This window comes from Streptomyces sp. NPDC032822 (genome assembly GCF_055578825.1).
Map to the genome: position 1 here is coordinate 1,084,410 of NZ_JBVIOL010000001.1, position 55,629 is coordinate 1,140,038.

The following is a 55,629-nucleotide window of genomic DNA, read 5'->3' on the forward strand; positions in this document are numbered from 1 at the left end:
GACGGGCCGTTGCCCGCGCCGGTAGGCATGTCCTTCTCTCCCATGCGTGCACACCCTACCTCCCCCCCCCCCCTCCCTCCCCCCCCTTCCCCCCCCCCTCCCCCCCCCCCCCCCCCCCCCCCCCCCCCCCCGCCACCGCCCCCAGCAGGATCCCGGCGGCCACCGCGGCCGCGACCAGGGATGCACGGGACATCCGGGCGGACCGCACCGACGGTCGGGGTATCACCACAACGCCTCCAAACAGCGGGCCGGCTCGTCTCCCCCTCCGCTCCACAGACTTACGGACTTCGGGCGGGCGGGCCGGTTCGGCTAGGCCGGGTGGGTGCGGTGAGTGGGGAGGAGGGGGCGGGGGCGGGCTGCGCACGGAGTGGCTGGAACCTATTCCTTGACTTAGGCAAGCAGCGGGTAGGGTGAGATTCATGCCCCCACCGCCGTCCCCCTCCCCGGGCGCGGTCCCGGATGCGGCCCCGGTCCCCGGCGGCCCTCCGCGTGTGCTGATCGCCGCCGGGGAACCCGGCTCGCAGGTGCTGCTGGCGGCCATGGAACTCGCCGGCTATCGCGCCGAGGTGGCGGACAGCGGGGCGATGGCGTTGGAGTGGCTGGAGACGTGCCGGTTCGATCTGGTGATCCTTGATGTGATGCTGCCGGACACGCATCGTCTGCGACAGGCCCGTCGGCTGTCCGGGCCCGACCGGCCGGCCGTACTCCTCATGGACCGGGGCGAGTTCCTCGGCAGTCTCGTTCCGCGCGGGACCGCCTTCGGGGCGGGAGTCCAGCTCACCGGTTCGGTCAAGGCCGCCGAAGTCCTCGCCCGGGCACGGCAGTTGGTGCGGGGTGAGGACTTCGGCGGACGGGGCGGTGGATGGGACGGTGCGCTGCGCTACGGCGATCTCGTCCTGGACGACGTGACCTGCCGGGCGTGGCGCGGGGACCGGAGCGTCGCACTGACCCCCGCCGAGCACCGGCTGCTGCGCCTCCTCCTCGTCAACGCGGAGCGCGTGCTCTCCAAGGAGCAGATCGGCCGGCATGTATGGCGTGAGCCGCCCACCGACGGTGCCGTGGAGCGGCTGGTCTCCCGGCTCCGGCGCAAGGTGAACGGCGAGGAGGGGGCGCTCATCCACACCCGACGGGGCTTCGGGTACCGGCTGGGGCGGTCCTCGGGGGCTGCCGGTGGGGCGGAAGCGGCCCGGGGCGCGGTGCGTGACGTGGTCGGGTGAAGGGCATGACCTCATGGCCCCGTCACACTTCTCCGCTGTCCGGAATCTGTCCGGGAGCCGTCAGCCCGGTCCGGTTGACTGGGCGGCCCGGACCCCGACTCCCCGCCCCCCCACGACCGAGGAGAGCCATGCCGTCCCCCCACGCCCCGGATTCGCCCACCTCCGATCCACGGGACCTCGGCTTCGATCCCGACGCCCTCCGCGCCCGGTACCGCGCCGAACGCGACCGTCGGGTCCGTCCCGACGGGCGTACCCAGTACCGCGACACCCGCGGTGAGTTCGAGGCGTACGACAAAGACCCCTACGCCGAGGCCGAGTTCACCCGTGAGGCACTGTGCGACCGGGTCGAGGCGGTGGTCGTCGGAGGCGGTTTCGGCGGGCTGCTCGCCGCGTCCCGGCTGCGGCAGGCCGGGGTGGAGACGATCCGGGTGATCGAGAAGGGCGGGGACTTCGGCGGCACTTGGTACTGGAACCGGTATCCGGGCATCCGCTGCGACATCGAGTCGTACGTCTATCTGCCGCTGTTGGAGGAGATCGGCTACGTCCCCGCGTGGAAGTACGCGCCGGGGGAGGAGATACGGCAGCACGCACGGGCCATCGGCCGGCACTTCGGTCTCTACGACCACGCCTGCTTCCAGACCCAGGCGACCGAACTGCGCTGGGACGAGAGCGAGTCGGAGTGGGTCGTCGCCACCGATCGCGGCGACCGGATCCGGGCCCGGTACGTCGTGGTCTCCAGCGGCGTGCTCAGCCAGGCCAAGCTGCCCGGCATCCCCGGGATCGAGACCTTCAAAGGCCATATGTTCCATACGAGTCGCTGGGACTACGCCTACACCGGCGGCAGCGCCGAGGGCGGGCTGACCGGGCTCGCCGGCAAACGCGTCGCGCTCATCGGCACCGGCGCCACCGGCATCCAGGTGGTCCCGCACCTCGGGGCCGACGCCGGGCACCTGTACGTGTTCCAGCGCACGCCCTCCTCCGTCGACGTCCGCGGAAACCGCCGTACCGACCCGGAGTGGGCCGCGACGCTGGAGCCCGGCTGGCAGCGGCGGCGCAGGGACAACTTCCTCAAGGTCGTCACCGGCGTCCGCGGCGAGGAGGACCTGGTGAACGACGGCTGGACCAGCAGCGCGCGGCTCCAGGAGAAGATCGTCCCGACCAACTCCTACGCGCACATCCCGGCCGAGGAGCGCGAACGGGCCTACGAGATCGCCGACTTCCAGAAGATGAACGAGATCCGGGAGCGGGTGGCGGCGGTCGTCGAGGCCCCGGACACGGCCGAGAAGCTCAAGCCCTGGTACCGCTACATGTGCAAGCGGCCCACCTTCAGCGACCACTACCTCCAGACCTTCAACCGGCCCAACGTCACCCTCGTCGACACGGCCGACACCCACGGCGTGGAGCGGATCACCGAGACCGCCGTCGTCGTCGGCGACACCGAGTACGAGGTCGACTGCGTCATCTTCGCGACCGGCTTCGCCGTCGGCGTCTCGGGCCTGGTGTCCGGGCGGCTCCCGGCATACGGCCGCGACGGCGTCGCCCTGCTGGACGCCTGGAAGCAGGCCGGCCCGCGCACCCTGCACGGCCTCTACAGCCACGGCTTCCCCAACCTCTTCCAGCTCGGGTCGATGCAGAACGCCGCCGCCGTCAACTTCGTGCACGTCCTCGACGAACAGGCCACCCACATCGCCGCGGTCGTCGGCGAGGCGCGTGAACGCGGGGCGCGGTACGTCGAGCCCAGCGCGGAGGCCGTGGCGGACTGGGTGGCGACGATCCGCGAGAAGGCACCCGACCTGTACGCGTTCCACGCCGAGTGCACCCCCGGCTACTACAACAACGAGGGCAGTCCCCGGCCGGGCAGCCAGCAGTTCGGCGACGGGCCGGTGGCCTTCCACGAACTGCTGGCCCGCTGGCGGGCGGAGGGCGGGACGGCGGACGTGCTGGTCGAGAAGGAACCCCGGGAGAGTTAAGGCGCCGTCCCCAGGGACCGTTCCGTCACCCGGGCCAGATGCCGGGCGAAGACCTCGCGGGTGTCCGGGGTGAGCGTGCGCAGGGCCACCAGGGCCGTGATCGCCACATCGCACAGCTCGGCCTGGACGTCGTCCCAGGTGTGGGTGACACCCTTGCGCGGGTTTCGGCCGGTCACCCCGATCACCGCCTGGGCGACCTCGCCGACCTCCTCCGACAGCTTCAGCACCCGCAGGAGCAGGCTGGGGTCGCCGTCGACCGGACGGTGCGCTTCCAGCCAGGCCCACAGGTCCTCGATCGACTCCCAGAGGTCCGGGGCCGTCGCCGTCGCAGGGGTGTCGTGAGCGCTCATGCCCGCAGCATGCCCGACGCGGCCCCCGGCGGAACAACCGGCGGCTACTCGAACAACGTTTCCTGCTCCCCCTCCGCCGCCCGCCGCACCCGCCGGTTCCGCGCCCCCACCACCAGCGCCGTCGCCAGCCCGGTCACCGCGAACGCCGCCGGGACCATCCAGCTCCGGTCGACCGCGTGGCCGAGAGCGTGATCGAGGGAGAGCCGGCCGGGCCCGGACACGGCGAGGCCGGCCGCCGTCAGGCCCAGGGTCGCCGCGTACTCGTAGCCGCCGCCCTGGTTGAAGAAGCCGTTGGGCGCGTGCACCGCGGCGGCGCCCGCCATCGCGCCGGCCGCCGCGGCCCCGGCCGCCGGGGTCGCCAGACCCAGCGCCAGCAGGGTGCCGCCGCCTGCCTCGGCCAGCCCCGCCGCCGCGGCGTTCTGCCGGCCGGGCGCGTATCCGACGGACTCCATGAACTGGCCGGTGCCCTCCAGCCCATGTCCGCCGAACCATCCGAACAGTTTCTGTGTGCCGTGTGCGGCCAGCACCCCGCCGGCACCCAGCCGGAGGAGCAGCAGACCCAGATCACGTCGGTCGTAGGAAGTCACGCCTCCACCGTCACATCCCCGGCCCTCACCGGCTCGGTCCGCAGCGCCGTTCGGGTGGCGCACCCGCGCCCACGGTGTGAGTCTGGCTGCCATGACGATTCAGACCGCCCGACTGAGCGACCCCGCCGTCCGCGCCTTCGTCACCGCCGTCAACGCCCATGACCGCGAGGCTTTCCTCAAGCTTCTCGCGCCCGGCGCGACCATGGCGGACGACGGGTCGGACCGCGACCTCGACGAGTGGACCGACCGGGAGATCTTCAGCTCCCACGGCCACATGGAAGTCGACAACGAGTCCCGGAGCGGCCGCGCCCTCATCGCCCGCTACAGCAACGACACCTGGGGCGAGATGCGCACCCGGTGGACCTTCACGGTCGGGGACGACGGCAGGATCTCCCGGTTCGAGACAGGCCAGGCATAGCGGCCCGTCCGAGCAGCCCATCAGGGTTCCCTGTACGCGGCCTTGCCTTCGCGTGCACTCCAACTCCTAGCGTTCTCCTGTATGGAGACCACACGGACACTGGGCCGCAGCGGCATCGAGGTCAGCGCTCTCGGCTTCGGCTGCTGGGCGATCGGCGGTGAATGGCAGGCGCCCGACGGCCAGCCGCTCGGCTGGGGCAAGGTCGACGACGAGGAGTCCGTACGGGCGATCCGGCGCGCCCTCGACCTCGGCGTCACCTTCTTCGACACCGCGGACACCTACGGCACCGGCCACAGCGAACGCGTCCTGGGCCGGGCCCTCGGCAAGCGGCGGGACGACGTGGTCGTCGCCACCAAGTGGGGCAACGTCTTCGACGAGGCCACCCGCACCCTCACCGGCGGCGACGACAGCCCGGCGTACGCCCGCCGCGCGCTGACCGCCTCCCTGGAGCGCCTCGGCACCGACCACATCGACCTCTACCAGCTGCACCTCTCGGACGCGGACCCGGAACGTGCCGCCGAACTGCGCGATGTCTGCGAGGAGTTTGTGCGAGAGGGGTTGATCCGTGCCTACGCCTGGAGCACCGACGACCCGGCCCGCGCCGCCGTGTTCGCCGAGGGGGAGCACTGCGCGGCCGTCCAGCACGCGATCAACGTGTTGCAGGACGCTCCCGAAATGATCGCGCTCTGCGAGGAGTTGGGCCTGGCAAGCGTCAACCGCAGCCCGCTCGCCATGGGGTTGCTGGCCGGGAAGCGCCAAGGGGCCATGGAGGCCGGGGACATCCGGAGCCGGCCGCCGGAGTGGCTCAAGGGCTTCGACGAGGGGACGGGCGCCGATCCCGACTGGCTCGGCCGCGTCGACGCGCTCAAAGAGATCCTCACCAGCAACGGCCGTACGCTCGCCCAGGGCGCCCTGGCCTGGCTGTGGGCGCGCAGCCCGCGCACGGTCCCCATCCCCGGCTTCCGCTCGGTCGCCCAGGCCGAGCAGAACGCGGGCGCGATCGGGAAGGGGCCGCTCACCGCCGGGCAACTGGTCGAGATCGACCGGATCCTCGGGCGGTGAACGGCCCCCGCGACGTCGTCGGGACGCCCTCGCATCACTGCGGTCAGTAACTGACCGCCTGCTCGGACAGGCTGATCTGCCCGGCCCTGATCGTGGCCACCCGCGGCGCCCGACGCGCGATCGAGGAGTCGTGGGTGACCAGGACGAACGTCAGCCCGTGCTCACGCCACAGCCCCTCCAGCAGGGCCATGATGTCGTCGCGGGTGCCCTCGTCGAGGTTGCCGGTGGGCTCGTCGGCGAGGAGTACCTTCGGCTTCTTGACGAGGGCGCGGGCGATGGCCACGCGCTGCTGCTGGCCGCCGGACAGCTCGGTCGGGACATGGGTGAGACGCTCGCCGAGGCCGACCGAGCGCAGTGCCTCCGCCGCCCGCTCGCGCCGCTCGGCCGGCTTCACACCGAGCGGGACGAGGGCGGTCTCGACGTTCTCCTGCGCGGTCAGCGTCGGGATCAGGTTGAACGCCTGGAAGATGATGCCGATCTTCTCGGCGCGCAGCCGGGTCAGCTTGGCCTCGCTGATGCGCCCGAGGTCGACGCCGTCCAGCTCGACGGTGCCCTCGGACGGGCGGTCGAGGCCGCCGATCATCTGGAGGAGGGTGGACTTGCCGCCGCCGGTGGGGCCCTGGATGACGAGCTGGTCGCCGTCCTCGATGGTGAGGTCGACGCCGCGCAGCGCCTCCACCGTCTCCTTGCCGCGCGTATAGCGCTTGGTGACGCCGGTGAGTCTGTACATGGGTGCTCCGTTAGCTCCGTAAGCCGCGAGAAGGACGAGAAGACGAAAGGGAGGGGAGGGGAGGGGAAGGGAGGGGAGAAGGGGAGGGGATGAGAAGGGCGGGCCGAGAGGGCTGGTCAGTTCACGCTGCGCAGGGCGTCCGCCGGCCGCATGCGGGAGGCGCGCCAGCCGCCCATCGCACCGGCGATCAGACCGCCGGCCACGGCCAGGCCCACCGCGAGCGCGATGGTGGTCGGCGAGACCGGGGCGGACAGGGCGATCTCCATGGTGTTCGACGTCGCCTGCCGGCCGGGGCCGCCACCGCCGGGGCCACCGCCCATGCCGCCGCCACCGCCGGTGGAGCCCAGCTGTGCGGTCAGCTTCGGGCTGATCGCGGTCACCGTGTAGGCGGCCACGAGGCCCAGCGCGATACCGAGGGCACCGCCGATCAGACCGTTCACGACGGACTCGCCGACGACCTGCCGGGTGACCCGGCGGCTCGGCCAGCCGAGCGCTTTGAGGGTGCCGAACTCACGCACCCGCCGGGAGACCGCCGAGGAGGTCAGCAGCGCGGCCACCAGGAAGGCGGCGGCGAGCACGGCGATCGACAGCCACTTGCCGACGCTGGTCGCCAGGTTCGAGGCGGTGGACAGGGAGCCGGAGACGGTGTCCGCGAGGTCGGCGGAGGTCGTCACCGTCGTACCGGAGATGTTCTTCTGGATCGTCGACTTGACGGTCTCGATCTGCTTCGAGTCGGCCGCCTTGACGTAGATCGTGGTGACCTGGTTCTTGGCGTCGGCCAGCGTCTGCGCCTGCTTCAGCGGCAGGTAGACGTCGGTGCTGGAGTCGCTGCTGTCGGGCGTCGCGATGCCGATGACCTTGTACTTGGTGCCGGAGATCTTGAAGGTCGAGCCGACCTTGTACTTGTTCTCCTTGGCGTACGACTTGCTGAGCACCGCGACCTTCGCGTTGGTCTGCGCGGCGGTGAACGTCCTGCCCGAGGTGATCTTCGAGCTCGCCAGCGGGCCGAGCGTCTGGTCGGTGACGTCGATGCCGGCCACCGAGTAGGAGTTCACGTCGAAGGAGGCGCCGCCGCCCTGGACCTGCGGCTGGGCGGTGCTGCCCGAGGAGGTGCCGCCGCCGGGGCCGCCCTGGCCCTGCCCCTGGGACTGGCTGTTCTGCGACTGGGCCTCGCCCTGGGTGAAGGAGCCGTTGACCTTCGTGACGTTCAGGGTCAGCGCGCCGACCGCGCTCGCCACGCCCTTCTGGGTGGAGACCTTCTCGACGAGCGAGGACTTCAGGGCCTGACCCCCCTGGGTCATCACCCGGTCGGAACTCTGCTCCTCGTCGTCGTCGTTCGACTTCGCGTCGAACTCGAAGCCCGGTCTGCCGGAACTGTTGTCGGTGGGCGCCGTCCTCGCCTTGGTCACCGTCATGTCGGTGCCGAGGCCGTAGAGCGATTGCAGGACTTTGTCCTGCGCCTGCTGCATGCCTGCCGACACCGAGTTGACGGTGATGACCAGGGCGATTCCGAGCGCCAGACCCATGGCGATGACCAGAGCAGCCTTCTTGCGCCGGCTCAGTTCGCGCTTGAGATAGATGCCAAACATCCCGTTCCTCTAGGTTCTTGGCGCCCGCTGTGGGCGCGGCCTCAAAGTAGGGAGAAAGCTTTGTGCGTACCTGAGTAAAGGGTGTGCAAGAACTGAGAATGCGAGGGCCGGAATCGGAATCCGCTGAGACAGCTCATTCCTAAGCTGTGGAGGGCTTGTTGCCAGGAACTCCCTGTTGAGTGGGGGTGTCACTCTGCGGAGGAGCGGTCTTTCTTTGAATTCCCTGTCCAGGCGTTCCCTGCTCGCCCTTCCTCTGGCCGCGGCTGCTCCCGCTCCCGCTCTTGCTTCCGCTCCGGCTTCCGTTTCGGCTCCGGATTCTGTTTCCGCTGCTGTCGGGGGGCTGCCCGAGAAGCTGACCGCCCGTGCCTGGCTGGTCGCCGACCACGACAGTGGTGAGGTGCTCGCCTCGTACCGGGCGCACCGGAGACTGGCCCCCGCGTCGACGCTGAAGATGCTGTTCGCCGACACGGTGCTGGGGAAGTTCGAGCGGACCGAGCGGCATACGGTGACCGACGCCGACCTCGCGGACGTCCCGGCCGGGTCCAGCCTGGTCGGCGTGAAGGCCGGGATCACCTACACCGTCGAGCAGTTGTGGCAGGGCGTGTTCCTGCGCTCCGGGAACGACGCGGTGCATGTGCTGGCCCACATGAACGGCGGGCTCGCCGCGACGGTCGCCGAGATGCAGGCCAGGGCGGCGGACCTGCGGGCCGAGGACACCCATGTGGTCAGCCCGGACGGCTTCGACCACAAGGGCCAGCTGTCCTCGGCGTACGACCTCACGCTCTTCGCCCGGAACGGGCTGCGCGGCGCCGACTTCCGGGAGTACTGCGCGACCAGGACCGCCGACTTCCCGGCGGGCGGCCAGAAGACCTTCCAGATCCAGAACACCGACCGGCTGCTGACGGGCGCCTACGGCGTGCGCACCTACCGGGGCCTGATCGGCGTCAAGAACGGCTACACAAGCGACGCCGGAAACACCTTCACCGGCGCCGCCACCCGCGGTGGCCGGACGCTTCTCGTCACCGTGATGCACCCCGACAGCGGCGGCAGCGACGTCTACGAGGAGACCGCCGCCCTGCTCGACTGGGGCTTCGGCAAGGGGAGTTCGGCGAAGGCGGTGGGCACCCTGGCGGAGCCGTTGAGCGCGGGTGGCGGGGCAGGTCATCCTTCGCCCACGCAGTCGCCGACCCGCGAGACCGCTCAAGCGGCGGCCGGCCCGCCCGGTGTGGCCGTGGACGACCCCTCGCCCTGGCGGCTGCTGGAAGGAGCGGCGGGCACGGTCGCGCTGCTGGCCGGTGGCGTCTACGCGCTGCGCAGGCGCCGGATCTGACCTGCACGGCAGCCGTTCCACCGCACCGGTGTGCAACTCGCTGTCCTACGCGAGGTCCACCCCCACCCGGTGCGGTGGAACGACTGCCGCAACCCCCCTCGGGTTGGTCGGCGGAAGCCCTCTCCTCCAAGTGTGAAGCTCTCGTGGAGGAGATGAAGAGCATATGCCTGCCACCGGCCCCGATGGTGCGGAGGATTCCATTCCGGTTGTGCAAGTTGAGCCTTCGATCACCTGATCGAATGGATCAGCCGCGCCCCACGTACGGCATCGCCGTCGCCAACACCGTCGCGAACTGCACATTCGCCTCCAACGGCAGCTCAGCCATGTGCCGCACGGTCCGCGCGACATCGGCGACATCCATCACCGGCTCGGGCGCGACCTCCCCGTTGGCCTGCAACGCCCCCGTCTGCATCCGCTCGGTCATGTCCGTCGCCGCGTTCCCGATGTCGATCTGCCCGACCGCGATCCCGTACGGCCGCCCGTCGAGCGACAGCGCCTTGGTGAGACCGGTCAGCGCGTGCTTGGTCGCCGTGTAGGCGACGGAGTGCGGCCGGGGCGTGTGCGCCGAGATCGACCCGTTGTTGATGATCCGGCCGCCCTGCGGGCTCTGGTACCTCATCTGCCGGTACGCCGCCTGCGCGCACAGGAACGCCCCGTTCAGGTTGGTGTCCACCACATGCCGCCAGGCGTCGTACGGCAGTTCCTCGACCGGCACCCCGCCGGGCCCGAACGTCCCCGCGTTGTTGAACAGCAGGTCGACACGGCCGAAGGCGTCCACGGTGGCGGCGAACAGCGCGGCCACGTCCTCCGGGCGGGCCACATCGGTCCCCACGGCGACGGAGGCACCCTCGGGCCCCAGTGCCGCGGTCTCCTCCAGAGGCGCCGGCCGGCGGCCCGCCAGCGCCACCGACCAGCCCGCGCGCAACAGCTCGACGGCGACGGCACGGCCGATGCCGGAGCCCGCGCCGGTCACGACCGCGGTCCGCCCGGGAGCGTTCGTCTGCTTGGTATCCATGAGGCCGCAGCGTAGGCGGGCGTCCGCCATCCGGGATCACGCTGTCCGTCATCCGGGTGTCATGCACCCGCCGCCGCGTGTCGGGATCCTCTCGCCGCGCCACCTCCTCCCCCAACTGTCGTGGGAGGAAAGAATGACCATCACAGAAACCGAGTCGTCGGCCCTGGCCCCGCACGCCCCGGAGCTGCGCGCCGCCGCCCGCCGCATCGGCCGCCGCGGCTTCCTGAGCGCCGGCGGCGCGGCCGTCGCGCTCGCCCTCGGCTTCGGGCTGCCCGCCACCGGCACCGCCGCCGCGGCCGAACTCGACCCGGCCCGCATCGACACCGACCCCTTCACCCTGGGCATCGCCTCCGGCGACCCCCAGCCCACCTCGGTGGTCCTGTGGACACGGCTCGCCCCCGTCCCCTACCAGCCCGACGGCGGACTCCCCGTCGAACGGGTCGCCGTCGACTGGGAGATCGCCCACGACCAGGCCTTCGCCACCGTCGTCGGCAAGGGCACCGCCACCGCCCACCCCGAGTTCCGGCACGCCGTGCACATCGAGGTCGAGGGACTCCAGCCGGACCGCGTCTACTACTACCGCTTCCGTGCGGGCAGTTGGCTCAGCGAGACCGGCCGCACCCGCACCACACCCGCCGCCACCACTCTCGCCTCCTCGCTCAAGATCGCCGCCGTGGCCTGCCAGGCCTACCACGACGGCTACTTCACCGCGTACCGCCACCTCGCCCAGGACGACGTCGACCTCGTCTTCCACCTCGGGGACTACCTCTACGAGTACGCCGTCGACGCGGCCGGCGGGCAGCGCCGCTACACCGACCGCGTCCTGCCGGACCACTTCAACCACGAAGCCGCGACCCTGGAGGACTACCGGCTGCGCTACGCCCTCTACAAATCCGACCCCGACCTGCGGGCCGCACACGCCACCCACCCCTTCGTCGTCACCTGGGACGACCACGAGACGGAGAACAACTACGCCGGCTCCGTCCCGGAGAACGCCGTACCCCCGGAAGAGTTCCTGCTGCGCCGCGCCGCCGCCTACCGCGCCTACTGGGAGCACCAGCCCCTGCGCCTGGCACAGCTCCCCACCGGCCCCGACATGCTGCTGCACCGGCGACTGCACTGGGGCCTGCTCGCCCAGTTCGACGTCCTCGACACCCGCCAGTACCGCTCCGACCAGGCCTACGCCCAGATCGTCCACCTCCCCGGCCCGGAGAGCGCCGACCCGGCCCGCACCCTGACCGGCGCCACCCAGGAACGCTGGCTCCTCGACGGCTGGCGGGACTCGGCCGCCGTCTGGAACGTCATGCCGCAACAGGTCTGCTTCTCCCAGCGGAAAATGGACCTCAACCCCGTCGCACGGATGTCGATGGACGCCTGGGACGGCTACTCCGCCGCCCGCCGCCGCATCCTCGACGGCGCGCAGACCGCCGGCGTCGACAACCTGATGGTCCTCACCGGAGACGTGCACGTCGCCTACGCCTTCGACATCAAGGACGACTTCGACGACCCGGCCTCCCGCACCCTCGGCACGGAGATCGTCACCACATCGGTCACCAGCGGCCGGGACGGCGCCGACCGGCCCTCGAACTGGAACACCTACACGACCGCCAACCCGCATCTGAGGTTCTACAACGGCCGGCGCGGCTACGCGACCGTCACCCTGGACCAGGAGCAGGCACGCGCCGACTTCAAGACCGTGCCGTACGTGACCACGCCCGGGGCGCCGGTCACGACGGCCGCGTCCTTCGTGACCCAGGTGGGGAAGCCGGGGCTCACGCCGGCGTGAGCGCCTCCTCCGACGGATAGCGGACGCCGATGCGCTCACGGATCGTGTCGAGCGTCCGCATCACGGCGAGCGTGCCGTCCAGCGGAACGAGCGGAGACTCCGTCTCACCGGCCCGCAGCGCCCGCATCACCTCACGGGCCTCGTGCTTCAGACTGCCCGCCGGCCCCTCCTCCGGGGTGGTCGTGAACTCCTCCGGGTCACGGCCGTCGCGGTGCAGCACGAAGCGGTCCGTGTGGAAGAAGCCGTACGGGATGTCGATACGGCCCTGCGAGCCGGTGACGGACGCCGTGGTGCCCGTACCGCCGATCACCGAGCAGTGCACCGAGGCGAGCGCGCCGCTCTCCCAGGAGAGCAGCCCGGCCGTCTGGAGATCGACGCCCTCCTCCGACAGCACCGCCCGCGCGGCGATGTCCGACGGCTCGCCGAGCAGCAGATGGGCGAACGACACCGGGTACACGCCGAGGTCCAGCAGCGAGCCGCCGCCCTGTTGCGGATCACGCAGCCGGTGGGTGGGCGGGAACGGGCCCGCCAGGCCGAAGTCCGCCTGGACCGTACGGATCTCACCGATCGCGCCGTCCCGCACCAGGTCCGACAGGCGTCGGATCAGCGGGTTGCAGTACATCCACATCGCCTCCATCAGGAAGCTGCCGCGCGCCCGGGAGAGCGCGACCAGTTCCTCGGCCTCCCGCGCGTTCAGCGTGAACGCCTTCTCGCACAGCACGTTCCGGCCGGCCTCCAGACACAGCCCGGCCGCCGCCCGGTGCGCCGAGTGCGGAGTGGCGACGTACACGACATCGATGTCCTCGTCCTGCGCGAGCGCGTCCCAGCCGCCGTACGCCCGCGGGATGCCGAACCGCTCCGCGAACCCCTTCGCCGACTCCTCGGTCCGCGAGGCCACCGCCACGACCTCCGCGTCCGGCAGATCGACCAGATCGGCGGTGAACGCCGCCGCGATCCCGCCCGTCGCCAGGACTCCCCAGCGCACCTTCTGCTCCGTCATCCCGGCCCCACCCTCGCTCACCTGAACCTCGGCACTCTGTACGAGCTGAGAGCATAGGTGGCGGATCAGTCGGAGAGGGAGGGGCCACATGCCCGAGTACGGGGCATCGACGGACGGAGTGTCTACGGGCGGGGCGTCTACGGATGGGGCGTCGGCGGGTGGGGCGGCGGCGATGCCTTTGGGTTCGGGTGCGCGTCGTACCGGGTGGCTTGTCACCCTGGTGCTCGGCGGTCTCACCGCCACGCCTCCGCTCGCGATGGACATGTACCTCCCCGCGCTCCCGGAGGTCACCAGGGCGCTCGACGCGCCCGCCGCCACCGTCCAGCTCACCCTCACCGCCTGCCTGGTCGGCATGGCCCTCGGCCAGATCGTGGTCGGCCCGATGAGCGACAAATGGGGCCGCAGGCGCCCGCTGCTCGTCGGCCTCGTGATCTACGTCCTCGCCACCGCCGTCTGCGCCTTCGCACCGAGCGTCGAGTTGCTCGTCGCCTTCCGGCTCGCGCAGGGGCTCGCCGGCGCCGCCGGGATAGTCGTCGCGCGGGCCGTCGTACGGGACATGTACGACGGCGTCGCCATGGCCCGTTTCTTCTCCAACCTCATGCTGATCTCCGGAGTCGCCCCGATCGTCGCGCCCCTCGTCGGTGGGCAGATCCTGCGGGTGACCGACTGGCGAGGCGTGTTCGTCGTGCTGACGGTGATCGGGATCGCGCTCACCGTCCTGGTGTGGATGCGGCTCCCGGAGACGTTGGCGCCCGCCGACCGGCACGGTGGTGGGGTCCGGGAGGCCGTGCGGTCGATGCGGGCCCTGGTGGGCGACCGGGTCTTCACGGGATACGTCCTCACCGGGAGCTTTGCCTTCGTTGTCGTCTTTGCCTATATCTCCGCCTCTCCGTTTGTCGTCCAGGAGATCTACGGCGCCTCCCCGCAGACCTTCAGCCTGCTGTTCGGCCTCAACTCCGTCGGGCTGGTGATCATGGGGCAGATCAACGGCAAGCTCCTCGTCGGCCGGGTCAGCCTCGACAAGGTGCTCGCCGCCGGGCTCGTCGTCCTCGGGCTCGCCGCGACCGCGCTGCTGCTGATGTCGGCGGGCGTCTTCGGCGAGGTGGGGCTCGTGCCGATCGCCGCCGGGCTGTTCGTGGTGATGTCCGCGATCGCTGTGACCATGCCCAACGCTCAGGCGCTGGCGTTGATGCGTGTCGAGCACTCGGCCGGTGCGGCTTCCGCGCTGCTCGGCACCTCGTCGTTCCTGGTCGGCGCGGTCGCCGCGCCCCTGGTCGGGATAGCCGGCGAGGACACCGCCGTGCCGATGGCGGTCGTCCAACTGGGTGCCGTACTGGTGGCGGGCACCTGCTTCGTGGTTATGTGCCGTCCTTGGAACAGACGTACGAGTGTGGAGGGAGCGGAGAGCTGAGCGCACCGAGACTGCGCGGCGACACCCCGGAACGGGCGGGGCTCGACCCCGACGAACTCCGACACCTGGTCCGACAGGTCCACGACCTCACCACCGGTGAGAACCCCTGGGCGGCGGGCGCCGTGGTGGTCGCCGGGCGCGGCCCGGTGATCGCCGTCGAGGAGGCGGCGGGCTGGGCCGTCCGGTACGCGTCCTACGACCCCGATCGCGAACAGGGCGTCGAACTGGCGGTCGGCGCACGTGTCCCGATGACCGTCGACACCCCCTTCGACCTGGCCTCCCTCACCAAGCTATTCACGGCGGTCGCCGCCGTGCAGCAGATCGAGCGGGGCACGCTCGGCATCGACGCGCGGGTCGGCGCGTACCTTCCCGACTTCCGGGCTGCCGCCGAACACGGCATCACGGTGCGGGAGTTACTCACCCATACGTCTGGGCTGCGGCCCGAACTGCCGCTGTACGGCGCTTCGGATGAGGCATCCCGGCTGGCGATGCTGCGTGCGGAGCCTCCGGTGGGGGTGCCCGGGACGTACACGTACTCCGATGTGAATCTGCTGCTTCTCCAGCATGTTCTGGAGCGCATCACCGGCCGTGGCCTCGATGTCCTGGTCCATGACGGCATCACCCGGCCTCTCGGTATGACGTCCACCTGCTTCGGGCCGTGCCCCGGCGCGGCGGCCACGGAGGACCAGCGGTGGCCGTGGGCGAAGGCGGAGCGGGGGATGCTGCGGGGGGTCGTCCACGACGAGAACGCCTGGGCGCTCGGGGGTGTGGCCGGTCACGCGGGGCTGTTCTCCACGGGGCGGGATCTGGCGGTGTTCTGCCGGACGTTACTCGCGGGCGGCGCGTACGGGCCTGCCCGGATCCTCGGTCCCGACTTCGTCGAACTCCTGATGTCTCCGCCGGGGCTGGGCTTCGCCCTCGACCAGCCGTGGTTCATGGGGGAGTTGGCGGGGCGCGGCGCGGCGGGCCACACGGGCTTCACGGGCACCTCCCTGGTCCTCGACCAGGCCACGGACACCTTCCTGGTCCTCCTCGCCAACACGGTCCATCCCCGTCGCCGCCCACCGGACAGCAGGCCGCGGGCGGCTGCGGGGACACGGATGGCTCGGGCTGTGCGGGGGTGCGCGTAGCACCCCCGGTTGTGGTGGGGTCGGGGCCGCGTCGGGGGGTGTCCGTCCTCGGAACGGCGCGGAGACTGTTTCTCGATGGGGTGCCGGCGTTGACCGCGCAGTCCACTGCGGGCGAACACCCCCCGACACGTCCCCTTGCGGCCGTACGACGGGACTGCCGGCGCGTGTGCCGTGTTGCGCCGGTGGCGGTCGGGGCGACGTCCACCTCGTGACCGACCGAGTCGACACCCCCGCCGCGTCCCCTTGCCGCCGTGCGACGGGGCTGCGAGGGCCTTTCGACGTCCACTTCTTGGCCTACCGAGTCGGGCGGTGGGTGGGCATAGGCCCGGGGGTCTGGGGGCGGAGCCCCCAGGGCGGTCACTTCTCGATGCGTCGAGTCGGGTGGGGGGTGGGCAAAGGTTCGGGGGGCTGGGGGCGGAGCCCCCAGGGGTCTGGGGCAGGGGGGTGGCGGCCTAGGATTGGCGGGTGGATGACCCCGTAGCTCCGGCTGACAGCCTTCGTCGTGCTCTTGGTGCCCTGCTCGACGGACTTCCTCCGCGGCGGGCCGCGCAGGCGGTCGATCGGCTGATCGCCAGCTATCGGGGGACTACGCCGACCGACGCACCGATTCTGAGGGACCGCGCCGACGTCGCCGCGTACGCCGCCTATCGGATGCCCGCGACCTTCGAGGCCGTGTGCGCCGCGCTGGACGCGTTCGCGGAGGCCGTGCCGGACTGGGTGCCCGGCAGTCACGTGGATGTGGGGGGCGGGACCGGTGCCGCCACGTGGGCCGTCGGCGCGACCTGGCCCGGCGTGCGCCCGGTGACCGTGCTCGACTGGGCCGAGCCCGCGCTCGCCCTCGGTCGGGAGGTCGCCGCCGCCAACCCCGCGCTGCGCGAAGCGCGGTGGCAGCGTGCCCGGATCGGGTCGGCGCTCGCAATCGACGAGACGGATCTGGTCACGGTGTCGTACGTCCTCAACGAGCTCACCGTCTCGGACCGTGCCGCCCTGGTCGACGCCGCCGCGCGTGCCGCCCAGGCCGTCGTGATCGTCGAACCCGGTACGCCCGACGGCTACGCCCGTGTCATCGAGGCCCGCGACCGCCTGGTCGGCGCCGGGCTCCGGGTGGCGGCGCCCTGCCCGCACAGCGCCGCCTGTCCCATCGTCCCGGGCGAGGACTGGTGTCACTTCTCGGCCCGGGTCAGCCGCTCCTCCCTCCACCGTCAGGTGAAGGGAGGCTCCCTGCCCTACGAGGACGAGAAGTTCGCCTACGTGGCCGCCGCCCGTTTTTCCGTCGACCCGGCTCCCTCCCGTGTTGTCCGGCGTCCGCAGATCCGTAAGGGGCAGGTGCTCCTCGATCTGTGTGAGACGGAGGAGCGGTTGAGCCGGCGTACCGTCACCAAGCGTCACGGTGATCTGTACAAGGCGGCCCGCGACGCCGACTGGGGGGACGTCTGGCCGCCGGGGGACCAGGGTTAGTCACTGCGGCTCGTCGCCCGTGGCCTCCTCCTGGTGCTTTTCCTGGAGCTTGCGCAGCAGCTCTCGTTTCTGGGCCTGGGGGTCGAGGCCGCCGCCGATCCGGCCGCCGCGTGCGGTGCCTCGCAGGGCCTTGCGGTTGAGGTTGCTGCGGGTGCCGCCGACTCCCAGCATGTTTCCTGATCCGCCTCGGGTCATCTGGGTCTCCTTATTTGGTACGAGACGTATCGTCTCGTTTTGTTGTTCCTGTCACTGTCTGGCGAGACGCTGCGTCTTGTCAAGTGGTAAATTCGCTTCATGACGCTCAAGAAGTCCGGCCCCGACACGGCTCGTCGCAGCGAGAAGTCCCGCCGCGCCATCTATGCCGCCGCCCTCGAACTCGTTGTCGAGCTCGGGTATCCCAGGACGACCATCGAGGGCATCGCCGCCCGCGCCGGCGTCGGCAAGCAGACGATCTACCGGTGGTGGTCGTCGAAGGCGGACGTCCTGCTGGAGGCGTTCCTGGATCTGAGCGAGCAGGCCTCACAGGAGGCCGGGGCCGTGGGCGAGTACGCCATCCCGGACAGTGGTGATCTCGCGGCCGACCTCAAGAGTGTGCTGCGGGCCACCGTCGACGAGCTGAAGAACCCTCGGTTCGAAGCCCCCTCCCGTGCCCTGGCCGCCGAGGGCGTGGTCAACGAACAGCTCGGCCGGGTCTTCGTGACCAAGCTCCTTGAGCCCTCGCTCCAGTTGTACGTCGACCGGCTGCGCTCCGCGCAGGGCGCCGGTGAGGTGCGTCAGGACGTCGATCCGCGGATCGCCCTGGAACTCTTCGTCTCGCCGCTGGCTCAGCGCTGGCTCCAGTACACGGGGCCGATCTCCTACGAGTACACCGACACCCTGGTCGACTACGCCCTCCACGGCATCGCGCCGCGCTGAGCCCCGGCGGGGTGGCGGGCCAGTCTTCCCGGCGCGTCCGTGATGATCCCGTCGCAGCCCAGCGCCAGTGCCCGGTCCCGCTCGGCCGGTGTCAGGATCGTGTGCGCCCAGACTCGGGGGATGCCCGAGCGCACCGCCCGCCGAAGGTCGGCGTCCCGTGCCCGGTGGTCGACGTCGAGCAGGTCGACGTAGGACCGCCAGCGTGCGGGACGGTCCGTGCGCAGTTGCCCGGCCGAGCGCCAGAGCTGGGCCAGCAGGCCCAGGCGGTGGGCCCGCCGGGCCACCTCGGGGTCGTTGGAGTTGACGAAGACCGAGCGGGTCAGGCCCCGGGCGCGGATCATCGCGGCCAGTCTGCCGAGGCTGCCCGGGTTCTTCGCCTCCAGCATCAGGATGATCCGGCCGCCGAAGCGGTCCAGGACGTCGGACACCGTGGGTGGGGGCTCCGGTCGCCGGCCGTCGGGGAAGGGCGGCCCGGGGCGTAGTCGTAGGTCCTGCCATTCGCGCAGGGTCAGGCCGCGTACCTCGCCGCCCAGGAACGTCGTCCGGTTCAGGGTCGGGTCGTGCAGCACCACGAGCGTGCCGTCGCGCAGCATCCGTGTGTCGAAGTCCAGGACCTGTGCCGTACCGCGACGGTAGGCCGTCACCAGTCCCGACATGCTGTTCTCGGGGACCTCGCGGGCGCCGCCGCGATGGGCGACGTACGTCACGCGGGGCAGGGAGTCCACGGTCAGTGGTCCGGCACCCCACTCCAGCGGGTTCGCCGGGCCGGTGAGGGCCAGCGAGACCACGGAAGCGACGGAGGCGGAGGCCAGGGCGGTCGTCGCAATCCATGTGACCATGTCGAACACGGTAGAGGTGTTTATCGTGATAAAGGCGGTAATGACACTCGATCTCGGTGACGGGTGCGTCTCGTCCCACCCATCCCTGTTGTCGGCTCCGGCCCCCCGGAGCGCGGGGAAGTGGGACCATGAGGCATGCTGTTCGGCACGACAGCAAGGCGAGGGGATAGATGAGCGCGGAGTTCGGCGATCGTTCCGGCCGGCAGGGCAAACTCTCCCAGTGGCTGCGTGGTCGCCGCCCGAAGGAGGCCGCCGGCGACGGCGGTCGGGAGGCTCTGCTGCTCGCCGCCGCCGCATCGGGGCTGCCGCTGGCGCCCGCCGCGTATCCCACCGCGGACTTCCGCTGTTCCTGTGACCGCGTCGGCTGTCCCACCCCGGCCCGACACCCGGTGTCGTTCGCCTGGCAGACCCAGTCGACCACCGACCTCGAACAGGTCGAGCGCTGGGCCCGGCATCAGCCGCAGGCCAACTTCATCACCGCGACCGGCATGGTGCACGACGTGCTGGACGTGCCGCTGGAGGTCGGCCGGGAGGCGCTGGAGCGGCTGCTCGACGCCGGTATCGAGGTCGGGCCGGTCGCCGAGAGCGACGACGGGCGGCTGCTCTTCTTCACCCTCACCCGCGGCACCCCCGAGGACGAGGACGAGTGGTGGCCCTGCGAGCTGGACTGTCATCCCGAGACGGCGGACGAGCGCCCGGGGCTGCGCTGGCACTGCCGTGGGTCCTACGTTCTTGTTCCGCCCGCCCGGTTGCCCGGCGATGATCAGTCCGTGCGGTGGGTGCGCGGGCTGGAGTACGTGTTGCCCGACCCGCTGACCCTGCTGGAAGTCCTCACCGACGTCTGCGCCCGGTACATCGGCGAGGAGCCCGACCAGGCGAACGCGGCCTGGCCCCTGCGCCGTTGACGCTACGAGCCTGCTGCCGAGGTCAGGCCCTGGATCCGTCCCAGGATCGTCACCCGCTGGTTCCCGCCGGTCTTCGCCGGGGTCAGCGCCACCTCGTTGGAGACGAACTGCATGGTGAGGGACTGCTTGATCTCACCGGTGGTCAGCGCGAGGACGTCCTTGTTGGGTGTCGGCACCGCGGTGCCCTGCGCGGCCGTCTGCTTCTCGTAGTGGTGCGTGGTGAAGAAGACCATCGCCCCGCCGTCCTCGGTGCGCAGTGCGAGCGGCGCGTAGTCCCCGCTCGTCCTCGGCTCGTCGATGTACTGCGTGGCCAGGCCCGGTCGCTGTGAGTCCTTCTCGCGTTCCGCACGCCACACGCTGGTGTTGGCGCCGGGCGCGAAGCCGTTCCCGCCGCTCTTCAGGTACGACGCGTAGGTCTTGCTCAAGTCCGCGGGCGGAACGGCCAGTTCGGTCGAGTTCGCCGGTACGGACTCGGCGAAGCCGTCCGCGTCCTCCTTGAACTCCGGCAGCTTCTCCGGCGCCACCAGCGTCAGGTACGCGGCCTGCCACGGCTCATCCAGGCCGCCGCGGGTGAACACCAGCAGCCAGCGCAGGGTGCCGCCCTTGTTGCCCGCCGCGTCGGCGACGAACCAGCGCGGCCAGCCCGCCTTCTTCGGAATCGTGAACTTCGCGTCCGTCAGCTTCAGCGGTGAGTAGGTGGGGTTGCCGTCCGGGTTGTTCACGGCTCCCGCCTTCAGCCGCGCCCGGTCGATGTCCTCCAGGGCACCGGTGACGAAGCCGGCGTCCAGCGAACTGTCGTACGCCTTGTCCGCCTTGTTGTATGCGGCGGTGAACTGGCGGAGTGCGGTGGCGGCCTCCGTGCGCGTGGCCGCCGGGAGCACCTCCCGCTCTCCGTGCACCACCATGCACCCGCTCGCCGTCAACGACAAAGCGGTCACCGATGCTGCCATCAGTGCGCTCCGGTCAAGACTGCGGAGCCTTCGAGGGCCGCGATCCAGGCTCATCAGGTTCCTTCACCTTCCCCTTCCCGGAGGCGAACCCTACCGGGGCGAGGAAGAGCGCGAGCGTCGGGATCAGGTAGAGGAGCCACACCGTGACCTGGAGGACCGTCGGGTCGGGCTGGAAGTTGAAGACGCCCTTGAGGAGTGTGCCGTACCAGCTGTCCGGAGGGATGGTGGCGCTGATGTCGAACGCCTTGTCGTTCAGGCCCGGCAGCCAGTCGGCCTCCTGGAGGTCGTGGAAGCCGTACGCCAGGACGCCCGCGGCCACCACGACCAGCATGCCGCCGGTCCAGGTGAAGAACCTGGCCAGGTTGATCCTCAGGGCGCCGCGGTAGAACAGCCAGCCCAGGAGGACGGCCGTCGCGATGCCCAGGGCTACGCCCACCAGCGGGCGCGGGCTGCCGTCGCTCGCCGCGTGCACCGACGCCCACACGAACAGGGCCGTCTCCAGGCCCTCCCGGCCGACCGCGAGGAACGCGGTGACGACCAGCGCGCCGGTGCCCATGGCGAGGGCGGCGTCCAGTTTGCCGTGGAGTTCCGCCTTGAGGTGGCGGGCGGTGCGGCGCATCCAGAAGACCATCCACGTCACCAGGCCCACCGCGAGGACGGACAGGCTGCCCCCGAGGGCCTCCTGGGCCTGGAACGTCAGCTCCTGGGAGCCGAATTCGAGCGCGCTGCCGAAGCCGAGGGCGAGGACGATCGCGGCGCCGATGCCGATCCAGATGGGCTTGAGGGCGTCGGTGCGGTCTGTCTTGACCAGGTAGGCGATGAGGATGCAGACGACCAGGCTGGCTTCCAGGCCCTCGCGCAGACCGATCAGATAGTTGGAGAACAACGGGTTCAGGCCTCCTCGGCGAGCAGGGTGCTGCCCCACCAGTCGTCCCGGTCGCGGACGCCGGGCGGGACCGCGAACACCGCGGAACCCACGTGCTGGATGTACTCGTTGAGGGCGTCCGTGGCCAGGTTGCGCTGGATCCGCACGAAGCCCTCGCGGACGTCCCGCTGGTAGGCCAGGAAGAACAGGCCCGCCTCCAGCCGGCCGAGGCGGTCCGTGCCGTCGGTGAAGGAGTAGCCGCGGCGCAGGATCGTCGCCCCGTGGTTGGAGTCGGGGTGCGCGAGCCGTACGTGCGCGTCGGGCAGCATCGCCTTGAGGAACGGCTTGTCGCGCTCCTTGGCCTTGCCGACCGGGGCGCCCTCGCCCTTGTCCCGGCCGAAGATGTCCTCCTGCTCCTGGAGCGAGGTGCGGTCCCAGGTCTCGACGTGCATCCGGATGCGGCGGGCGACGAGGTACGAACCCCCGCTCATCCACGCCGTGTTCGTGCCGTTGTCCTTCGGGTCCACCCACACGTGCTTCTTCAGGCGGGCCGTCTCGGTGCCCGCGATGTTGCGGGTGCCGTCCTTGAAGCCCATCAGGTTGCGCGGGGTCTGCGCCTCGGGTGTCGTCGAGGAGGTCTTGCCGAAGCCGAGCTGCGACCAGCGGATGACGACCTTGCCGAAGCCGATGCGGGCGAGGTTGCGGACGGCGTGCACGGCGACCTGCGGGTCGTCCGCGCAGGCCTGGATGCACAGGTCGCCGCCGCTGCGGTTCCGGTCGAGGTTGTCGCCGGCGAACTTGGGCAGGTCGACCAGGGCCTCGGGGCGTCTGTCCGCGAGGTCGAACTTCTCGAACAGGGACGGGCCGAAGCCGATCGTCAGGGTCAGCCGGGACGGCCTGAGGCCCAGGGCCTCGCCGGTGTCGTCCGGCGGGGCCTCGGGGAGACCGCCGTAGGCGCCCTCGCCGACCGCGTGGCCGGCGGACATCCTCCGCGCGGCCTCGGTCCAGTCCTTCAGCATCTGGACGAGCGCCGCCCGGTCGTCGGTCGTGACGTCGAACGCGGCGAAGTGCAGGCGGTCCTGCACGGGCGTCGAGATGCCCGCCTGGTGGGTGCCGTGGAAGGCGATGGCGGCGCCGGTCCCGGCCGCGGTGGGGACCGCGTCGGCGGCGGAGTCGCCGGTGCGGGTGAGCGCGACCGCGCCGCCGGCCGTGGCGGCCCCGAGCGCGAGCCCGGCACCGCCCCAGCCGATCAGCGCGCGCCGCGAGGGAGCGGCGCCTTCCTCGGTGTGGTCCGTCATGACGACTTCGTGGCGACGGCGGCGGCGAGCTTGGACAGCGGCTCGGCGAGCGCGTTGACCCCGTCCGACAGCTCCTTGCGCTCGGCCTCGGCGACCTTGTCGTAGGAGGTGAAGTCGTAGGACGTCTTGTCGGTGCGGTACTTGTCGAGAAGTGTGTTCAGCGCGGTGAACTGCTTGTCCAGTTCGGTGACCAGGGCCGGGTCGTTCTTCTTGGCGACCGGCTTGAGCAGCTCGTAGGACTTCTCGGCGCCCTCCACGTTGGCCTTGAAGTCGACGAGGTCGGTGTGGGAGTAGCGGTCCTCCTCGCCGGTGATCTTGCCGGTGGCGACCTCGTCGAGGAGTTCCTTGGCGCCGTTGGCCATGGAGGTGGGGGTGATGTCGGCCTTGCCGACCCGCTTCTGCCAGTCCTTCAGGTCGGTGATCAGCTGGTCGGCGAGGGTCTTGTCCGTGGCGGTGATCTTCTTGTCCTGCCAGAGGGACTTCTCCAGGCGGTGCCAGCCGGTCCACTTCTGGCCGTCCTCCAGGCCGTCCGCGCGGGTGTCGACCTTCGGGTCGATGTCGCCGAAGGACTCGGCGACCGGCTCGGTGCGCTCCCAGCCGATGCGGGAGGGCGCGTAGGCCTTCTTCGCGGCCTCGACGTCACCGGCCTTGATCGCTTTGGCGAAGGTCTCGGCGAGCGGCACCGTCGCGTCGGCCTGCTCCTGCGCGTACGTGCGGTAGGCGGCGACGGCCTTGTCCAGGCGCGGGTCGCGCTGGGCGACCGTGCCGCCGGTGGCCTTGACGTCCTGGCGGATGCCGTCGCCCTTCATGCCGGGCTTGCAGGCGATCGTGTAGTCGCCCGCCTTCACCTCGGCGGTGACCGTCTGCTTGGTGCCGGGGCCGATGTTCTCGCGCTCGGTGACGATCCGGTCGTCCGGGAAGAGGACGTAGACCTCGGTGACCTTGGAGCCCTTGTTCTCGATCGCCAGCTCGACGTGACCGGCCGGGAACTCCTTCTTGGAGACCTCGCACGTGCTGTCGGTGGCGGTCACGTCGATCACACGGTCGTCGCCCGCGGAGCCGCCCTTCTCGGTGCACCCCGCGGTGGCGGTCAGAGCCGCCACCGCGGCGGTGGCGGTGAGGACGGACAGTCTGGCGGCGCGCATGCGGGCTCCTGGTGCTGGCTGATCGCTGGCTGAAAGTCACGTGACGGGCGTCACGTGGATCGGATGGGGCCGGGCTTACTTAGCTGAGGCTTACCTGAGTGATACCGGCAATGGCTCAAAACGGACACCAAGGGAGGGTCAAAGGAGATTCAAAGGTTCCGCCTCGGGACCACCATGACCTCGCCGGTCCGGGGGTGCGGCAGCACCTCGACCGGCTGGTCGTAGACCTCCGTGAGCAGGTCGTCGGAGAACACCTCGGCCGGCGGGCCCTCGGCGGCCACCCGGCCGGCGTGCAGGATCGCGACCCGGTGCGCGTACGCCGCCGCGAGCCCCAGGTCGTGCAGGACCACCACCACCGCGTCACCGGCCCGCGCCCGCTCCCGGCACACCCGCAGCACCAGCTCCTGGTGCTTGAGGTCCAGGGCCGCGGTCGGCTCGTCGAGCAGCAGCAGGGGCGCCCGCTGGGCCAGCACCCGGGCCAGCGCGACCCGGGCCCGCTCGCCGCCGCTGAGCGCGGAGAACGGCCGCGCGGCGAACGCGGTCACCTCGGTCGCGGCCATCGCCTCGGCCACGGCCGCGTCGTCGTCCTCCATACCGAGCGCGGCCCAGGGCGCGCGGCCCATCCGGACCACCTCCTCGACCCGGAACGGGAACGACAGCGCCGCCGACTGGGGCAGCACGGCCCGGCGCAGCGCGAGTTCGGGCGTGGACCACCGCGACGCCGGGCGGCCATGGACGCGGACCACCCCGGACGCGGCCGGCAGATCGGCGGCCAGGGCGCCGAGCAGGGTGGACTTGCCCGCCCCGTTCGGACCGACCAGCGCGAGCACCTCACCCGCCCGTACGACGACATCCACGCCCTGGAGCACCTCGCGGGCGCCCAATCGGACATGCAGCGCCTCGGCCGTGGCGAGGACGTCGCCGGGTGCCGCCGGGGCGGGAGGCGCGGGTCGGGAGCGCAGCAGTCCCCTGTCCAGCCGGTCGCGGATGAGCCTCATGCCCAACCCCCTTGCCTGCGCCGCGTCCTGCGCAGCAGCCAGAAGAAGAACGGACTGCCCAGCAGGGCGGTCAGGACACCGAGCGGCAGCTCGGCCGGAGCGGCGATCGTGCGGGCCGCGAGGTCGGCCGCGAGCAGCACCACCGCACCGCCGAGCGCGCTGCCCGGCACCAGGAAGCGGTGCCCAGGACCGGCCACCATCCGCAGCAGATGCGGGACGACCAGCCCGATGAAGCCGATGACACCCGAGACGCTCACCGCGGCGGCCGTCAGCAGGGCGACGACGAACATCAGCAGGATCCGCAGCCGCTCCACGTCCACGCCCAGATGCCGGGCGGGCCGGTCGCCGAGCGCGAGCAGGTCCAGCCGGCGCGCGTACAGGGGCGCGACCAGCAGGCCCATCGCCGCGCACGGCAGGACCGCCATCACCTTGGGCCAGGTGGACTGGGCGAGCGAGCCGAGCTGCCAGAAGGTGATCTGGTTCACCGCGGCGGTGTCGGCGAGGAAGATGAACAGGCCGATGAGCGCGCCCGCGAACGCGTTCACCGCGATGCCCGTCAGGATCAGCGTCACGACCTCCGTACGGCCGCCCGAGCGGGACATCGCGTACACCAGCAGCACGGTGCCGAGCCCGGCGACGAACGCCATCGAGGGCAGCGTCCAGGTGCCGAGGAAGTTCAGGCCGAGCGAGATCGAGGCGACCGCGCCGACCGCCGCGCCCAACGAGACGCCGATGGTGCTCGGTTCGGCGAGCGGGTTGCCGAACACGCCCTGCATCAACGCGCCCGCGCAGCCCAGCGAGGCGCCGATGAGCAGCGCGAGGACGATCCGCGGGAAGCGCACGTTCCACAGCACCGACTCGGCGACCCGGTCCAACTCCCCACCGCCGAGCCCCACTTTGTGCTGCACCGAGGCGAGCACGTCCCCGACCGGCACCGGATAGGCGCCGATCCCGGCGGCGACCGGCACCAGGGCGAGGAGGGCGACGGCCATCCCGGCGGTGAGCAGCCAGGACGCCGAACGCCGGCTGCGCGGCGGGGCCTTGGCGGGCGCCTTCTCCACCGCCTGGTCCAGTACGGTCATGCGCCACCGCCTCTGGAGAGCCGCTCCGCGACCGACTTCAGTACCTGGTCGGTGCGCGGCCCGGAGGGGAGCGGGACCCCGTCCTCGACGGACACCGCCCGGCGGTCCGTCCCGGCCGCGGTCCGGGCGATCCCCGGGGTCTTGGGTGCCGGGGGGTCCGCGAGGGGTTCGACCCGGTCGGCGGTCGTCCTCGCGGCGGTGGCCCTCTGTGTCGCCGGGGCGGCCGGGGCGCCCCCGCAGGCCGTCGCCGTCGTCAGGGCGGGCGCCGCCGACAGCGCACCCGCCAGTCGTGTGCGCAAGCGTCGCACCGGTGGCCGTTCCTCTCCGCGCCCGCCCGCTGACGTGCGCTTTCTCCTGTGTGGTCGTGGTGTCCGTTGCGAGGCCCACCCGTGAAGGGCCAGCTTGGCTTAGGTTAGCCTTACCTCGTCTGGCTGGGCATCATCGGATGCCGACGGGTGCGGGCGTGGTGTTCGCGCCCTGCGGCGCCGCAGGGCCGAGGAGAACTCCGGCCAGGGGGTGGGCCGTTGCCAGGTCGCGTCGGTCCGGGGACCGGCCCGCCCCCGCGCACTGAACCAGGTGATGTTTCAATGCCCGCGTGACTGACTACGACGTACTCCGTGTCTTCTGCGGAGCGAACGGCGGATACGGCAACGAACTCGGTGTCGTCCGCGAAGGATCCCTACTGCCGGACCCGGACGAGCGGCAGATGTTCGCCGCGAAACTCGGCTTCAGCGAGACCGTGTTCGTGGACGACCCCGAGCGCGGTGTCATCGACATCTACACGCCGACCCTGCGGCTGCCCTTCGCCGGCCACCCCTGCGTCGGCACGGCCTGGCTGCTCGACGTGCCCGAACTGGTCACACCGGCCGGGGTGGTGGGGGCCAGGCTGGACGGCGAGTTCAGCTGGATCGAGGCGCTCGCCGAGTGGGTCCCGCCGCGCACGCTGCGCCAGTACGCCACGGCCGCCGAGGTCGACGACCTGACCGTGCCCCCGAAGGGGGAGTGGATCTACGCCTGGGCCTGGGAGGACGAGGCGGCCGGCCGCGTCCGGGCCCGCGCGTTCCCGGGGCGTGACGACGGCATCGACGAGGACGAGGCGACCGGCGCGGCGGCCCTGCTGCTGACCGACCGGCTGGGCCGCGCCCTGAACGTCACCCAGGGCGCGGGCTCCCAGATCCTCACCGCCCCGCAGCCGGGGGGCTGGGTGGAGGTGGGAGGCCGGGTGCTCCTGGAGCGCTGACGGTCAGACGCTCGGCAGCCCGACGGTCAGACGCTCAGCGGCCTGACAGTCAGGCGCTCAGCGGAAACTCGTCGCCCAGGGCCCGGAAGACCCCCGTGTTCAGCGCGAACGCCTTCTTGCACTCGGCGACGATCCGCTGCTTCTCCAGCTCGTCCGCGCTGACCGCGTCCAGCAGCTCGCGGTAACCCCGCTTGAACGCGGCCGGGTTGGTGATCTCCTCGAAGACGTAGAAGCGGACTCCGTCGCCCTTCTTCGTGAAGCCCCAGGTCTTCTCGGCCTTGTCGCGGATGATCTGGCCGCCGGACAGGTCGCCGAGGTAGCGCGTGTAGTGGTGGGCGATGTACCCGGCCGGCCACTGCTCGGCGCACTCCCGCACCCGCTCCGCGTACGCCCGCGTCGCCGGCAGCGCGGACACGCCCGCCCGCCAGTCCGGGCCGCGCAGATGCGCCAGGTCCCGCTCCAGCGCGGACAGCCTGAGCAGCTCGGGCTGGATGAAGGGCCCGGCCACCGGGTCCGACGCCAGCTCCCCGGCCGCGGCCTCCAGCGCCTCGTACACGAACCACAGCTGCTCGGTGTAGCGCGCGTACGCGTCGACGCCGAGCCTTCCGCCGAGCAGGTCGCTCATGAACGTCGAGGTCTCCGCCTCCACGTGCTGCTCGTGGGAGGCGGTGCGGATGACTGTCGAGAAGGAGTCCATGGCCCAGATTTTCTATGGTTAGGCTTACCTAAGTCAATGCTTTGTCGACCCTCTGTCGGTAACCTTTCCGACGGAGCGTCGGTAAAAACCTGTCCGGACGACAAAAAGCCCGCCCTCCGAAGAGAGCGGGCCTTGGAACGGGTGTGTTTCCGGGCTTCCGGGCGGCGGCGGAGGCTACGGCACGGTCAGGATCTCCGCCCCGGTCTCCGTCACCACCAGCGTCTCCTCGAACTGGGCGGTGCGCCTGCGGTCCTTCGTCACGACCGTCCAGCCGTCGTCCCACATGTCGTAGTCGTGGGTGCCGAGCGTCAGCATCGGCTCGATCGTGAACGTCATCCCCGGCTGGATCACCGTCGTGGCGTGCGGGCTGTCGTAGTGCGGGACGATCAGCCCGGAGTGGAACGAGGTGTTGATCCCGTGCCCGGTGAAGTCGCGGACCACGCCGTACCCGAACCGCTTCGCGTACGACTCGATGACCCGCCCGATGATGTTGATCTGACGGCCCGGCCGGACCGCCTTGATCGCGCGGTCGAGGGACTCCCGGGTCCGCTCCACCAGCAGCCGGCTCTCCTCGTCGACGTCCCCGACCAGATAGGTCGCGTTGTTGTCGCCGTGCACCCCGCCGATGTACGCCGTCACGTCCAGGTTGACGATGTCGCCGTCGTTCAGGACCGTCGAGTCCGGGATGCCGTGGCAGATCACCTCGTTCACGGACGTGCACAGAGACTTCGGGAAACCGCGGTAGCCCAGCGTCGAGGGGTAGGCGCCGTGGTCGCACATGTAGTCGTGCGCCACCTTGTCCAGCTCGTCGGTGGTGACCCCCGGCGCGATCAGCTTCGCGGCCTCCGCCATCGCCCGCGCCGCGATCCGGCCGGCGACACGCATCGCCTCGACGGTCTCGGGGGTCTGCACCTCCGGCCCGGTGTACGGCGTCGGCGCGGGCTTGCCGACGTACTCGGGACGCCGGATGTTTCCGGGCACGGAACGGACGGGGGACAGCTCCCCTGGGACAAGCAGCGACTGGCCAGACATGCCAGCGAGTCTAACCAGCGGTCATGGGGGAACATGTCGGTGGCGAGAGGAGCTGGTCATGGCCCTGTTCAAGAAGCGGACGGTCGGCAAGCCGGGCGAGTGGTACTACTGCCTGCAGCACAAGAAGGTCGAGGAGGGGCCGGACTGCCCCGCCAAGGACCGGTTCGGCCCGTACACCACCCGCAAGGAGGCCGAGCAGGCGATGGCGACGGCCCGCGAGCGCAACCTCGAATGGGAGAACGACCCCAAGTGGCACGACGCCCCGGCGAGTGGCCGGGACGACGACTGAGCGGTCCGACTAGGACAGGTCCTTGACGGACCCGGCAGGTGGTGCGGCTGCCGTGCGCTGTTCACGCAGCCGCGCCGCGTGCTCGTTCGTCCGTACGTCGTACGTCATCAGCTTCGGCAGGCACAGCGCCAGCAGCCCCACCGCGCCCACACACAGCAGCCCGCCCGACCAGACCGACGTCCGCACCCCCAGCCAGGCCGCGAGACCACCGCTGCGCACCTGGCCGACCGTCGGCCCCACCGAGTACGACAGCAGCTCGATGCCGGCGAGCCGGCCGCGCAGCTCGTCCGGGATCGTCTGGTTCCACATGGCCGCCCGGAAGATGCCGCTGACCATGTCGGCACCGCCCGCCAGGGCCAGGAACAGCAGCACCAGCCACACGTTGCCGGCCAGCCCCGCCGCGGCGATGGCCAAACCCCACAGCCCGGCCGCCAGCACCACCATCCGCCCGTGCCGCCGGATCCGCGAGGTCCAGCCACTGGTCAGGCTCACCAGCAGCGATCCGGCGGGGACGGACGCGTACATCAGGCCGAGCGACCACTCGGCGTTCAGCTCGTCCGCGAGGAACGGCAGCACCGCCAGCGGCATCGCCAGGAACATCGCGGCCAGGTCGACGGCATAGGTGCCCAGCAGTTCCTTGCGGCTCCACGCGTAGCGCGCGCCCTCGGCGATGGCCCGCAGGGACGGCTTCACCGCCTCGTGGGCGGCCGGCGAGGCGGCGATCCGCACGGTCAGGGCCACCGAGACGACGAACGTGACGAGATCCGCCGCGTACGCCCAGCCCAGCCCCGCGTAGGCGACCACCACACCCGCGAGCGCCGGTCCCGCGACCCCGCCGACCGTCCAGCGCAGGGAGTTCAGCGAGGCCGCCGCCGGCAGGTGGTCGTGGGCCACGATCCGCGGCCACAGCGAGTCCAGCGCGGGCCGCTGCACCGAGACGAGTGCCGAGGACAGCGCGGCGACCACGTACAGCGGCCAGATCGCGGGCGTCGGCAGCAGCGCGTTCAGCAGCAGGAAGGCGGAGAGCAGCCCCTGTCCCGCCTCCGTCCACAGGATCAGCTTCCGCTTGTCCCACGCGTCGGCCAGCGCACCGCCGTACAGCCCGAACACCACCAGCGGCACCAGCTCCACGGCGCCGATCGCCCCCACCGCCGCGGCCGACCCGGTCAGCTCCTTCAGCTGCACCGGCAGGGCGACGAACGTCAGGAACGTCCCGAAGTTGGAGATCAGCCCCGACACCCAGAGCCGCCGGAAATCACGGGAGGCCCGCCACGGGGAGAGGTCGGGGAGCAGGGCACGGAAGCCGGACGGAGGGCCGGAGAGCGGTGCGGAAAGGGGTTCGGGGGCGTCGTCGGTCACGAAGGGTCATGGTCGGGGGCGGTGTGGTGGCGGGCAACTGCTTTTCGGCGCCGGCGTCACCAGCGGGGCGGGGGCGGTGCCGTCAGTTCGTCCGCCAGCCTGGAGAGGCGGTCACGGAAGCGCCGGGGCCCCCGGGGCGTCGGCAGCGCGTTCTCCCCGGCCGCCGCGCTGACCAGGTGCTGCACACTGTCCAGATCCAGCTCCGCGCCCTCCGGCACGGCGAGCGACTCGTGGGCCATCGCGGCCAGTTCGCCCCCGCCGGCGCCCAGCGCCAGCACCGTCGCCCCGGCCCGCCGGGCGTCGTGCACCCGTTCCAGCAGCAGGGCGGCCTCCGAGGGCGGGGCCGCCGGATCCTCCGGCGCCACCACGAGCAGCGTCTCGCCGCGCCGCGCGGCGGCCAACCGCCCCGGCCCGACCGACAGATGCGCGGGGTCCGACGCGCGCACGTCGTGCCGTACGAGGGTCGGGGCCAGCTCCGGCGTCCCCGACCAGGCCGCCTCGTCCACCAGATGGGCCGCGAGATGCCACGGCTCGTACTCCGCCGTGCCGACGAGCAGCAACCCCCCGCCGTGCGCCACCACACACCCCCGCAGCGCCCCCGCGAAGCGGCGGGTGGCCCCCAGCCACTCGGTCCCGGCGAGCACTTCGCGCAGCAACGCGACCCGTACGGCGTCCATGCGACCGCATCCTGCCCCAACCGGCCTGACACAGCCCCGGGTTCGCCCCGGATTCCCCCAACCTGGTCACGGGGCGGGCCGCTTACCGGCACAGGTGTTCCCCCGCCGGCCGCGACCGGCCTCCCGGCGGCCGGGGGCACGGCCCCGTGACGCGGCCCACCCGGGCCTTCGCCGAGGGTGGGGCGGACGTAAAGTCGGCCCATGACCTCTACCGACAGTGCTGCACAGACCCCCGCGAAGGCCCCCGCCAAGGACCCGTGGGACCTCCCCGACGTCTCCGGCCTGGTCGTCGGCGTGCTCGGCGGGACCGGACCGCAGGGCAAGGGCCTCGCCTACCGGCTCGCCAAGGCCGGCCAGAAGGTGATCATCGGCTCGCGCGCCGCCGACCGCGCCGAGGCCGCCGCCGCCGAACTCGGCAACGGCGTCGAGGGCGCCGACAACGCCGAGACCGCCCGCCGCAGCGACGTCGTGATCGTCGCCGTGCCGTGGGACGGCCACGGCAAGACCCTGGAGTCCCTGCGCGAGGAACTGGCGGGCAAGCTCGTCGTGGACTGCGTCAACCCGCTCGGCTTCGACAAGAAGGGCGCCTACGCGCTCAAGCCCGAGGAAGGCAGCGCCGCCGAGCAGGCCGCCGCCCTGCTGCCGGACTCACGGGTCGCGGCCGCCTTCCACCACCTCTCCGCCGTCCTGCTGGAGGACCCGGAGATCGACGAGATCGACACCGACGTGATGGTCCTCGGCGAGGAGCGCGCCGACGTGGAGATCGTCCAGGCGCTGGCCGGCCGCATCCCCGGCATGCGCGGCGTCTTCGCCGGACGGCTGCGCAACGCGCACCAGGTGGAGTCCCTGGTCGCCAACCTGATCTCGGTCAACCGCCGCTACAAGGCGCACGCGGGACTGCGGATCACCGACGTCTGAGCAGGCGGTGCGGGGCGATGGGGGACACTGGTCGGCAGCGATGCCGCAGTGCGGCAGTGTCCCCCCGACAGGAGAACCACCCCATGCCCCGCCTGGCCCTCTACGCCCTCGCCGTCTGCCTCCTGGCCGTGGCCGCCGCGGTCGTCTCCTTCGCCCAGGGCAACCTGCTGGGCATCGTGTGGGTACTGCTCGCGGGGCTGTCGTCCAACATGTGCTGGTACTACGTGCGGCGCGAGCGGCTCCGGAAGTCCCGCACCAGCTGAACACCGGACGATCTACTGGCTGACCTGGCAGAACTCGTTCGTGCCCTGCCAGAACCGGTACAGCTCCTGACCGCAGTACGAGTCGAAGTCGCTGATCCCGAGGCTCCCCAGGATCGAGTCGACCACGTGGAAGAACGCGCCGTTGACCGCGGGCAGCCACAGCAGCGCGAACACGAACAGCAGGCCGAACGGCGCGAACGGCTCCACCTGGCGCCGGAAGTTGTACGACAGCCAGGGCTCGATCACGCCGTAGCCGTCCAGGCCCGGGACCGGCAGGAAGTTCAGGATCGCGGCGGTGACCTGGAGCAGCGCGAGGAAGGCGAGCGCGAACCGGAAGTCGCGCGGTACGCCGTCCAGCGCGTCCAGCCAGAACGGGGCCGTGCACACGATCGCGAACAGCACGTTCGTCAGCGGACCGGCCGCCGAGATCAGACTGTGCCGCCAACGGCCCTGGATCCGGCCGCGCTCGATGAACACGGCACCACCGGGAAGACCGATACCGCCCATGATCACGAAGATCACCGGGAGCACGATGCTCAGCAGGGCGTGCGTGTACTTCAGCGGGTTCAGGGTGAGATAGCCCTTCGCGCCGACCGAGATGTCGCCGCTGTGCAGAGCGGTGCGCGCGTGCGCGTACTCGTGCAGACACAGGGAGACGATCCACGCGGCCGTCACGAACAGGAACACCGAGAAGCCGGGCTGCTCGGCGAACCCGGTCCACGTGGCCCAGCCGGTCACCGCCGTCACGGCGAGGATCCCGACGAAGACGGGACTGATCCGCCGGTCGCTGTGGCGGGTGGTGGCGGTGGTCATGGGGCTCCCTGGCCTCTCGTGCACGCGGTGGGACTGCCCGACCGTACCGGGCGCACGGGGAAAACGTCTCGCGGTCCCCCAGGGGTTCCGGGGAAGGTGGGCGACATAGGAGTCACGGCAGCCGGAGACACCGGGCACCGGCCCGGGCCGGTCCAAGACGCACCACACCGCCGGAACCCCGTGACCGGCCCCTACAGCACCGGAGACAATGGACCTCGTGCGCTACCGCATCCTCGGCACCACCCAGGCACTCCGCCCCGACGGCACGGCCGTCCCCGTAGGCGGGGCGCGGCTGCGTGCGCTGCTGACCGTGCTGGCGCTGCGGGCCGGCCGGGTCGTGCCCGGAAGGCTCCTGGTCGACGAGGTCTGGGGTGCCGGTGACCCGCCCGCCGACGCGACGGGCGCCCTGCAGGCGCTGGTCGGACGGCTGCGCCGGGCCCTCGGCGCGGACGCGGTCGCCTCGGTGGACGGCGGCTACCGGCTCACCGCCGCACCCGACGACATCGACCTGCACCGCTTCGAGCGGCTGACCGGCGAGGGCCTGCGCGCGCTGGCCGACGGGAACGCCGGCAAGGCGGCCGTCGTCCTCGACGACGCCCTCGCCCTGTGGCACGGCCCCGCCCTCGCCGACCTGCCCGACCGTGCCGCCGAGGCGGCCCGTCTGCAGACCCGGCGCCTGGACGTCCTACGGGCCCGCCACACCGCCGCCCTCGCCCTCGGCCGGGCCGAGGAGTCGCTGCCCGAACTGACCGCGCTGTGCGACACCCACCCGCTCGACGAACCCCTCCAGGCGCTGCGCCTGCGTGCCCTGCGCGACGCGGGCCGCACGGCGGAGGCACTGGAGGCCTACGACGCCGTACGCCACCTGCTGGCGGACCGGCTCGGCCTGGACCCGGGGCCGGAACTCAGGGCGCTGCACGGCGAGTTGCTCCGGCGAGGCGACGGCGACGGCGACGCTGATGGCCACGGCGACGGGAGGGGAAGCGGGAGCGGGGGAGGGGCTGGAGGGAGAAGCCGGGGCGGGGACGGAACCGAGTCCGGGGGCGCGGTCCGGCAGGGCCCCGGCACGGTCCGGGGTGCGTTCCCGGCCGGTGGCCGGCCCGGTGCTGCCCCGAACGGGCGTGACCCCGGCCCCGGTACGGCCTCGCACGGGGGCGCCCCGGGCTCCGGCAGACAGCCGACCGGCCCCTCCGGCCCCGCGTCGGCCGCCTCCGGCGGGCCCCGCGCGACCCCCGGATCCCCGCCCCGCGGCAACCTCCGTGCCCGGCTCACCTCCTTCGTCGGCCGGGAAGCCGACATCGAGGCGATTAGGAGGGACCTCGACACGGCTCGGCTGGTCACGTTGCTCGGGCCCGGCGGGGCCGGGAAGACCCGGTTGTCGCAGGAGGCAGCGGAGGGCGTGCGGGAGGCCGCGCCGGACGGGGTGTGGCTGGCCGAACTGGCGCCCGTGGACGCCCCGGACGCCGTACCGGAGGCCGTGCTGACCGCCGTGGGCGCGCGCGAGACCGTGCTCTACGGTGCCGGCGCCGAGGCGCTGCGGGCCGGCGGTGAGCGGCACGACGAACCGGTCGAGCGGCTCGCCGAACACTGCGGCAGACGCCGGATGGTGCTGATCCTGGACAACTGCGAGCACGTCGTGGAGGCCGCCGCCCGCCTGGTGGAGGAGCTGCTGGAACGCTGCCCCGGACTGACGGTGCTGGCCACCAGCCGTGAACCGCTGGGCGTACCGGGGGAGTTGCTGCGGCCCGTGGAGCCGTTGCCGGAGCCGGTCGCACTCCGGCTGTTCGCCGAGCGCGGGGCCGCGGCCCTCTCCGGCTTCCGGATCGAGGACGACCCCGAGTCCTGCGCCGAGATCTGCCGCCGCCTCGACGGACTGCCCCTCGCCATCGAGCTCGCCGCCGCCCGGCTGCGCATGCTGACCCCACGTCAGATCGCCGAACGGCTCGATGACCGCTTCCGGTTGCTCACCTCCGGCAGCCGCACCGTGCTGCCCCGTCAGCAGACCCTCAGGGCGGTCGTCGACTGGTCGTGGGAACTGCTCGACGAGGACGAACGGGACGTGCTGCGGCGGCTGTCCGTCTTCACCGGCGGCTGCGACCTCGCCGCCGCCGAGGCCGTGTGCGGCCCCGCCGCCTTCGACACGCTCGGCTCGCTCGTCGACAAGTCCCTGGTGGTGGCCGCCCCTTCGGGCGACGGCGGCCTGATGCGCTACCGGCTCCTGGAGACCGTCGGCGAGTACGCGGGCGAACGGCTCGACGAGAAGGGCGACCGCCAGGAGGCCGAGCGCTCGCATCTGACGTACTACCGCGAACTCGCCCGCGCCACCGACCCGGAGTTGCGCGGTGCCGGCCAGCTCGCCGCGATCGAGCGGCTGGAACTGGAGGGCGAGAACATCCGCCTCGCCCTCCAGCACGCCGTCACGGCCGGCGAGGAGCAGGAGGTGCTGTGCCTGGTGCTGTCCATGGCCTGGTACTGGCAGATGCGCGATCTGCGTCTGGTCTCCCGCCACTGGTCGCATGCGGCCCAGGCCCTTGGCCCCGACCCGTTCACGGAGACCTCCCGCCCCGCCGTCGCGCTGTGGGAGCGCTGCACCCAGGTGCCGTTCCCGTGGACCGGCGAGGTGCTCGAAGAGGCCCGGCGCGGTGTCCACCTCATCCATCTCGCCAGCATGGACACGGAGTTGGAGGCCTGGCAGACCCCGGAGGCACAGCAGAAGCTGCGGGTCATCGCCCGGACCTACGAACCCGGCATGCCGCAGACCTGCCGCAATCCCGGCAACCTCTGGTTCTTCGCGATCATGCTCTCCGCCGACATGTCCCGGCTGCGCGAGGTCATCGACGCCACCGTCCGCACCTGCCGCGGCGTCCCGGACTACGAGTGGGACCTCGCCGCCGGTCTGCACCTGCGCGCCAACCTGCTCGCCAACCGCAGCGACTGGGCGGGCGACGCGGCCCGTGACGCCGACGAGTCGCTGGAGATCTACCGGCGCATCGGCGACCGGTGGGGCACCGCCGAGGCGCTCTCCGCCCGCGGTGAGGCCCATGAACGCCAGGGCGACTACGGGGCCGCCGCCGCCGACTACGAGGCGGCGATCGAGCAGGCGGAACGGCTCGGCGCCCGCGCCCAGATGGCCGTGCTCACCGCCCGGCTCGGCAGCGCGCTGATCGAGGGGGGCGAGACGGACCACGGCGAACACCTGCTGCGCGAGGTGATCGCCGGTCAGGAGGGGGCGGCCAACGAGGCGATGCCCGCCGCCCGGATCTACCTCGCGGGCCTGCTCGGCATCACCGGCCGCTCCGTCGAGGCGCGCGAGCAACTCAGGCTGCTGCGCGAGGAGTTCGGGATCTCCAACTTCTTCGTCTTCGACTCGTTCATCCTGGGGGCGGAGGCCTGGCTGGAAGCCGTGGACGAACAGTACGAGGAGGCCCTGGTCAAGGTCCGGCGGGCGATGGAGCGTGCCGGGGATCCGCTGTCCCTGGCCCTGGCCCCGCACATGCGCTCCTCGTATCTGGTCGTCGCCGCGGTCGCCCTCGCCGGCCGGGGCGGCGCCCGGGACGCCGCCCGGTGCATGGGTGCCGCCGAGAACCTGCTGCCGCCCGGTCACATCAGGTCGTCCCTGGAGCGCGAGACCTGGCGCCGGGCCGAGGAGGCGGTCCGTGCCGCTCTCGGCGACGAGGCCTACGCGGCGGCGTACGCGGAGGGCGGTGACCTCTCCTCCGCGGAGGCCACCGCCCTGATCTGACGAACTCCCCTCGTTTCAGGCCTTGGTGCGGAACTTGTGGATGGCGACCGGCGCCATGACCGCCGTGATCGCCGCCGACCAGGCCAGCGTCAGCCACACGTCGTGCGCGGCCGGACCGCCCACCATCAGACCGCGCGCGGCGTCCGCGAGCGCGGACAGCGGGTTGTAGTCGGTGAAGTTCTGCAGCCAGCCCGGCATCGACTGGGTCGGGGCGAAGATCGACGACCCGAACTGCAGCGGCATCAGCACCAGGAAGCCCATCGCCTGCACCGACTGCGCGTTCTTCATCACCACACCGAGGGTGAGGAACACCCACATCAGCGCCGAGCCGAACACCGCGGACAGCCCGATGGAGGCGATCAGACCGGGCCAGTTGGTGATGTCGAAGCCCACCAGGACACCGACGATCATCAGGACCACGGTGGCGAACAGCATCCGCAGCAGTTCCACCGAGATCTTGGCGAACAGCACGGAGCCGCGCCCGATCGGCAGGGACCGGAAGCGGTCCATGACACCGGTGTTGAAGTCCTGGTTGAAGCCGGTGCCGACGCCCTGGGCCATGTTCATGCCCATCATGGCCATCAGTCCGGGCACGACGTACTGCACGTACGCCTCCTGCCCGCCGCCGAGCGACTGCCCGATGGAGCCGCCGAAGACGTACACGAACAGCAGGGTGAAGATGACCGGGAACAGGATGGCGTCGAACATCGACTCCGGGTCCTGGCGGATCCACAGCAGGTTGCGCCGGATCAGCGCGCCGGTGTGGCGCAGGTGACTGCGCAGCGGGATCCGGGCGTCCGTGGTGAGGGCGGCGGGGGCGGTGGCGGTGGCGGCGCTCATACGGCGACCTCCTGGCGGTCGTCGGCGGGCGTGGTGTCCTGCGGGGCACTGGCGCGGTGGCCCGTGAGGGACAGGAACACCTCGTCCAGGCTGGGGAGTTCGGTGGTGATCGAGGAGAGGGTGACCCCGCGCGCGGTGACCGCGCCGACCACGGCGGTCAGCTGCTCGTCACTGAGGATCGGGACCAGGAGGGCACCGCGCTCGGTGTCCAGGGTGGTGGTCGCGAGCCCGGTGATGCCCAGGTCGTCGAGGTAGGAGGCGAGCGGGCGCAGCTGCAGCGGGTCGAGCGGGCGGATCCGCAGGGTACGGCCGCCGACCTTCGCCTTGAGCTCCTCGATGGCGCCGTTCGCGATGACCTTGCCGCGGTCGACGACCGTCAGCTCGGAGGCGAGCTGCTCGGCCTCCTCCATGTACTGGGTGGTGAGCAGGACGGTGACGCCGTCCTCGGCGACCATCCGCTTGACCTCGACCCACACCTCGTTGCGGGTGCGCGGGTCCAGGCCGGTCGTCGGCTCGTCGAGGTAGAGCACGGAGGGGTGACCGATCAGTGAGGCGGCCAGGTCGAGACGGCGCCGCATGCCGCCCGAGTACGTCGCCGCCGGGCGCTTGGCCGCGTCGGTGAGCGAGAACCGCTCCAGCAGTTCGTCGGCCCGGGCCCGGGAGTCCTTGCGGGACAGGTCGAGGAGCCGGCCGATCATGTAGAGGTTCTCCCAGCCGGGGAGCTTCTCGTCCACGGAGGCGTACTGGCCGGTCAGGCCGATCACCCGGCGCAGCTGGCGGGGCTGTCGTACGACGTCGTAGCCGGCGACGGTCGCCTGGCCGGCGTCGGGCTGTATCAGGGTGGACAGGATCCGTACGAGGGTGGTCTTCCCGGCGCCGTTCGGCCCGAGCACACCCATCACGGTGCCCTCCCGCACATCCAGGTCGACCCCGTCCAGTGCCTTGGTCTCGCCGTAGTGCTTGACCAGCCCCCGTACGGAGACGGCGTGGCTCGCGCCGCCGGGGTTGTTGTCGATTCGCGTCATGCCGATGACGTTGTCAGAGCCCACCGACAGATCACCGACATGTCACCGATAGGGGCCTACAGGGCACCGACAGCGGGCGTGGGCCGCGCTGGGCCCCGCCCCGGGGACGGGGGCAGCCCGCCGACGGGGGATGATCGGCGGGCTGCTGTGGTGCCGCAGTAGCTCAGGAGACCCTCAGTGAACGCTGTGCTCGTCCTGCGGGAACGTTCCGCCCACCACGTCCTCCGCGAACGCCTTCGCCGCGCCGCTCATGACCGCACGCAGGTCGGCGTACTGCTTCACGAACTTCGGTACCCGGCCGCCGGTCAGACCCAGCATGTCCGTCCAGACCAGGACCTGCGCGTCGGTCTCCGGACCCGCCCCGATCCCGACGGTCGGAATGTGCAGCACGCGCGTCACCTCGGCGGCCAGCTCGGCCGGCACCAGCTCCAGGACCACCGCGAACGCGCCCGCGTCCTGCACGGCCTTCGCGTCGCGCAGCAGCTGCTGGGCCGCCTCCTCGCCGCGCCCCTGGACGCGGTAGCCCATGGAGTTGACGGACTGCGGGGTGAGGCCGATGTGGGCCATGACCGGGATCCCGGACTCGACCAGCAGCTCGATCTGCCGGTGCGAGCGCTCGCCGCCCTCCAGCTTCACGGCCCCGACCCCGGCCTCCTTCACCAGCCGGGTCGCCGAGCGCAGCGCCTGCACCGGGCCCTCCTGGTAGGAGCCGAAGGGCAGGTCGCCGACGATCAGGGCGCGCGAGGTGCCCCGTACGACAGCGGCCGACAGCATGGTCATCTCGTCGAGGGTGACGGGCACGGTGCTCTCGTACCCGAGGTGACAGTTGCCCGCCGAGTCGCCGACGAGCATGACCGGGATGCCGGCCTCGTCGAAGACGGACGCGGTCATCGCGTCGTACGCGGTGAGCATGGGCCACTTCTCACCCCGCTCCTTGGCGGTGGCGAGGTCGCGAACAGTGATACGGCGTGTGCCCTTGCCCCCGTACAGCGCCCTGCTGCCGTCGGAGGATCCCGTCTTCGCGGTCTGGGCAGCCGAAAGCTGCGTCATTGCACCGGCTCCTTCGTCATCTCGAGGCGCCCTGACGGCGTCCCCGGATCACCTCCATGGTGGCACCTCGTCCCGGGGAGGGCCAGAGGTGCCACCTGTGATCGATCAGGCAGCCCGCCCGGGGGCCCGCCGCGGTACGTAAGACCTCGGTAAGGAAATTCCGATACGGCACGGTCTCGTATCGTAAGTCGCTAGCCTCGACGGCATGACCATTCCTGCCACGACCGTTCCTCCCGCGGTGCACCGGCGTCGCTGGGCCATCCTTGGCGTGCTGATGCTGAGCCTGCTGATCGTGGTGCTCGACAACTCGATCCTGAACGTCGCCATCAAGACGATCTCGACACCCTCCCCGACCGGCCTGGGTGCCACCCAGGGCGAGCTGGAGTGGGCGATCAACTCCTACACCCTGGTCTTCGCGGGCCTGCTGTTCAGCGCCGGTCTGCTCGGCGACCGGCTGGGCCGCAAGAAGGTCCTGCTCGGCGGGCTCGTCGTGTTCGGCATCGGCTCCGCCCTCGCCGCCTCCTCCGGCACGCCGGGTGAGCTGATCGGCTTCCGTGCGGTGATGGGCCTCGGCGCCGCGTTCGTGATGCCGGCCACCCTCGCCGTCCTGATGAACGTCTTCGAGCGTGAGGAGCAGCCCAAGGCGATCGGCATCTGGGCCGGTGGCGTCGGACTGGCCATCGCCATCGGGCCGATCACCGGCGGGGTCCTGCTCGACCACTTCTGGTGGGGCTCGGTCTTCCTCATCAACGTGCCGATCGTCGTCGTCGCCGTCGCGCTGATGCTCTGGCTGGTGCCCGACTCCCGCGACCCCAAGCCGGGCCGGATCGACCCGATCGGCGTCGTCCTGTCCGTCGTCGGCCTCGTCCTGCTGGTCTACGGCATCATCAAGGGCGGCGAGCTCGCCGACTTCACCGACCCGAAGGTCATGGCGACCATCGGCGCCGGTCTGCTGGTCCTCGTCGCCTTCGTCGTCTTCGAGAAGCGCAGCAGCCATCCGTCCATCGACGTCACGTACTTCAAGAACAAGGTCTTCTCGTCCGCCATCGCCGCCATCGCGCTGGTCTTCTTCGCGCTGATGGGCGTGACCTTCTTCTCGGTCTTCTACACCCAGAGCGTGCGCGGCTACTCGCCCCTGCAGACCGGTCTGCTGATGCTGCCGCTGGCCGCCGCCCAGATGATCTTCGCGCCGCGCGCCCGGCTGGTCGTCGACCGCTTCGGCTACAAGGTGACCACCACGGCAGGCATGCTGGTCATCGCCGCGATGCTGGCCGCCTTCGCCACGTTGGAGGCGGACACCCCGATCTGGCTGCTCGAAGTGATCTTCTTCCTCATGGGCACCGGCATGGCCCACATCATGACCCCGGTCAGCGTCGTCATCATGCAGGCCCTGCCCCGCGAGAAGGCCGGCTCCGCCTCCGCGCTCAGCAACACCTTCCGCCAGGTCGGCGGCGCGCTGGGCATCGCCGTACTGGGCTCGGTGCTCTCCACGGCCTACCGCGGCGGCGTCGAGGACAAGCTCGACGCGCTGCCCGCCGGCCTGCGGCACACCGCGGGGGAGTCCATCGAGGCGACCCTGGGCGTCGCCGCGAAGCTCGGCCCCAAGGGCGACCCGCTGGTCGACGTGGCCAACGACGCGTTCCTGCACGCCATGCACGTCACCGCGCTGTGGGGAACGGGCGTCGCGGTGGTCGGCGCGGTGATCGTGGCGCTGTTCCTGCCGGGGAGGGTGCAGACCCCTCAGCAGGGCGAGGAGGAGTCGGAGTTGGTGGCGGCGGAGTAGGGGGAGCGGGGGAGTGGGCGTGTGAGGGGGAGCGGGCGGAGCAGGGAGAATCTCCCCGGGACGACGACCTCCTCAGGACGGCGACCTCCCCGAGGCAATGACCTCGCCGGCACAACGCCCTCTCCAGGACGTCTACGGCCTCCTCAGGACAACGCACAGGAACGGAGCAGCGTGAGCCTTGCCGAGGACGGATCTCGCCCGGTCGGCCCCGCCAAGGGCCGTCCCCGCAGCGAGTCCGTGGAACGCGCCATCGTCGAGGGGGTGATGAAGCTCCTGGAGGACGGCGTACCGCTGGCCGAACTGTCCATCGAGCGCATCGCCCGGACCGCGGGCGTCGGCAAGGCCACCATCTACCGCCGCTGGAGCGGCAAGGAGGAACTCTTCGTCGACGTCGTGCGCACGGCCGAGCCGCCGGACCCGGAACTGCCCGGCACGTCGATGCGCGACGATCTCGTGACCCTCCTCGAACAACTGCGCCAGCGTGGGCTGATGACCCGCTCGTCCGCGCTCCTGCACAGCGTCTTCGCCCAGATGAAGAGCAGCCCCAAGGTGTGGACCGCGTACCACGCCAGTGTCATCGAGCCGCGCCGCCGGCGGCAGATCGAGATCCTGCGCCGCGGGCAGCGCGACGGCGAACTCCGCGAGGACGTCGACGTCGAGCTGATGAACGACATGTTCGTCGGCCCCATGCTGTTCCGGACCGTGATGCGCCCGGACGCCGACCTCCCGGCCGGCCTGTCGGAACAGATCGTCGACACGGTCCTCGAAGGGCTGCGACCTGCCGGACGACCTGCCGCATCCGTCAGTTCACCGCCCGTCAGTTCACCGTCCGGGTAGCCCCCGTGTGCGCGTTTCGTCACAGAGGGCGCTTTCCCCGTCGGCGCCCGGAACTCGTGGCCTCGGCTTGTGCGTCCTGGTGCCCGTACGGCCGTCATGGGACGGCGGGAAGAGGGCCGATCATCCCCTAGGGTCGTAGGACACGAGGGGCGAACGGTGTGCACGGCGGGCAGTGAGGCGACGGTATGGCGCAGCAGGCATACATGACGGAGACGGACAACGGAGGCTCGGGACCCGAGCGCCGGAGGGACCGATTCCGGCGCCTGTTGCACCGCGTCCTCGCCGGCTGGCACGGCGACCGGCGCATCTGGCGCCGCGGCCTCGTACTCGCCGCGCTCGCGGTACTGGTCGCCCTGGTCATGCTGGTGCACTCCCGGATCCCCAACGCTGTCGGCAACCTCGGCAGCCTCATCGAGACCTTCCTGCCCTGGCTGGGGCTGGCCGTGCCGGTGCTGGTGATCCTCGCACTCGTACGGAAGTCCGCGAGCGCCCTGATCGCGGTGCTGCTCCCCTCGATCGTGTGGCTGAACCTCTTCGGCGGGCTGCTCAGTGACAAGGCCGCCGGCGGCGGCGACCTCACCGTGGCCACGCACAACGTCAACGCCGACAACCCCGACCCCGCCGGCACCGCCCGCGACGTCGCCGCCTCCGGCGCGGACGTGGTCGCCCTGGAGGAGCTGACGACCGGGGCGGTCCCGACGTACGAGAAGGCGCTCGGGCCGACGTACAAGTACCACTCCGTGCAGGGCACCGTCGGGCTGTGGAGCAAGGACCCGATCAGCTCCGTCCGGCCCGTCGACATCAAGCTGGGCTGGACGCGCGCCATGCGCGCCACGGTGACCACGCCCGCCGGGCAGGTCGCGGTCTACGTCGCCCACCTGCCGTCGGTCCGGGTGAAGCTGGAGGCCGGGTTCACGGCCCGGCAGCGCGACAAGAGCGCCGACGCACTCGGTGAGGCCATCGCCGACGAGAAGCTGACCAGGGTCGTGCTGCTCGGCGACCTGAACGGCACCATGAACGACCGCTCGCTCAACGCCGTCACCGCGCAGATGCGCTCCACGCAGGGCGCGGTGGGCAGCGGCTTCGGGTTCAGCTGGCCGTCCTCGTTCCCGATGGCCCGGATCGACCAGATCATGGTCAAGGGCATCGAGCCGGAGAGCTCCTGGACCCTGCCGAAGACCGCGAGCGACCATCTTCCGGTGGCCGCACGTGTGAACGTCGACACGTCACCCTGACGTCACCTGCTGGAATAGCGGGCGAGGGAGTCTTTGTTCCGTAGTTGAACTTACGCTGGTACGGAACTCCGCTCTCCCCTGAAAGGCAATGGTTTTTTTCATGCCCCTGGCCCTGCTCGCCCTCGCCGTGGGCGCCTTCGGCATCGGTACGACCGAGTTCGTGATGATGGGCCTGCTGCCCGACGTCGCGGACGACCTGAACATCTCGATACCCGAGGCCGGACACCTGGTCTCCGCGTACGCCCTGGGTGTGGTCATCGGCGCCCCGCTGCTCGCCGCGATCACCGCGCGCATGTCCCGCCGCAAGCTCCTGATCGGGCTGATGGTCCTGTTCGTGGCCGGCAACGTGCTTTCCGCGTTCGCCCCCGACTACCACTGGCTCCTCGCCGCCCGCTTCCTCAGCGGCCTCCCGCACGGCGCCTTCTTCGGCGTCGGCGCCGTGGTCGCCACCACGATGGTGGCGCCGGAACGCAAGGCCCGCTCGGTCTCCCTGATGTTCCTCGGCCTCACCGTCGCCAACGTCGCGGGCGTCCCCGTCGCCACCCTCATGGGCCAGCACCTCGGCTGGCGGGCGACCTTCCTCGGCGTCGGCGCGATCGGCCTCGCCGCCATCGCGGCCCTCGCGCTGCTGATCCCCCACGACGACGCCCACGCCCCGCGCGTCGGAGTCCGCGGCGAACTCGCCGCGCTGCGCTCCGTGCCCGTCTGGCTGGCCCTCGGTACGACCGTCGCGGGCTTCGGCGCGCTCTTCTCCGCGTACAGCTACATCACGCCGATGCTCACCGACGCGGCGGGCTTCGCCGACTCCAGCGTGACGCTGCTGCTGGCGCTGTTCGGCGTGGGCGCCACCGCGGGCAACCTGCTGGGCGGCCGGCTCGCCGACCACTCCCTGCGCGGGACGCTGTTCGGCGGACTGATCTCCCTGGTCGCCGTCCTGGCACTGTTCCCGCTGTTCATGAGCGCGCAGTGGAGCGCCGGGCTGGCGGTCGTGCTGCTCGGCACGGCGGCGTTCATCACCGGCTCGCCGTTGCAGCTGATGGTCATGGAGAAGGCCTCCGCGGCGCCCTCTCTCGCGTCCTCCGCGAACCAGGCGGCGTTCAACCTCGCCAACGCCGGGGGCGCCTGGATCGGCGGCGTCGCGCTCGCGGCGGGCTTCGGAGTGACGTCCCCCGCGCTGGCCGGAGCGGGACTTGCCGTCCTGGGCCTCGGTGTCGCGGGTGCGGCGGCTGCCGTGGACCGGCGGCGGGTCGCCCCTCGGGGACGCCTGGTCGCGACCCACGTGCCGGAGACCTCGCAGGCCGTACGTTCCTAGAAGGCGCTGCCTATCACCCCCCGTACCAGGGGGCTCCGCCCCCTGGACCCCCGACCTATGCCCACCCACCACCCGACTCGGTGAGCCGAGAGGTGGCCGTCATCCTGACGGCTCGGTGGGCCGAAGGGCAGCCGTTGCTTTACCGGCTCGGTGAGGGAGGGATGCCCCTCGGCTGGCTGACTCGGTGGGGCAAGGAGGGACCGTCGGTCGGCTGACCCGATGGGCCGAGTAGTGGCCCCCTCGGCCTGTCGGCCCGGTAGGTCGAGAGCCGTCCGTCGCGGGCGTGGGGCGTGGGCCTGACGTGCGTGCTCGCCGTGCCGGTTTCGCCCCCCGAACCCCGAACCCCGCCCCCGAAGCCGACCCCCGAACCCAGCCTCCGGCCTCGAAGCCGACCCCCGAACCCAGCCCCCGACCCTCCCCCCGCCCCCGACTACTTGTCGAAGCGGGCCAGATCCCGCAGCCAGGCATCCGCCGTGCCGTCGGACGGTGCGCGCCAGTCGCCGCGTGGGGAGAGGGAACCGCCGGCCGAGACCTTCGGGCCGTTCGGCATGGCCGAGCGCTTGAACTGCGCGAATGCGAAGAAGCGTCGGCAGAACACCTCCAGCCACTGCCGGATCTCCGGCAGGTCGTACGCCAGCCGCTTGGTGTCCGGGAAGTTGGGCGGCCAGGCGCCGGACTCCGGGTCGTGCCAGGCGTGCCAGGCGAGGAAGGCGATCTTGGACGGGCGGAAGCCGTAGCGCAGCACGTGGAAGAGGGTGAAGTCGTGCAGCGCGTAGGGGCCGATCCTGGATTCGGTGGACTGCATCTCCTCACCCGGTACGAGTTCCGGGCTGATCTCGGTGTCGAGGATCGCGGCGAGCGTCTTCCCGGTCTCCTCGTCGAACCGGCCGTTTCCGATGACCCAGCGGATCAGATGCTGCATCAGCGTCTTCGGTACGCCCGAGTTGACGTTGTAGTGGCTCATCTGGTCGCCCACGCCGTACGTGGACCAGCCGAGCGCCAGCTCCGACAGGTCACCGGTGCCGAGCACGATGCCGCCGCGCTGGTTGGCGAGCCGGAACAGGTAGTCGGTGCGCAGTCCGGCCTGCACGTTCTCGAAGGTGATGTCGTACACCGGCTCGCCTGAGGCGAAGGGGTGCTCCATCTCCTTCAGCATCAGCCGCGCCGTCGGCGTGATGTCCAGCTCGGCCGCGGTGACGCCGAGGGAGCGCATCAGCTTGTGGGCGTTGTCCTTGGTGTGGTCGCTGGTGGCGAAGCCGGGGAGGGTGAAGGCCAGGATGTCGGTGCGGGGGCGGTCGGCGCGGTCCATCGCCTGGGCGGCGACGATCAGCGCGTGCGTGGAGTCGAGGCCTCCGGACACGCCGATGACGACCTTCGGGCCGCCGATCGCGGCCAGCCGCTGCTGGAGCCCGGCGACCTGGATGTTGTACGCCTCGTAGCAGTCCTGGGCGAGGCGGTCGGCGTCGGCGGGCACGAAGGGGAAGCGTTCGACGCGGCGGCGCAGTCCCAGGTCCGTGGCCGGCGCGTCGAGGGTGAAGGACACCGTCCGGAAGTCGCCGGTCCGGGCGGCGTGCGTACGGCGGTTGTCGTCGAACGTGCCCATCCGCATCCGCTCCTGGCGGAGCAGGTCGAGGTCCACGTCGGCCACCGCGTACTGCTCGCCGCTCGGGAAGCGGTCCGACTCCGCCAGCAGTGCCCCGTTCTCGTAGATCAGGGTCTGTCCGTCCCAGGACAGGTCGGTGGTCGACTCGCCGAGGCCGGCCGCCGCGTAGACGTACGCGGCGAGGCAGCGGGAGGACGCCGAGCGGCACATCAGCTTGCGGTCCTCGGCCCGGCCGACCGTGATGGGGCTGCCCGAGAGATTGACGAGGACGGTCGCGCCGGCCAGCGCGGCCTCGGCGCTCGGCGGCACCGGGACCCACATGTCCTCGCAGATCTCCGCGTGCAGCACGAGCCCGGGCACGTCCGCCGCCTCGAAGAGCAGGTCCACGCCGAACGGCACGTCCCGGCCGCCGACCCGGATCGTCCCGCCGCGTTCGTCGTCGCCCCCGGCGAGCTGGCGACGCTCGTAGAACTCACGGTAGTTCGGGGGATACGACTTGGGCACGACGCCGAGGACCCGGCCGCGGTGCACGATCACCGCGCAGTTGTAGATCCGGTTGCGGTGGCGCAGCGGGGCGCCGACGACCACGACCGGCAGCAGTTCGGCCGACCCGGCGACCACGGACGCGACCGCCTGCTCGACCTCGTCCAGCAGCGCGTCCTGGAGCAGCAGGTCCTCGATCGAGTAGCCGCACAGGCCCAGCTCGGGGAAGACCGCGACCGCGACCCCGTCCCGCGCGCACGCGCGCGCCTGGCGCAGGACCGCTTCGGCGTTGGCCCGCGGGTCCGCGAGGACGGTGTGGCCCGTGCACGCGGCGACCCGTGCGAAGCCGTGCTGATAGATCGACCAGAAGTTCAACGGTGCTTCCTCGCAAGGAGTGGACGGGCGCGGGGGACGGACGCGGAAGGTCCTGCCGGCACGAGGCGAAGTCGGAACACGAGGCCAGTGTAATCGTCAGAGCGACGCGATGGGTGGTGGCCCTCCGTAGCAGAGCCCGTCCCGCGCTGTGCGCGTTCCGGGCGAATCCCGGCCCGCGGCCCGCTTCCGCACTACGACTAGTCGTAACGAGAAGTGAGGGAGGGGAAGCGGTGAGTGACTGGCTGTTCATCGCCGGCGCCCTGGCCGCCGGCGCCGTCAGCAACACCCTTTTCGCGCTGGCCCGTCGGCGCCGGCTGGGCAGGCGCACACGCGAGCGCGCCCACCCCCGGTCCGGGGATGGGCGCGCCATGTCGGGCAGTGCCGCCGTCGGTGACGACGGTCGTCGGTGACGACCGTCGCCGCCGGCGACCGCTGTCCGTGGTGTCGGTCGGTCGTCAGTGGTGTCGGTACGACTCCACGTAGCCGGCCGCCGGTGTACCCACGCCGGTGACGTCGTCGTAGCCCTTCACGGCCTTGAGCGAGCTGTCCGTGCCCAGGGTGCGCACCGAGGTGAGCAGGCCCCCCGACGCGTCGTAGCTGTTGGCGAAGTCGACGCGGGCGACCGCCAGGCCGGAGCCCGTGGGGTGGTCCGTGACGTCGTGGTACGCCTTCGTGCCGTACCTCGCGTAGATCGACGGGTTGGCGAAGCCGATCGCCTTGCCGCCGCGCGCCTGCTGGGCGAGGGCCTGGACGGCCGCGACGACCGGCGAGGCCAGCGAGGTGCCGCCGATGCGGTACTCGCTGTACCGCTGCGACCCGTCCGGGAAGGTCTGCGTCTGGCCGACCTTGAAGCCGGTGTTCGGGTCGGCGATCGCGGAGATGTCCGGGACCACACGGTTGCCGGTGGCGCTGTTGGCCGTGGCGAGCGCGCCGGGGACGACGGCCTTCTGGTAGAAGGGCGCGGCGACCGTCTTGCTGGTGCCGCCGCCCGCGCCCGAGGTGAACGCGCCGGGGAAGTCCGTCCAGCTCTTGCCGTCCGCGGACAGCGAGGCCTTCTCGGTGCCCCAGCCGGTCTCCCACAGGTACTTGTCGCCCTTGCCGACGGCGAGGGAGGTGCCGCCGACCGCCGTCACCCACGCCGAGTTGGCCGGGGTGTCGACCTGCTTCGTGCCGGTGTTGGCGACCTCGTCGCCGTTGTCGCCGGAGGAGAAGTAGAAGCCGATGCCCTCGACCGCGCCGAACTGGAAGACCTGGTCGTAGGCGGCCGCGAGGTCCGGCGTCTGGGCCTCCTCGACGCTGCCCCACGAGTTGGAGACGATGTCGGCGAGGTGGCCGTCGACGACCGTGCTGAGCGAGTCGAGCAGGTCGTCGTCGTAGCAGGAGGCGGCGCCGACGTAGGTGATGTTCGCGTCGGGCGCGACCGCGTGCACGGCCTCGACGTCGAGGGTCTCCTCGCCGTACCAGCCGGCCGCCCCGCACTCCTCGGCGTGGGTGTACGTGTCGGGCAGGACCTGGCGCAGCCGACTGGTGGTGTAGGCCGCGTCGCCGTGCTTCTTCGCGTAGGTGGCCGCGTCGTAGGCGATGGTCGGGGAGGCGTACGCGTCGGTGATGGCGACCCGGACGCCCTTGCCGGTGTACTTGCCCGCGCCGTAGGCGGCGCGCAGCTGCTTGCCGGTGTAGCCCTGGACGGCGTACGGGATCTTCCCGCCGTACGCCTTCGGCAGCGTGGTCGCCACCTTGGAGCCGTGGTACGAGGAGAACGGTCCGGCGTTCTTGAACACGGCGTCCGGCGGGGGCAGCGTGTCGCTGTGGCTCGCCTTGTGCGGCGCGTTGTCCAGGCCGGTGACGGTCAGGACGGCCCCGTTGAGGCTGTCCGGCGCCGAGGCCGTCCGGGTGGGCGCGCGGTAGGTCTTGGAACCCTTGGTGTAGTTGTGCAGCTGGGTCCCGAAGGCCTGCTCGACGGCGGACACGTCGCCGGAGACGGAGACGTAGTGCTGGGAGACGCCCGTGACCTTCAGTCCGGCGGCCGTCAGCCAGGACCTCACCGCGGCCACCTGGGCCTTGGTCGCGCCGTAGCGGGCCTGGGCCTGCTGGGCACTGAGGTACTTGCCGTACGACGCCGAGGACGGGTCGGAGACGGCCTTGGCGTACGCGGCGAGGCCGGTCGCGTCCCGGCCGGCCAGGTAGACCCGGGCGGACATCGCGGAACTGTCGGAGGCGGCGCCCTTGTCGGCCTTGGTCGTGGCCCACGCGGGTTTGGTGCCTGCCAGTGTGTCCCGGCCCGGGCTGTCCGCGGCGTGCGCCGCGGGTATGCCGAGCGCCAGCGCACCCGCGAGCATGGGCAGTGTCGCTGCCATGCTCACTCCGGCGCGCACCTTGGCGCGGTTGGATCTCATGGAACCCCCTGTGCGGTTCGTCGCGAGTGGATCACTCGACGGTGGCCACTCTCGCGATGAACCGTTCATGCCAGGGGAATGGGCATGCCAAGAAGAGCTCAATTAACCTAATGAAGAGGCCATTTGGCGATTGCGGCGCTGTGAAGGCCAAAGAGCCCCGAAGGCCGGGAATGTCAGGAACGCGGCTTCGCGCCACGCTCCTTGAGCAGGCCCTTCATCACGGTGATCTCCGATTCCTGGGCATTGACCATGCCCTGCGCGAGCCGCTTCTCCACACCGACCGTGCACCGCTCCACACAGCCCTCGGCCATATGGATCCCGCCCTGGTGATGGTCCGTCATCAACTGGAGGAAGAAGATCTCGGCCTTCTCGCCGCTCAGCGTGTCCAGCCTCTTCAGCTCACTGTTGGTCGCCATGCCCGGCATCAGCGCCCCGTCCTTGCCGGCCGGCATGTCACCCATGCCCATCCACGTCATCGGCGAGTCCGCGGACACCTTCGGCAGCCCCCACAGATCGAGCCAGCCCAGCAGCATGCCGCGCTGGTTGGCCTGCGTCTGCGCGATGTCGTACGCGAGCCGCCGCACCTCCTCGTCGTCGGTGCGGTCGCGCACGATGTACGACATCTCGACGGCCTGCTGGTGGTGGACCGCCATGTCCCGCGCGAACCCCGCGTCCGCGGAGTCCGCGGACGGCGTCACTGCCGAACCGCCGTCCTCGGCGACGGCGTAACTGATGGCCCCCGCCGCGACCAGCACCCCGGCCACGGCGACCGCCACTCCCGCGAACCTCACTTCGACAGACCACCCGTGCACGCCGCGCCCGGCTCGGGCGTCTGCTCGCCCTGCACGAACTTCTCAAGGAACTTCGCGACGTTCGGGTCGTCCGCGCCCGTCACCGTGCGCTGGTGCCCCCACGCGGTCAGCATGATCGGATCGGCCTGCTTCTCGTCCGGGCTCATCAGCGTGTACGGCGTCTGCTTCACCTTCGTCGCCAGCGCGTCCACGTCCGCCTTCGAGGCCTTGCTCGTGTACGTCACCCAGACCGCGCCGTGCTCCAGGGAGTGCACCGCGTTCATATTGTTGATCGCCTCGGTGTAGACGTCGCCGTTGCAGTTCATCCAGACCTGGTTGTGGTCACCGCCCACCGGAGGCTCCACCGGGTACTTCACGGTCTTGGTGACATGGGTCTGGCTCAGCTTGCCCTTCCAGGTCTTCACGCCGTCCGCGCCGGCGACGAACTTCCCCGCGGCCTGGGTGCCGGCCGCCTTGCCGTCGTCGTCGGACTGCGTGTTCACCAGCACCACTCCGCCGACCGCGAGACCGGCGACGACCACCACGCTCGCGACGACGGCGAGCACCCGGTTGCGGCGCTCACGGCTCTGCTCGGCGCGCCGCATCTCCTCTATCCGGGCCTTGCGGGTGGAGCTGCTGCTGGTCTTGGCGGAGCCCATAGGTGTGTCCTTCTGGGGAAAGGGAGCCGGACGAGGTGTGCTGATCGTAATGGTGGACGTGTGCCCCCTCGTAGAGAGGGCACGGGAATGGCCGAAGAGCGGGCCCCGCCGGGCCGGTGGACTCCCCGCTTACGGATGTCGGTCCGAGCAGGCAAGATGGGCGGCAGAGCGTGCACCTGTCGTACGTGAGGCGTTCACCCCGAGGTCGGCTGGACGATCAAGGTGCGCAACGCGCACGAAATGGTGTTGTGGTGGGATGCTCAGGTGCCCGACCGCCTCCGTGGTGCGGGAGACAGGCGGCCTGACCAGCAAGGATGGGGAAGCGGAAGATGGACAAGCAGCAGGAGTTCGTGCTCCGGACGTTGGAGGAGCGTGACATCCGGTTCGTCCGGCTGTGGTTCACGGACGTGCTGGGCTTCCTCAAGTCCGTGGCCGTGGCCCCGGCCGAACTGGAGCAGGCCTTCGACGAGGGCATCGGCTTCGACGGCTCCGCGATCGAGGGCTTCGCCCGGGTCTACGAGTCCGACATGATCGCCAAGCCCGACCCGTCGACCTTCCAGGTCCTGCCGTGGCGTGCGGAGGCCCCCGGCACCGCCCGGATGTTCTGCGACATCCTCATGCCGGACGGCTCACCGTCCTTCGCCGACCCGCGGTACGTGCTCAAGCGGGCCCTGGCCCGCACCTCCGACCTGGGCTTCACCTTCTACACCCACCCGGAGATCGAGTTCTTCCTGCTGAAGGACAAGCCCCTCGACGGCTCCCGGCCCACCCCGGCCGACAACTCCGGTTACTTCGATCACACCCCCCAGAACATCGGCATGGACTTCCGCCGCCAGGCGATCACCATGCTGGAGTCGATGGGCATCTCGGTCGAGTTCTCCCACCACGAGGGCGCCCCCGGCCAGCAGGAGATCGACCTCCGCTACGCCGACGCCCTCTCCACGGCCGACAACATCATGACGTTCCGCCTGGTCATGAAGCAGGTGGCACTGGAACAGGGCGTCCAGGCGACCTTCATGCCCAAGCCGTTCTCCGAGCACCCGGGCTCGGGCATGCACACGCACCTCTCGCTCTTCGAGGGCGACCGCAACGCCTTCTACGAGTCGGGCGCGGAGTACCAGCTCTCCAAGGTCGGCCGCTCCTTCATCGCGGGCCTGCTCAAGCACGCCGCCGAGATCGCCGCGGTCACCAACCAGTGGGTCAACTCGTACAAGCGCATCTGGGGCGGCTCGGAGCGCACCGCGGGCGCCGGCGGCGAGGCCCCCTCCTACATCTGCTGGGGCCACAACAACCGCTCGGCCCTGGTCCGGGTCCCGATGTACAAGCCCGGCAAGACCGGCTCCGCCCGCATCGAGGTCCGCTCCATCGACTCCGGCGCCAACCCGTACCTGGCGTACGCGATGCTCCTCGCCGCAGGCCTCAAGGGCATCGAGGAGGGCTACGAGCTCCCGCCGGGCGCCGAGGACGACGTCTGGGCCCTCTCCGACGCCGAGCGCCGCGCGATGGGCATCGAACCCCTCCCGCAGAACCTCGGCGAGGCCCTGACGCTGATGGAGCGCAGCGACCTGGTCGCCGAGACCCTGGGCGAGCACGTCTTCGACTTCTTCCTGCGCAACAAGCGCCAGGAGTGGGAGGAGTACCGCAGCGAGGTCACGGCCTTCGAGCTGCGGAAGAATTTGCCGGTGCTGTAGGAGCAGGTCACAGCACCTCTTAGCTTACGTTCGCTACGGCCCTGCAGACTGTTTCTGCGGGGCCGTATACGTGTGACGTAGGTCTTGGGCCGTCTGTGGGCCGTTGCGCGCAGGACTCGTGCTGGAGACCTGTGCACTGCGAGGCTGTTGTTTCCCCTGTGCTGACCGTCTTGGCGCAATAGGCGGGACCGCGTGCCCTCCTCTCTGTCACCCTGCCTTCTTACTCAAGCCTCCCCTGTAGCCGCACGGGCCAGTAGGTGCTGACCGGTCGGCCAAGACGCGCTCATCGCGGTGTTCACATCGGCCGTCACAGTGCCGATACTGACCGTAGTCGACGGGCGATCACGTCGATCGATGCCGCGTCAGGGGAGGGGCCATGGGGAGCATCACGCTGCGGGTCGAACAGGACCACGTCGAAGGCGTAGCCAAGCTGAACGATCCGGTGGGTGCGGTAGTTGAGCTGATTTGGAACGCATTGGACGCGGACGCAACTCGCGTCAGAGTGGAAATCGAACGAAACGAGTTCGGTGGCGTCAGTAAGGTAAGTGTCTTAGACAACGGTCATGGAATGCCGTCGGAATCATGCCCGTCCTATTTTGACAAGCTGGGCGGCTCATGGAAGAAGACGGCGTTAGTTTCTATGGACAAGCGTCGAGCCATGCACGGCAGGAATGGGCAGGGTCGCGTTCGTGCATTTGCCCTCGGGCAGCATGTCCGCTGGACCACCGTCGGTAATGGGATCGACGGAAAAGTAGAAACCGTTATAGAGGCCGATCGCTCAGCGATGCGTGATTATCAAATTAGCACGGTGGGCCCAACGGATTCGGATACCCGTACTGTTGTTGATGCCTGGGGAGCCGTGCCTCACCTGGACCGATTGCTGAACACTGCAAGGGTAGTGGCGACGCTAACGACAGAATTTGCCCTTTACCTCGAAACTTACCCCGATACTTCGATAGTTTACGACGCTAACGACGTGAATCCTGCCGCTGTACAGGTTCATTCTGCCATGTATGTGCTTGATCGAGTTGATGGATCCCCTGCCCCTGAACTGAGGGTCATCGAGTGGCGTAAAGGGGTCACGCGTGAGCTTGCATTGTGCGATTCAAGGCGAATGCCGCTGGTGAAACTGCGTCCTGAAATTCAGGCACCCGGATTTAATTTTACGGCCTATCTTTCATGGAAGGGTTTTGAAGATCGGCCGCAAGAGCTGGCCTTAGTGGATTGGGACGAGGATTCACCAGCATCTGCGGTGGTTGAGCAAGCCAGAGGGCGTCTGCGTGAGCATTTCCGGAGCAGGGTCGATGATCGTCGTCGTGAGCAGGTGTTGGAGTGGCGTCGAGAGGAGGTCTACCCCTATAAAGGGGAGCCCACAGAGCCTACGGAGATCACCGAACGGGAAGCTTTCGATACGGTAGCCACGACTATCGCAAAACATATCCCGAAGTCCCCTAAGGCTAAAAAAGCAACACTGGGCCTCCTTAAGGAGACGCTTGCTGCAAAACCCGATCACACGCCAGAGATTCTTGAGCGAGTCTTTTCCTTGTCCCGTCAGGAAAAGGAGGAGCTTGGAGCGCTCTTGCAGCGTACGAGCCTAACGTCACTTATCCGTACCTCTACGGCGGTTACTGACCGCCTTGATTTCATTCGGGCCTTGGAGATACTGCTTTTCGACACCGAAGCCAAGAAGGTGACAAGGGAACGGGATCAGCTTCACAAGATTCTGGAGAACGAAGCCTGGGTATTCGGTGAAGAGTATTCCCTCATGGTCAGCGAGCGTGGTCTTTCGGAGGTTCTTCGGAAGCGTTTATCAATACTAAGGGTGCCCGAGCCTGCCGATACCAATGTGCGTCTTTTGGATGGGCGTATGGGCAGGGTTGATCTCATGCTTTCCAAAACTACGGTGTGGGTCCAGAAGCCCCATCACTTGGTTGTCGAGCTCAAGCGACCTAGCCTCAAGCTAGGGATGGGGGAGTTTAGTCAACTCGTCAATTATGCGACCACAGTCATGGCTGACGAACGCTTTAGGGCTACTGAGGCGAACTGGGATTTCTGGCTTATCGGAAATTCCATGGATGATTCCCTACGGGGACTCACGCGCCAGCCCCACCTTCCTCCGGGTCAGGCTGGCGCGGTTGGTTCAAACGCTAGATTGTGGGTTCGTGAGTGGAGTGAGGTAATCCAGGAGTGCAAGCAGCGACTGCACTTCTACAGGGACAGGCTCGACTACCAGTCCACGGATGAGCACGCTTTGGAGTATCTCGTGCGTAAGCATGTGGGTGCGACCCCGACAATTCTGTTGCCAGGTGACGAGGATGTCGTGGGTGACGTGTTGGATGAGGACGTGGCGGAGAAACCAGCCGCTACTATCCCGATAGCTCGAAGCGGCGCCTCAGCGCCTGATACTCGCTCAGCGATGGACTGACGGGGCCGGACCTCTGGAGCGCTCCCGGTCTCACTACTCGCTGC

General features: G+C 70.5%; 50 protein-coding genes. 23 read left to right on the forward strand and 27 right to left on the reverse strand.

Annotated features, from left to right (window positions below):
* Positions 1-419 precede the first annotated feature (419 nt).
* Both ACZ5VD_RS05010 and ACZ5VD_RS05015 read left to right on the forward strand, forming a co-directional pair.
* A complete protein-coding gene (locus ACZ5VD_RS05010; protein ID WP_468680782.1) occupies positions 420-1,217 on the forward strand; it encodes a response regulator transcription factor in 798 nt (265 codons plus the stop codon).
* A 128-nt stretch (positions 1,218-1,345) separates the two neighbouring features.
* Positions 1,346-3,187 (forward strand): flavin-containing monooxygenase, encoded by a 1,842-nt coding sequence (locus ACZ5VD_RS05015; protein ID WP_468680784.1) that lies wholly within the window; start codon positions 1,346-1,348, stop codon positions 3,185-3,187.
* On the opposite strand, the gene ACZ5VD_RS05020 is transcribed toward ACZ5VD_RS05015, so the two are convergent.
* The gene (locus tag ACZ5VD_RS05020) at positions 3,184-3,537 is read right to left on the reverse strand and encodes a MazG-like family protein (protein ID WP_468549225.1); all 354 of its coding nucleotides are present in this window, start codon (positions 3,535-3,537) and stop codon (positions 3,184-3,186) included. The genes ACZ5VD_RS05015 and ACZ5VD_RS05020 overlap by 4 nt on opposite strands.
* 44 nt (positions 3,538-3,581) lie before the next feature.
* Positions 3,582-4,124, reverse strand: a complete 543-nt coding sequence (locus ACZ5VD_RS05025; protein WP_468549226.1) for a DoxX family protein — start codon at positions 4,122-4,124, stop codon at positions 3,582-3,584.
* A 91-nt stretch (positions 4,125-4,215) separates the two neighbouring features.
* Between ACZ5VD_RS05025 and ACZ5VD_RS05030 the strand changes: the two genes are divergently transcribed.
* Complete coding sequence (locus tag ACZ5VD_RS05030; protein ID WP_468549227.1) at positions 4,216-4,542, forward strand: nuclear transport factor 2 family protein; 327 nt, start codon at positions 4,216-4,218, stop codon at positions 4,540-4,542.
* Positions 4,543-4,623: 81 nt separating this feature from the next.
* Positions 4,624-5,604 (forward strand): aldo/keto reductase, encoded by a 981-nt coding sequence (locus ACZ5VD_RS05035; protein ID WP_468680788.1) that lies wholly within the window; start codon positions 4,624-4,626, stop codon positions 5,602-5,604.
* A gap of 43 nt (positions 5,605-5,647) precedes the next feature.
* Here the strand turns inward: ACZ5VD_RS05035 and ACZ5VD_RS05040 are convergent, their stop codons facing one another.
* Together ACZ5VD_RS05040 and ACZ5VD_RS05045 are read right to left on the reverse strand one after the other, a co-directional pair.
* Positions 5,648-6,334: an ABC transporter ATP-binding protein gene (locus ACZ5VD_RS05040; protein ID WP_468680790.1), complete on the reverse strand. Its 687-nt coding sequence runs from the start codon at positions 6,332-6,334 to the stop codon at positions 5,648-5,650.
* A 116-nt stretch (positions 6,335-6,450) separates the two neighbouring features.
* Entirely contained in the window at positions 6,451-7,923 is a 1,473-nt protein-coding gene (locus ACZ5VD_RS05045; protein ID WP_468680793.1) for an ABC transporter permease, read from the reverse strand.
* A 193-nt stretch (positions 7,924-8,116) separates the two neighbouring features.
* On the opposite strand from ACZ5VD_RS05045, the gene ACZ5VD_RS05050 reads away from it, so the two are divergent.
* Positions 8,117-9,253, forward strand: coding sequence for a D-alanyl-D-alanine carboxypeptidase family protein (locus ACZ5VD_RS05050; RefSeq protein WP_468680974.1), 1,137 nt, complete (start codon positions 8,117-8,119; stop codon positions 9,251-9,253).
* A 244-nt stretch (positions 9,254-9,497) separates the two neighbouring features.
* Here ACZ5VD_RS05050 and ACZ5VD_RS05055 read toward each other — a convergent pair whose 3' ends face one another.
* Complete coding sequence (locus ACZ5VD_RS05055; RefSeq protein ID WP_468680795.1) at positions 9,498-10,268, reverse strand: SDR family oxidoreductase; 771 nt, start codon at positions 10,266-10,268, stop codon at positions 9,498-9,500.
* Positions 10,269-10,401: 133 nt separating this feature from the next.
* Between ACZ5VD_RS05055 and ACZ5VD_RS05060 the strand changes: the two genes are divergently transcribed.
* Complete coding sequence (locus ACZ5VD_RS05060) at positions 10,402-12,054, forward strand: alkaline phosphatase D family protein (RefSeq protein WP_468680797.1); 1,653 nt, start codon at positions 10,402-10,404, stop codon at positions 12,052-12,054.
* Here ACZ5VD_RS05060 and ACZ5VD_RS05065 read toward each other — a convergent pair.
* Positions 12,041-13,054, reverse strand: coding sequence for a Gfo/Idh/MocA family protein (locus ACZ5VD_RS05065; protein ID WP_468680799.1), 1,014 nt, complete (start codon positions 13,052-13,054; stop codon positions 12,041-12,043). The two genes, ACZ5VD_RS05060 and ACZ5VD_RS05065, sit on opposite strands and share 14 nt — an antisense overlap.
* Before the next feature lie 172 nt (positions 13,055-13,226).
* On the opposite strand from ACZ5VD_RS05065, the gene ACZ5VD_RS05070 reads away from it, so the two are divergent.
* The 3 genes from ACZ5VD_RS05070 to ACZ5VD_RS05080 all read left to right on the forward strand — a co-directional run bounded on the left by ACZ5VD_RS05070 (position 13,227) and on the right by ACZ5VD_RS05080 (position 17,053).
* Positions 13,227-14,465 carry a multidrug effflux MFS transporter gene (locus ACZ5VD_RS05070; RefSeq protein WP_468549233.1) on the forward strand — a complete coding sequence of 413 codons (1,239 nt, stop codon included), beginning with the start codon at positions 13,227-13,229 and terminating at the stop codon, positions 14,463-14,465.
* Positions 14,417-15,595, forward strand: a complete 1,179-nt coding sequence (locus ACZ5VD_RS05075) for a serine hydrolase domain-containing protein (protein ID WP_468680801.1) — start codon at positions 14,417-14,419, stop codon at positions 15,593-15,595. The genes ACZ5VD_RS05070 and ACZ5VD_RS05075 overlap by 49 nt, the downstream gene beginning before the upstream one ends.
* A gap of 465 nt (positions 15,596-16,060) precedes the next feature.
* The gene (locus ACZ5VD_RS05080) at positions 16,061-17,053 is read left to right on the forward strand and encodes a small ribosomal subunit Rsm22 family protein (protein WP_468680804.1); all 993 of its coding nucleotides are present in this window, start codon (positions 16,061-16,063) and stop codon (positions 17,051-17,053) included.
* On the opposite strand, the gene ACZ5VD_RS05085 is transcribed toward ACZ5VD_RS05080, so the two are convergent.
* Positions 17,054-17,248, reverse strand: a complete 195-nt coding sequence (locus ACZ5VD_RS05085; protein WP_468680806.1) for a DUF6243 family protein — start codon at positions 17,246-17,248, stop codon at positions 17,054-17,056.
* 99 nt (positions 17,249-17,347) lie between these two features.
* Here ACZ5VD_RS05085 and ACZ5VD_RS05090 point away from each other — a divergent pair, with 99 nt between their 5' ends.
* Positions 17,348-17,968: a TetR/AcrR family transcriptional regulator gene (locus ACZ5VD_RS05090; RefSeq protein ID WP_468680808.1), complete on the forward strand. Its 621-nt coding sequence runs from the start codon at positions 17,348-17,350 to the stop codon at positions 17,966-17,968.
* Here the strand turns inward: ACZ5VD_RS05090 and ACZ5VD_RS05095 are convergent.
* Positions 17,938-18,807: a glycerophosphodiester phosphodiesterase gene (locus tag ACZ5VD_RS05095; RefSeq protein WP_468680810.1), complete on the reverse strand. Its 870-nt coding sequence runs from the start codon at positions 18,805-18,807 to the stop codon at positions 17,938-17,940. The genes ACZ5VD_RS05090 and ACZ5VD_RS05095 overlap by 31 nt on opposite strands.
* 170 nt (positions 18,808-18,977) lie before the next feature.
* On the opposite strand from ACZ5VD_RS05095, the gene ACZ5VD_RS05100 reads away from it, so the two are divergent.
* Positions 18,978-19,712, forward strand: coding sequence for a bifunctional DNA primase/polymerase (locus ACZ5VD_RS05100; protein ID WP_468680812.1), 735 nt, complete (start codon positions 18,978-18,980; stop codon positions 19,710-19,712).
* Between the two features lie 2 nt (positions 19,713-19,714).
* Here the strand turns inward: ACZ5VD_RS05100 and ACZ5VD_RS05105 are convergent, their stop codons facing one another.
* From ACZ5VD_RS05105 to ACZ5VD_RS05135, 7 genes are all read right to left on the reverse strand, one after another.
* On the reverse strand, positions 19,715-20,716 hold the full coding sequence (locus ACZ5VD_RS05105; protein WP_468680814.1) for an SCO2278 family lipoprotein: 1,002 nt from the start codon (positions 20,714-20,716) through the stop codon (positions 19,715-19,717).
* Entirely contained in the window at positions 20,676-21,548 is an 873-nt protein-coding gene (efeU, locus tag ACZ5VD_RS05110) for an iron uptake transporter permease EfeU (RefSeq protein WP_468549241.1), read from the reverse strand. Before efeU ends, ACZ5VD_RS05105 begins: the two co-directional genes overlap by 41 nt.
* 5 nt (positions 21,549-21,553) lie before the next feature.
* A complete protein-coding gene (efeB, locus tag ACZ5VD_RS05115) occupies positions 21,554-22,825 on the reverse strand; it encodes an iron uptake transporter deferrochelatase/peroxidase subunit (RefSeq protein ID WP_468680817.1) in 1,272 nt (423 codons plus the stop codon).
* Positions 22,822-23,970: an iron uptake system protein EfeO gene (efeO, locus tag ACZ5VD_RS05120; RefSeq protein WP_468680820.1), complete on the reverse strand. Its 1,149-nt coding sequence runs from the start codon at positions 23,968-23,970 to the stop codon at positions 22,822-22,824. Before efeO ends, efeB begins: the two co-directional genes overlap by 4 nt.
* 149 nt (positions 23,971-24,119) lie before the next feature.
* Positions 24,120-24,968: a heme ABC transporter ATP-binding protein gene (locus ACZ5VD_RS05125; protein WP_468680825.1), complete on the reverse strand. Its 849-nt coding sequence runs from the start codon at positions 24,966-24,968 to the stop codon at positions 24,120-24,122.
* The gene (locus tag ACZ5VD_RS05130; protein ID WP_468680827.1) at positions 24,965-26,050 is read right to left on the reverse strand and encodes a FecCD family ABC transporter permease; all 1,086 of its coding nucleotides are present in this window, start codon (positions 26,048-26,050) and stop codon (positions 24,965-24,967) included. The genes ACZ5VD_RS05125 and ACZ5VD_RS05130 overlap by 4 nt, the downstream gene beginning before the upstream one ends.
* Positions 26,047-26,358: a hypothetical protein gene (locus ACZ5VD_RS05135; protein ID WP_468680828.1), complete on the reverse strand. Its 312-nt coding sequence runs from the start codon at positions 26,356-26,358 to the stop codon at positions 26,047-26,049. Before ACZ5VD_RS05135 ends, ACZ5VD_RS05130 begins: the two co-directional genes overlap by 4 nt.
* Before the next feature lie 287 nt (positions 26,359-26,645).
* Between ACZ5VD_RS05135 and ACZ5VD_RS05140 the strand changes: the two genes are divergently transcribed.
* A complete protein-coding gene (locus tag ACZ5VD_RS05140; RefSeq protein WP_468549247.1) occupies positions 26,646-27,290 on the forward strand; it encodes a PhzF family phenazine biosynthesis protein in 645 nt (214 codons plus the stop codon).
* A 49-nt stretch (positions 27,291-27,339) separates the two neighbouring features.
* Here the strand turns inward: ACZ5VD_RS05140 and ACZ5VD_RS05145 are convergent, their stop codons facing one another.
* Both ACZ5VD_RS05145 and map read right to left on the reverse strand, forming a co-directional pair.
* The gene (locus ACZ5VD_RS05145) at positions 27,340-27,987 is read right to left on the reverse strand and encodes a biliverdin-producing heme oxygenase (RefSeq protein WP_468680831.1); all 648 of its coding nucleotides are present in this window, start codon (positions 27,985-27,987) and stop codon (positions 27,340-27,342) included.
* 174 nt (positions 27,988-28,161) lie between these two features.
* Complete coding sequence (gene map, locus ACZ5VD_RS05150) at positions 28,162-29,019, reverse strand: type I methionyl aminopeptidase (RefSeq protein WP_468549249.1); 858 nt, start codon at positions 29,017-29,019, stop codon at positions 28,162-28,164.
* A gap of 58 nt (positions 29,020-29,077) precedes the next feature.
* Between map and ACZ5VD_RS05155 the strand changes: the two genes are divergently transcribed.
* Positions 29,078-29,308, forward strand: coding sequence for a hypothetical protein (locus ACZ5VD_RS05155; protein ID WP_468549250.1), 231 nt, complete (start codon positions 29,078-29,080; stop codon positions 29,306-29,308).
* 9 nt (positions 29,309-29,317) lie between these two features.
* Here ACZ5VD_RS05155 and ACZ5VD_RS05160 read toward each other — a convergent pair whose 3' ends face one another.
* On the reverse strand, positions 29,318-30,667 hold the full coding sequence (locus tag ACZ5VD_RS05160) for an MFS transporter (protein ID WP_468549251.1): 1,350 nt from the start codon (positions 30,665-30,667) through the stop codon (positions 29,318-29,320).
* Positions 30,668-30,723: 56 nt separating this feature from the next.
* Positions 30,724-31,344, reverse strand: a complete 621-nt coding sequence (locus tag ACZ5VD_RS05165) for a hypothetical protein (protein WP_468549252.1) — start codon at positions 31,342-31,344, stop codon at positions 30,724-30,726.
* A 201-nt stretch (positions 31,345-31,545) separates the two neighbouring features.
* On the opposite strand from ACZ5VD_RS05165, the gene npdG reads away from it, so the two are divergent.
* Complete coding sequence (gene npdG, locus ACZ5VD_RS05170; protein ID WP_468549253.1) at positions 31,546-32,262, forward strand: NADPH-dependent F420 reductase; 717 nt, start codon at positions 31,546-31,548, stop codon at positions 32,260-32,262.
* A 17-nt stretch (positions 32,263-32,279) separates the two neighbouring features.
* Positions 32,280-32,525, forward strand: coding sequence for a hypothetical protein (locus ACZ5VD_RS05175; protein WP_468549254.1), 246 nt, complete (start codon positions 32,280-32,282; stop codon positions 32,523-32,525).
* Positions 32,526-32,537: 12 nt separating this feature from the next.
* On the opposite strand, the gene ACZ5VD_RS05180 is transcribed toward ACZ5VD_RS05175, so the two are convergent.
* A complete protein-coding gene (locus ACZ5VD_RS05180; protein WP_468549255.1) occupies positions 32,538-33,338 on the reverse strand; it encodes a site-2 protease family protein in 801 nt (266 codons plus the stop codon).
* A gap of 208 nt (positions 33,339-33,546) precedes the next feature.
* Between ACZ5VD_RS05180 and ACZ5VD_RS05185 the strand changes: the two genes are divergently transcribed.
* On the forward strand, positions 33,547-37,080 hold the full coding sequence (locus tag ACZ5VD_RS05185; protein ID WP_468680833.1) for an AfsR/SARP family transcriptional regulator: 3,534 nt from the start codon (positions 33,547-33,549) through the stop codon (positions 37,078-37,080).
* Between the two features lie 15 nt (positions 37,081-37,095).
* Here the strand turns inward: ACZ5VD_RS05185 and ACZ5VD_RS05190 are convergent, their stop codons facing one another.
* The 3 genes from ACZ5VD_RS05190 to panB all read right to left on the reverse strand — a co-directional run bounded on the left by ACZ5VD_RS05190 (position 37,096) and on the right by panB (position 39,995).
* A complete protein-coding gene (locus ACZ5VD_RS05190; protein WP_468549257.1) occupies positions 37,096-37,920 on the reverse strand; it encodes an ABC transporter permease in 825 nt (274 codons plus the stop codon).
* A complete protein-coding gene (locus tag ACZ5VD_RS05195; RefSeq protein ID WP_468549258.1) occupies positions 37,917-38,945 on the reverse strand; it encodes an ATP-binding cassette domain-containing protein in 1,029 nt (342 codons plus the stop codon). The genes ACZ5VD_RS05190 and ACZ5VD_RS05195 overlap by 4 nt, the downstream gene beginning before the upstream one ends.
* Positions 38,946-39,119: 174 nt before the next feature.
* The gene (gene panB, locus ACZ5VD_RS05200; RefSeq protein ID WP_468549259.1) at positions 39,120-39,995 is read right to left on the reverse strand and encodes a 3-methyl-2-oxobutanoate hydroxymethyltransferase; all 876 of its coding nucleotides are present in this window, start codon (positions 39,993-39,995) and stop codon (positions 39,120-39,122) included.
* 205 nt (positions 39,996-40,200) lie between these two features.
* Between panB and ACZ5VD_RS05205 the strand changes: the two genes are divergently transcribed.
* The 4 genes from ACZ5VD_RS05205 (at position 40,201) to ACZ5VD_RS05220 (ending at position 45,162) form a co-directional block, all read left to right on the forward strand.
* A complete protein-coding gene (locus ACZ5VD_RS05205) occupies positions 40,201-41,778 on the forward strand; it encodes an MFS transporter (protein ID WP_468549260.1) in 1,578 nt (525 codons plus the stop codon).
* A 171-nt stretch (positions 41,779-41,949) separates the two neighbouring features.
* Complete coding sequence (locus ACZ5VD_RS05210; protein ID WP_468549261.1) at positions 41,950-42,615, forward strand: TetR/AcrR family transcriptional regulator; 666 nt, start codon at positions 41,950-41,952, stop codon at positions 42,613-42,615.
* 185 nt (positions 42,616-42,800) lie between these two features.
* The gene (locus tag ACZ5VD_RS05215) at positions 42,801-43,850 is read left to right on the forward strand and encodes an endonuclease/exonuclease/phosphatase family protein (RefSeq protein ID WP_468680835.1); all 1,050 of its coding nucleotides are present in this window, start codon (positions 42,801-42,803) and stop codon (positions 43,848-43,850) included.
* Positions 43,851-43,950: 100 nt separating this feature from the next.
* The gene (locus ACZ5VD_RS05220; protein ID WP_468549263.1) at positions 43,951-45,162 is read left to right on the forward strand and encodes an MFS transporter; all 1,212 of its coding nucleotides are present in this window, start codon (positions 43,951-43,953) and stop codon (positions 45,160-45,162) included.
* 430 nt (positions 45,163-45,592) lie between these two features.
* Here the strand turns inward: ACZ5VD_RS05220 and ACZ5VD_RS05225 are convergent, their stop codons facing one another.
* Entirely contained in the window at positions 45,593-47,623 is a 2,031-nt protein-coding gene (locus ACZ5VD_RS05225; protein WP_468680838.1) for an NAD(+) synthase, read from the reverse strand.
* 230 nt (positions 47,624-47,853) lie between these two features.
* Between ACZ5VD_RS05225 and ACZ5VD_RS05230 the strand changes: the two genes are divergently transcribed.
* Positions 47,854-48,033 (forward strand): hypothetical protein, encoded by a 180-nt coding sequence (locus tag ACZ5VD_RS05230; RefSeq protein WP_468680841.1) that lies wholly within the window; start codon positions 47,854-47,856, stop codon positions 48,031-48,033.
* Between the two features lie 45 nt (positions 48,034-48,078).
* Here the strand turns inward: ACZ5VD_RS05230 and ACZ5VD_RS05235 are convergent, their stop codons facing one another.
* The 3 genes from ACZ5VD_RS05235 to ACZ5VD_RS05245 form a co-directional block, all read right to left on the reverse strand.
* Complete coding sequence (locus ACZ5VD_RS05235) at positions 48,079-50,019, reverse strand: S53 family peptidase (RefSeq protein WP_468549266.1); 1,941 nt, start codon at positions 50,017-50,019, stop codon at positions 48,079-48,081.
* 173 nt (positions 50,020-50,192) lie between these two features.
* Entirely contained in the window at positions 50,193-50,810 is a 618-nt protein-coding gene (locus tag ACZ5VD_RS05240; protein ID WP_468680843.1) for a DUF305 domain-containing protein, read from the reverse strand.
* Complete coding sequence (locus ACZ5VD_RS05245) at positions 50,807-51,469, reverse strand: DUF3105 domain-containing protein (RefSeq protein ID WP_468680846.1); 663 nt, start codon at positions 51,467-51,469, stop codon at positions 50,807-50,809. Before ACZ5VD_RS05245 ends, ACZ5VD_RS05240 begins: the two co-directional genes overlap by 4 nt.
* 329 nt (positions 51,470-51,798) lie before the next feature.
* Here ACZ5VD_RS05245 and ACZ5VD_RS05250 point away from each other — a divergent pair, with 329 nt between their 5' ends.
* Entirely contained in the window at positions 51,799-53,160 is a 1,362-nt protein-coding gene (locus ACZ5VD_RS05250) for a glutamine synthetase family protein (RefSeq protein WP_053755742.1), read from the forward strand.
* Between the two features lie 376 nt (positions 53,161-53,536).
* Positions 53,537-55,585, forward strand: a complete 2,049-nt coding sequence (locus tag ACZ5VD_RS05255) for an ATP-binding protein (protein ID WP_468680847.1) — start codon at positions 53,537-53,539, stop codon at positions 55,583-55,585.
* The last annotated feature ends 44 nt before the right edge of the window (positions 55,586-55,629 follow it).

Excerpts from the sequence above, each read along its gene's own strand:
- ACZ5VD_RS05010 (WP_468680782.1), top strand. The coding sequence starts at position 420 with ATGCCCCCACCGCCGTCCCCCTCCCCGGGCGCGGTCCCGGATGCGGCC.
- ACZ5VD_RS05015 (WP_468680784.1), top strand. The coding sequence starts at position 1,346 with ATGCCGTCCCCCCACGCCCCGGATTCGCCCACCTCCGATCCACGGGAC.
- ACZ5VD_RS05020 (WP_468549225.1), bottom strand. The coding sequence starts at position 3,537 with ATGAGCGCTCACGACACCCCTGCGACGGCGACGGCCCCGGACCTCTGG.
- ACZ5VD_RS05030 (WP_468549227.1), top strand. The coding sequence starts at position 4,216 with ATGACGATTCAGACCGCCCGACTGAGCGACCCCGCCGTCCGCGCCTTC.
- ACZ5VD_RS05035 (WP_468680788.1), top strand. The coding sequence starts at position 4,624 with ATGGAGACCACACGGACACTGGGCCGCAGCGGCATCGAGGTCAGCGCT.
- ACZ5VD_RS05040 (WP_468680790.1), bottom strand. The coding sequence starts at position 6,334 with ATGTACAGACTCACCGGCGTCACCAAGCGCTATACGCGCGGCAAGGAG.
- ACZ5VD_RS05045 (WP_468680793.1), bottom strand. The coding sequence starts at position 7,923 with ATGTTTGGCATCTATCTCAAGCGCGAACTGAGCCGGCGCAAGAAGGCT.
- ACZ5VD_RS05055 (WP_468680795.1), bottom strand. The coding sequence starts at position 10,268 with ATGGATACCAAGCAGACGAACGCTCCCGGGCGGACCGCGGTCGTGACC.
- ACZ5VD_RS05060 (WP_468680797.1), top strand. The coding sequence starts at position 10,402 with ATGACCATCACAGAAACCGAGTCGTCGGCCCTGGCCCCGCACGCCCCG.
- ACZ5VD_RS05065 (WP_468680799.1), bottom strand. The coding sequence starts at position 13,054 with ATGACGGAGCAGAAGGTGCGCTGGGGAGTCCTGGCGACGGGCGGGATC.
- ACZ5VD_RS05070 (WP_468549233.1), top strand. The coding sequence starts at position 13,227 with ATGCCTTTGGGTTCGGGTGCGCGTCGTACCGGGTGGCTTGTCACCCTG.
- ACZ5VD_RS05085 (WP_468680806.1), bottom strand. The coding sequence starts at position 17,248 with ATGACCCGAGGCGGATCAGGAAACATGCTGGGAGTCGGCGGCACCCGC.
- ACZ5VD_RS05090 (WP_468680808.1), top strand. The coding sequence starts at position 17,348 with ATGACGCTCAAGAAGTCCGGCCCCGACACGGCTCGTCGCAGCGAGAAG.
- ACZ5VD_RS05095 (WP_468680810.1), bottom strand. The coding sequence starts at position 18,807 with ATGGTCACATGGATTGCGACGACCGCCCTGGCCTCCGCCTCCGTCGCT.
- ACZ5VD_RS05100 (WP_468680812.1), top strand. The coding sequence starts at position 18,978 with ATGAGCGCGGAGTTCGGCGATCGTTCCGGCCGGCAGGGCAAACTCTCC.
- ACZ5VD_RS05105 (WP_468680814.1), bottom strand. The coding sequence starts at position 20,716 with ATGAGCCTGGATCGCGGCCCTCGAAGGCTCCGCAGTCTTGACCGGAGC.
- efeB (WP_468680817.1), bottom strand. The coding sequence starts at position 22,825 with ATGACGGACCACACCGAGGAAGGCGCCGCTCCCTCGCGGCGCGCGCTG.
- efeO (WP_468680820.1), bottom strand. The coding sequence starts at position 23,970 with ATGCGCGCCGCCAGACTGTCCGTCCTCACCGCCACCGCCGCGGTGGCG.
- ACZ5VD_RS05125 (WP_468680825.1), bottom strand. The coding sequence starts at position 24,968 with ATGAGGCTCATCCGCGACCGGCTGGACAGGGGACTGCTGCGCTCCCGA.
- ACZ5VD_RS05130 (WP_468680827.1), bottom strand. The coding sequence starts at position 26,050 with ATGACCGTACTGGACCAGGCGGTGGAGAAGGCGCCCGCCAAGGCCCCG.
- ACZ5VD_RS05145 (WP_468680831.1), bottom strand. The coding sequence starts at position 27,987 with ATGGACTCCTTCTCGACAGTCATCCGCACCGCCTCCCACGAGCAGCAC.
- map (WP_468549249.1), bottom strand. The coding sequence starts at position 29,019 with ATGTCTGGCCAGTCGCTGCTTGTCCCAGGGGAGCTGTCCCCCGTCCGT.
- ACZ5VD_RS05155 (WP_468549250.1), top strand. The coding sequence starts at position 29,078 with ATGGCCCTGTTCAAGAAGCGGACGGTCGGCAAGCCGGGCGAGTGGTAC.
- ACZ5VD_RS05165 (WP_468549252.1), bottom strand. The coding sequence starts at position 31,344 with ATGGACGCCGTACGGGTCGCGTTGCTGCGCGAAGTGCTCGCCGGGACC.
- npdG (WP_468549253.1), top strand. The coding sequence starts at position 31,546 with ATGACCTCTACCGACAGTGCTGCACAGACCCCCGCGAAGGCCCCCGCC.
- ACZ5VD_RS05175 (WP_468549254.1), top strand. The coding sequence starts at position 32,280 with ATGGGGGACACTGGTCGGCAGCGATGCCGCAGTGCGGCAGTGTCCCCC.
- ACZ5VD_RS05180 (WP_468549255.1), bottom strand. The coding sequence starts at position 33,338 with ATGACCACCGCCACCACCCGCCACAGCGACCGGCGGATCAGTCCCGTC.
- ACZ5VD_RS05185 (WP_468680833.1), top strand. The coding sequence starts at position 33,547 with ATGGACCTCGTGCGCTACCGCATCCTCGGCACCACCCAGGCACTCCGC.
- ACZ5VD_RS05190 (WP_468549257.1), bottom strand. The coding sequence starts at position 37,920 with ATGAGCGCCGCCACCGCCACCGCCCCCGCCGCCCTCACCACGGACGCC.
- ACZ5VD_RS05195 (WP_468549258.1), bottom strand. The coding sequence starts at position 38,945 with ATGACGCGAATCGACAACAACCCCGGCGGCGCGAGCCACGCCGTCTCC.
- panB (WP_468549259.1), bottom strand. The coding sequence starts at position 39,995 with ATGACGCAGCTTTCGGCTGCCCAGACCGCGAAGACGGGATCCTCCGAC.
- ACZ5VD_RS05205 (WP_468549260.1), top strand. The coding sequence starts at position 40,201 with ATGACCATTCCTGCCACGACCGTTCCTCCCGCGGTGCACCGGCGTCGC.
- ACZ5VD_RS05215 (WP_468680835.1), top strand. The coding sequence starts at position 42,801 with ATGGCGCAGCAGGCATACATGACGGAGACGGACAACGGAGGCTCGGGA.
- ACZ5VD_RS05220 (WP_468549263.1), top strand. The coding sequence starts at position 43,951 with ATGCCCCTGGCCCTGCTCGCCCTCGCCGTGGGCGCCTTCGGCATCGGT.
- ACZ5VD_RS05235 (WP_468549266.1), bottom strand. The coding sequence starts at position 50,019 with ATGAGATCCAACCGCGCCAAGGTGCGCGCCGGAGTGAGCATGGCAGCG.
- ACZ5VD_RS05245 (WP_468680846.1), bottom strand. The coding sequence starts at position 51,469 with ATGGGCTCCGCCAAGACCAGCAGCAGCTCCACCCGCAAGGCCCGGATA.
- ACZ5VD_RS05250 (WP_053755742.1), top strand. The coding sequence starts at position 51,799 with ATGGACAAGCAGCAGGAGTTCGTGCTCCGGACGTTGGAGGAGCGTGAC.
- ACZ5VD_RS05255 (WP_468680847.1), top strand. The coding sequence starts at position 53,537 with ATGGGGAGCATCACGCTGCGGGTCGAACAGGACCACGTCGAAGGCGTA.